At 42.7% G+C, this 47,678-nt stretch carries 48 protein-coding genes, 1 tRNA gene, 2 rRNA genes, 1 pseudogene and 1 riboswitch; of the genes and pseudogenes, 17 read left to right on the top strand and 35 right to left on the bottom strand.

Going from position 1 to position 47,678, the window contains the following annotated elements; translation table 11 throughout:
* Positions 1-126 (bottom strand): 16S ribosomal RNA (locus tag DPF90_RS19580); the annotation flags it as partial.
* 534 nt (positions 127-660) lie between these two features.
* Here DPF90_RS19580 and DPF90_RS19575 point away from each other — a divergent pair.
* Positions 661-1,101, top strand: coding sequence for an RNA recognition motif domain-containing protein (locus DPF90_RS19575; RefSeq protein ID WP_114787980.1), 441 nt, complete (start codon positions 661-663; stop codon positions 1,099-1,101).
* On the opposite strand, the gene murI is transcribed toward DPF90_RS19575, so the two are convergent.
* Together murI and DPF90_RS19565 are read right to left on the bottom strand one after the other, a co-directional pair.
* On the bottom strand, positions 1,067-1,897 hold the full coding sequence (gene murI, locus DPF90_RS19570) for a glutamate racemase (RefSeq protein ID WP_205395215.1): 831 nt from the start codon (positions 1,895-1,897) through the stop codon (positions 1,067-1,069). The two genes, DPF90_RS19575 and murI, sit on opposite strands and share 35 nt — an antisense overlap.
* A 105-nt stretch (positions 1,898-2,002) precedes the next feature.
* Positions 2,003-3,799, bottom strand: coding sequence for a TonB-dependent receptor domain-containing protein (locus tag DPF90_RS19565; RefSeq protein WP_114787979.1), 1,797 nt, complete (start codon positions 3,797-3,799; stop codon positions 2,003-2,005).
* 56 nt (positions 3,800-3,855) lie between these two features.
* Positions 3,856-4,057, bottom strand: a riboswitch (cobalamin riboswitch).
* Positions 4,058-4,214: 157 nt separating this feature from the next.
* Here DPF90_RS19565 and trmA point away from each other — a divergent pair.
* Positions 4,215-5,324 carry a tRNA (uridine(54)-C5)-methyltransferase TrmA gene (gene trmA, locus DPF90_RS19560; RefSeq protein ID WP_114787978.1) on the top strand — a complete coding sequence of 370 codons (1,110 nt, stop codon included), beginning with the start codon at positions 4,215-4,217 and terminating at the stop codon, positions 5,322-5,324.
* 61 nt (positions 5,325-5,385) lie between these two features.
* On the opposite strand, the gene DPF90_RS19555 is transcribed toward trmA, so the two are convergent.
* Complete coding sequence (locus DPF90_RS19555) at positions 5,386-5,766, bottom strand: YijD family membrane protein (RefSeq protein ID WP_114787977.1); 381 nt, start codon at positions 5,764-5,766, stop codon at positions 5,386-5,388.
* Positions 5,766-6,407, bottom strand: a complete 642-nt coding sequence (gene fabR, locus DPF90_RS19550; protein WP_114787976.1) for an HTH-type transcriptional repressor FabR — start codon at positions 6,405-6,407, stop codon at positions 5,766-5,768. Before fabR ends, DPF90_RS19555 begins: the two co-directional genes overlap by 1 nt.
* 282 nt (positions 6,408-6,689) lie before the next feature.
* Here fabR and sthA point away from each other — a divergent pair, with 282 nt between their 5' ends.
* Positions 6,690-8,090 (top strand): Si-specific NAD(P)(+) transhydrogenase, encoded by a 1,401-nt coding sequence (gene sthA, locus DPF90_RS19545; protein WP_114787975.1) that lies wholly within the window; start codon positions 6,690-6,692, stop codon positions 8,088-8,090.
* A 42-nt stretch (positions 8,091-8,132) separates the two neighbouring features.
* Here sthA and dinF read toward each other — a convergent pair whose 3' ends face one another.
* The 4 genes from dinF to DPF90_RS19520 all read right to left on the bottom strand — a co-directional run bounded on the left by dinF (position 8,133) and on the right by DPF90_RS19520 (position 11,572).
* Complete coding sequence (gene dinF, locus DPF90_RS19540) at positions 8,133-9,473, bottom strand: MATE family efflux transporter DinF (protein WP_114787984.1); 1,341 nt, start codon at positions 9,471-9,473, stop codon at positions 8,133-8,135.
* 43 nt (positions 9,474-9,516) lie between these two features.
* Positions 9,517-10,329, bottom strand: coding sequence for a class I SAM-dependent methyltransferase (locus DPF90_RS19535; RefSeq protein ID WP_114787983.1), 813 nt, complete (start codon positions 10,327-10,329; stop codon positions 9,517-9,519).
* Between the two features lie 161 nt (positions 10,330-10,490).
* Positions 10,491-11,111 (bottom strand): transcriptional repressor LexA, encoded by a 621-nt coding sequence (gene lexA, locus DPF90_RS19530; RefSeq protein WP_114787974.1) that lies wholly within the window; start codon positions 11,109-11,111, stop codon positions 10,491-10,493.
* Between the two features lie 98 nt (positions 11,112-11,209).
* Entirely contained in the window at positions 11,210-11,572 is a 363-nt protein-coding gene (locus DPF90_RS19520; RefSeq protein WP_114787972.1) for a diacylglycerol kinase, read from the bottom strand.
* A gap of 256 nt (positions 11,573-11,828) precedes the next feature.
* Between DPF90_RS19520 and plsB the strand changes: the two genes are divergently transcribed.
* Positions 11,829-14,264 (top strand): glycerol-3-phosphate 1-O-acyltransferase PlsB, encoded by a 2,436-nt coding sequence (gene plsB / locus DPF90_RS19515; protein ID WP_114787982.1) that lies wholly within the window; start codon positions 11,829-11,831, stop codon positions 14,262-14,264.
* Between the two features lie 75 nt (positions 14,265-14,339).
* On the opposite strand, the gene ubiA is transcribed toward plsB, so the two are convergent.
* Both ubiA and DPF90_RS19505 read right to left on the bottom strand, forming a co-directional pair.
* Positions 14,340-15,194: a 4-hydroxybenzoate octaprenyltransferase gene (gene ubiA, locus DPF90_RS19510; RefSeq protein ID WP_114787971.1), complete on the bottom strand. Its 855-nt coding sequence runs from the start codon at positions 15,192-15,194 to the stop codon at positions 14,340-14,342.
* Complete coding sequence (locus DPF90_RS19505; RefSeq protein WP_114787970.1) at positions 15,195-15,734, bottom strand: chorismate lyase; 540 nt, start codon at positions 15,732-15,734, stop codon at positions 15,195-15,197. It lies immediately after the preceding gene.
* Between the two features lie 161 nt (positions 15,735-15,895).
* Here DPF90_RS19505 and DPF90_RS19500 point away from each other — a divergent pair, with 161 nt between their 5' ends.
* On the top strand, positions 15,896-16,303 hold the full coding sequence (locus tag DPF90_RS19500) for a flagellar basal body-associated protein FliL (RefSeq protein ID WP_114787969.1): 408 nt from the start codon (positions 15,896-15,898) through the stop codon (positions 16,301-16,303).
* 15 nt (positions 16,304-16,318) lie between these two features.
* On the opposite strand, the gene glpG is transcribed toward DPF90_RS19500, so the two are convergent.
* The 6 genes from glpG to ftsY all read right to left on the bottom strand — a co-directional run bounded on the left by glpG (position 16,319) and on the right by ftsY (position 21,700).
* Positions 16,319-17,152: a rhomboid family intramembrane serine protease GlpG gene (glpG, locus tag DPF90_RS19495; protein WP_114787968.1), complete on the bottom strand. Its 834-nt coding sequence runs from the start codon at positions 17,150-17,152 to the stop codon at positions 16,319-16,321.
* A gap of 8 nt (positions 17,153-17,160) precedes the next feature.
* Complete coding sequence (glpE, locus tag DPF90_RS19490) at positions 17,161-17,487, bottom strand: thiosulfate sulfurtransferase GlpE (protein ID WP_114787967.1); 327 nt, start codon at positions 17,485-17,487, stop codon at positions 17,161-17,163.
* Positions 17,488-17,900: 413 nt separating this feature from the next.
* The gene (rpoH, locus tag DPF90_RS19485; RefSeq protein WP_114787966.1) at positions 17,901-18,758 is read right to left on the bottom strand and encodes an RNA polymerase sigma factor RpoH; all 858 of its coding nucleotides are present in this window, start codon (positions 18,756-18,758) and stop codon (positions 17,901-17,903) included.
* Between the two features lie 163 nt (positions 18,759-18,921).
* Complete coding sequence (ftsX, locus tag DPF90_RS19480) at positions 18,922-19,887, bottom strand: permease-like cell division protein FtsX (RefSeq protein ID WP_114787965.1); 966 nt, start codon at positions 19,885-19,887, stop codon at positions 18,922-18,924.
* Positions 19,880-20,551: a cell division ATP-binding protein FtsE gene (gene ftsE / locus DPF90_RS19475; protein ID WP_114787964.1), complete on the bottom strand. Its 672-nt coding sequence runs from the start codon at positions 20,549-20,551 to the stop codon at positions 19,880-19,882. The genes ftsX and ftsE overlap by 8 nt, the downstream gene beginning before the upstream one ends.
* A gap of 21 nt (positions 20,552-20,572) precedes the next feature.
* A complete protein-coding gene (gene ftsY / locus DPF90_RS19470; RefSeq protein ID WP_114787963.1) occupies positions 20,573-21,700 on the bottom strand; it encodes a signal recognition particle-docking protein FtsY in 1,128 nt (375 codons plus the stop codon).
* Positions 21,701-21,908: 208 nt separating this feature from the next.
* On the opposite strand from ftsY, the gene rsmD reads away from it, so the two are divergent.
* Positions 21,909-22,523, top strand: a complete 615-nt coding sequence (gene rsmD / locus DPF90_RS19465) for a 16S rRNA (guanine(966)-N(2))-methyltransferase RsmD (protein WP_114787962.1) — start codon at positions 21,909-21,911, stop codon at positions 22,521-22,523.
* On the top strand, positions 22,520-22,786 hold the full coding sequence (locus DPF90_RS19460; protein ID WP_114787961.1) for a DUF1145 domain-containing protein: 267 nt from the start codon (positions 22,520-22,522) through the stop codon (positions 22,784-22,786). The genes rsmD and DPF90_RS19460 overlap by 4 nt, the downstream gene beginning before the upstream one ends.
* A 42-nt stretch (positions 22,787-22,828) precedes the next feature.
* Here the strand turns inward: DPF90_RS19460 and DPF90_RS19455 are convergent, their stop codons facing one another.
* The 8 genes from DPF90_RS19455 to rhtB all read right to left on the bottom strand — a co-directional run bounded on the left by DPF90_RS19455 (position 22,829) and on the right by rhtB (position 30,584).
* On the bottom strand, positions 22,829-23,413 hold the full coding sequence (locus DPF90_RS19455) for a YhgN family NAAT transporter (protein WP_114787960.1): 585 nt from the start codon (positions 23,411-23,413) through the stop codon (positions 22,829-22,831).
* Between the two features lie 170 nt (positions 23,414-23,583).
* Positions 23,584-24,207 (bottom strand): lysoplasmalogenase, encoded by a 624-nt coding sequence (locus tag DPF90_RS19450; RefSeq protein WP_114787959.1) that lies wholly within the window; start codon positions 24,205-24,207, stop codon positions 23,584-23,586.
* Positions 24,208-25,110: 903 nt separating this feature from the next.
* Positions 25,111-25,476 carry a DUF4145 domain-containing protein gene (locus tag DPF90_RS19440; protein ID WP_114787958.1) on the bottom strand — a complete coding sequence of 122 codons (366 nt, stop codon included), beginning with the start codon at positions 25,474-25,476 and terminating at the stop codon, positions 25,111-25,113.
* 539 nt (positions 25,477-26,015) lie between these two features.
* The gene (gene arsJ / locus DPF90_RS19435) at positions 26,016-27,197 is read right to left on the bottom strand and encodes an organoarsenical effux MFS transporter ArsJ (protein ID WP_420855791.1); all 1,182 of its coding nucleotides are present in this window, start codon (positions 27,195-27,197) and stop codon (positions 26,016-26,018) included.
* 62 nt (positions 27,198-27,259) lie between these two features.
* Entirely contained in the window at positions 27,260-28,261 is a 1,002-nt protein-coding gene (locus DPF90_RS19430; RefSeq protein WP_114787956.1) for an ArsJ-associated glyceraldehyde-3-phosphate dehydrogenase, read from the bottom strand.
* A gap of 12 nt (positions 28,262-28,273) precedes the next feature.
* Positions 28,274-28,621 carry a metalloregulator ArsR/SmtB family transcription factor gene (locus DPF90_RS19425; protein ID WP_114787955.1) on the bottom strand — a complete coding sequence of 116 codons (348 nt, stop codon included), beginning with the start codon at positions 28,619-28,621 and terminating at the stop codon, positions 28,274-28,276.
* Positions 28,622-28,726: 105 nt separating this feature from the next.
* Entirely contained in the window at positions 28,727-29,953 is a 1,227-nt protein-coding gene (locus tag DPF90_RS19420; protein WP_114787954.1) for an EAL and HDOD domain-containing protein, read from the bottom strand.
* A 13-nt stretch (positions 29,954-29,966) separates the two neighbouring features.
* Positions 29,967-30,584 (bottom strand): homoserine/homoserine lactone efflux protein, encoded by a 618-nt coding sequence (rhtB, locus tag DPF90_RS19415; protein WP_114787953.1) that lies wholly within the window; start codon positions 30,582-30,584, stop codon positions 29,967-29,969.
* 85 nt (positions 30,585-30,669) lie between these two features.
* Here rhtB and DPF90_RS19410 point away from each other — a divergent pair, with 85 nt between their 5' ends.
* Together DPF90_RS19410 and DPF90_RS19405 are read left to right on the top strand one after the other, a co-directional pair.
* On the top strand, positions 30,670-31,659 hold the full coding sequence (locus tag DPF90_RS19410; RefSeq protein ID WP_114787952.1) for an alpha/beta fold hydrolase: 990 nt from the start codon (positions 30,670-30,672) through the stop codon (positions 31,657-31,659).
* 113 nt (positions 31,660-31,772) lie between these two features.
* The gene (locus tag DPF90_RS19405; RefSeq protein WP_114787951.1) at positions 31,773-32,600 is read left to right on the top strand and encodes a Cof-type HAD-IIB family hydrolase; all 828 of its coding nucleotides are present in this window, start codon (positions 31,773-31,775) and stop codon (positions 32,598-32,600) included.
* Between the two features lie 13 nt (positions 32,601-32,613).
* On the opposite strand, the gene DPF90_RS19400 is transcribed toward DPF90_RS19405, so the two are convergent.
* A complete protein-coding gene (locus tag DPF90_RS19400) occupies positions 32,614-33,081 on the bottom strand; it encodes an EVE domain-containing protein (RefSeq protein WP_114787950.1) in 468 nt (155 codons plus the stop codon).
* Positions 33,082-33,119: 38 nt separating this feature from the next.
* Between DPF90_RS19400 and DPF90_RS19395 the strand changes: the two genes are divergently transcribed.
* Together DPF90_RS19395 and DPF90_RS19390 are read left to right on the top strand one after the other, a co-directional pair.
* Positions 33,120-34,637, top strand: coding sequence for a COG3650 family protein (locus DPF90_RS19395; protein WP_114787949.1), 1,518 nt, complete (start codon positions 33,120-33,122; stop codon positions 34,635-34,637).
* 1 nt (position 34,638) lies between these two features.
* A complete protein-coding gene (locus DPF90_RS19390) occupies positions 34,639-35,229 on the top strand; it encodes a tRNA-uridine aminocarboxypropyltransferase (protein WP_114787948.1) in 591 nt (196 codons plus the stop codon).
* A 57-nt stretch (positions 35,230-35,286) separates the two neighbouring features.
* Here the strand turns inward: DPF90_RS19390 and yigB are convergent, their stop codons facing one another.
* From yigB to lptM, 6 genes are read right to left on the bottom strand one after another with little or no spacing between them, the layout of a single operon-like run.
* The gene (yigB, locus tag DPF90_RS19385; RefSeq protein WP_114787981.1) at positions 35,287-36,021 is read right to left on the bottom strand and encodes a 5-amino-6-(5-phospho-D-ribitylamino)uracil phosphatase YigB; all 735 of its coding nucleotides are present in this window, start codon (positions 36,019-36,021) and stop codon (positions 35,287-35,289) included.
* Positions 36,021-36,950 (bottom strand): tyrosine recombinase XerC, encoded by a 930-nt coding sequence (gene xerC / locus DPF90_RS19380; RefSeq protein WP_114787947.1) that lies wholly within the window; start codon positions 36,948-36,950, stop codon positions 36,021-36,023. Before xerC ends, yigB begins: the two co-directional genes overlap by 1 nt.
* On the bottom strand, positions 36,922-37,626 hold the full coding sequence (locus DPF90_RS19375; protein WP_114787946.1) for a DUF484 family protein: 705 nt from the start codon (positions 37,624-37,626) through the stop codon (positions 36,922-36,924). The genes xerC and DPF90_RS19375 overlap by 29 nt, the downstream gene beginning before the upstream one ends.
* Before the next feature lie 26 nt (positions 37,627-37,652).
* Positions 37,653-38,483, bottom strand: coding sequence for a diaminopimelate epimerase (dapF, locus tag DPF90_RS19370; protein ID WP_114787945.1), 831 nt, complete (start codon positions 38,481-38,483; stop codon positions 37,653-37,655).
* A 9-nt stretch (positions 38,484-38,492) separates the two neighbouring features.
* A complete protein-coding gene (gene lysA / locus DPF90_RS19365) occupies positions 38,493-39,746 on the bottom strand; it encodes a diaminopimelate decarboxylase (protein ID WP_114787944.1) in 1,254 nt (417 codons plus the stop codon).
* Between the two features lie 24 nt (positions 39,747-39,770).
* Complete coding sequence (lptM, locus tag DPF90_RS20645) at positions 39,771-39,893, bottom strand: LPS translocon maturation chaperone LptM (RefSeq protein WP_415846764.1); 123 nt, start codon at positions 39,891-39,893, stop codon at positions 39,771-39,773.
* Positions 39,894-39,967: 74 nt separating this feature from the next.
* On the opposite strand from lptM, the gene cyaY reads away from it, so the two are divergent.
* The gene (cyaY, locus tag DPF90_RS19355; RefSeq protein ID WP_114787943.1) at positions 39,968-40,282 is read left to right on the top strand and encodes an iron donor protein CyaY; all 315 of its coding nucleotides are present in this window, start codon (positions 39,968-39,970) and stop codon (positions 40,280-40,282) included.
* A 54-nt stretch (positions 40,283-40,336) separates the two neighbouring features.
* On the opposite strand, the gene DPF90_RS19350 is transcribed toward cyaY, so the two are convergent.
* Positions 40,337-42,865, bottom strand: coding sequence for a class I adenylate cyclase (locus DPF90_RS19350; RefSeq protein ID WP_114787942.1), 2,529 nt, complete (start codon positions 42,863-42,865; stop codon positions 40,337-40,339).
* 335 nt (positions 42,866-43,200) lie between these two features.
* Between DPF90_RS19350 and hemC the strand changes: the two genes are divergently transcribed.
* The 5 genes and pseudogenes from hemC to DPF90_RS20495 form a co-directional block, all read left to right on the top strand.
* On the top strand, positions 43,201-44,139 hold the full coding sequence (gene hemC, locus DPF90_RS19345) for a hydroxymethylbilane synthase (protein ID WP_114787941.1): 939 nt from the start codon (positions 43,201-43,203) through the stop codon (positions 44,137-44,139).
* Positions 44,140-44,143: 4 nt separating this feature from the next.
* Entirely contained in the window at positions 44,144-44,866 is a 723-nt protein-coding gene (locus tag DPF90_RS19340) for a uroporphyrinogen-III synthase (RefSeq protein ID WP_114787940.1), read from the top strand.
* Positions 44,867-44,882: 16 nt separating this feature from the next.
* On the top strand, positions 44,883-46,034 hold the full coding sequence (locus DPF90_RS19335) for a uroporphyrinogen-III C-methyltransferase (protein ID WP_114787939.1): 1,152 nt from the start codon (positions 44,883-44,885) through the stop codon (positions 46,032-46,034).
* Entirely contained in the window at positions 46,034-47,212 is a 1,179-nt protein-coding gene (locus DPF90_RS19330; protein ID WP_114787938.1) for a heme biosynthesis protein HemY, read from the top strand. Before DPF90_RS19335 ends, DPF90_RS19330 begins: the two co-directional genes overlap by 1 nt.
* A 74-nt stretch (positions 47,213-47,286) precedes the next feature.
* A pseudogene (locus tag DPF90_RS20495) lies at positions 47,287-47,388 on the top strand (uracil-DNA glycosylase family protein); the annotation flags it as partial.
* Between the two features lie 59 nt (positions 47,389-47,447).
* Here DPF90_RS20495 and DPF90_RS19320 read toward each other — a convergent pair.
* Positions 47,448-47,524: transfer RNA gene (locus DPF90_RS19320), tRNA-Asp, on the bottom strand.
* A 32-nt stretch (positions 47,525-47,556) separates the two neighbouring features.
* A 5S ribosomal RNA gene (gene rrf / locus DPF90_RS19315) occupies positions 47,557-47,672 on the bottom strand.
* Positions 47,673-47,678 lie beyond the last annotated feature (6 nt).

Genomic DNA, 47,678 nt, shown 5'->3' with positions numbered 1-47,678 from the left:
TCACCCGTCCGCCGCTCGACGCCGTTATCGTCACCCGAAGGGTCAGATAGCTCGTTTCCGCTCGACTTGCATGTGTTAGGCCTGCCGCCAGCGTTCAATCTGAGCCATGATCAAACTCTTCAATTAAAGTTTTGTGCATCTAAGATGCGGCTCAATGAATACTGATAACATTACTGTGTAATGTTGAATTGACTGTGCCGGTATTACTACCGATTGGTCACTCAGTTCATTGATAAATCTTTTTGGATTATCATCAACGAGTGCCCACACAGATTGATAGGTTTAGTTTGTTAAAGAGCATTCCAACAAGGCGCTAAGCCCCGTTGTTAGGGATGCGTATCTTACGCATTTCTTTACTAAAGTCAAGAACTTTTTAACACTTTCTTCTCTAGTCGTACCGAATAAATCAGAGGTGACTCTGCTTCGTTTCGGTGAGGCGGCATTATATGGACAATGACAAAGATCACAAGGCTTTTTTTTACCTTATTGTTTGAGTGCTCAAAAATAGACCAGATCGCTTAAAATTAGGATAAAATTGCAACATTTGAGTCATGTCACACCAATAGGTTGGAAAAACAACAACCATATACGTAAGATCTGTGTGTCTATGTCAATAATGCTTAGGCATTTTATTCTTAACTTACGAAGTTGTTTCCCAATATGAGTTCAAATAAATCAATGTTAATGATTGCCGCCTTAGCTATATTGGGCGCGATTATCTTTTCACAGGTTAATGTTCATCCTGCACTCAGCTTTGTTGTCGGTGTTTTTGTTTCCACTTTTGTTATTAGATTTTCAAACACCTCATCTAAGCCAGTAATCAGCCATGACACTACAACGAAAACCCTTTATGTAGGAAATCTGCCGTATAAAGCAAATGAGTCGCACGTAAAAGATTTATTTGCCAAGCATGGTGAGGTTTTTGCTGTGCGCCTTATGAAGGATAAAAGAACCGGAAAAAGGCGAGGGTTTGGTTTTGTAGTAATGGCTGCAACAGACGTTGTCAAAGCAATAGAAGGATTAAATGAAAAGGATTATATGCAGCGTACTTTAAAAGTCCGAATTGCTAACGATCCAAAATCTCAAGTTGAACAGGACTAAAGCCCCACCCCTGTAAAGCTTTATTCAACGCTCCTTCAGCATACGGAGGAGCCGTTGAGAAAATCTCACGCTTCCCTTTTTCACCGTCATCACCAAACCCGTCTTTCCCGAGTAACTCTTGTACTCGACGAGCAATTGCTTCTCCTGAATCAACCAGCAATACATGCTCACCCAATACATGTTGGATTTCTTGTTTGATAAGAGGGAAATGGGTACACCCGAGAACGGCAACATCTATCTTGCCTGCCATTGGCTCTAGCGCTTGCTGTAACTCAAGCTGCGATAGCTCTCTCCCGCGCAGTTTTTCCTCTGCCATATCAACCAATAATGTCGAGCCTAACAGCTCCACCGGCTTAGTTTTAGAGAAGTCCCTGATTAAGTCATGGGTGTATTCGCGAGTGACAGTGGCAGGGGTGGCAATAAGACCAACAGCTTTATTGGCAAGGTTAGACGCTGGTTTAATGGCAGGCACCACACCGACCACAGGTATAGATAACCTGGCGCGCAGCGAGGGCAAAACAATCGTGCTGGCTGTATTACATGCAATCACAACAAGATCAATCTCAAGCTTTTCTACATATTGACAAACCAGCGCCTCAACACGCTCGGTCAGTGTCTCATGCTCTAGCTCACCATATGGGTAAGCAGCATTATCAAAAATATAAAAGTAGTTAAGCGCTGGCAGTTTTGCCTCTATCTCTTTAAACACTGATAGCCCGCCGACTCCAGAATCAAAGATTAGGATTTTTGTTTGTTGCGACACTTGGTAATCCACACTATTCGATTGGCCAATCATACTCACTAAGCTCAATTTGGCAATCTTTTCATTAAATGAGTGAGGTTAAGTATTGTTGATTTTTCTGGTAACAACTAAACAAAACCGCCCGAAGGCGGTTTAAAGTTAAAACTTATAGTTAAGTCCTGCAAAATAACTACGCTCTTGAGTGTTGTAGCCATATGACGTTTCGTAGTCTTCATCAAATAAGTTGGCAATTTTGCCACGAGCAATCAAATTGTCTGTAATATAGTAATGGGTTGAGAAGTCAATTAGAGAGTATGCATCCAACTTAGTTTTGTTAGCAGCATCATCATAGCTCTCGCCACGATAGAGATAACTTAAGTCAAAGTTCCAATCATAATACGTGTAGCTTACATTCCATTTAGCACTGTACTTTGATCTTCGAGCTAACTCTTTACCTGTTTCCTTATTCTCAGTATCCATTACATCGATACTTGCCGAGTGAAATAAAGCACCAGTTGCAAACTCTCCAACAAGTTCGACGCCCTTTATTTCTGCTTTTGCAATGTTTTCATTTTTACCAGTCGAACCAGAAACCGATATCAAGTCAGAGATTTCATTCTGGTAGAAAGCAACTCTAAAATCACCAATCGATGGAGTTACATCCAAAGCAATCTCGTAGTTTAGAGACTCTTCTGGTGTTAAGTCAGGATTCGCATAATCCCCCCACTTCGATGATGGGTAGTACAAGTCATTAAATGTAGGCGATTTAAAAGCGGTACCTGCCATCACGGATAAACGGTAAATTGGAGTAAAGTTGTAGCCTGAACCCACTTGCCAAGTGGTGTAATCTCCATACTGCTCATTATCATCAATACGCAGGCTCACTTCTGCTTGAATTTTATCTTTTGAATATAGTCCAGAAGTATATACACCCAGATTTGAACGACTTGTTTTAGCATACTCTATAGTGGACTCAGACACATCGTCATTGACCCAGTCCACACCACCTAACATTAACAAGTCAGCATTAATTTGATAACCATTTTGCCAAGCAACAGATAGTCGATTGGTCTCATAGTTATCCGATGAGTCTACGTAAGAAGATTGATCTCTACTAGCTGCTAGTATCACTTCGCTGCTCAACGAGTCAGTTTTATAAGCTCCAACAATTGAACTGCTTAATAACTTTTGCTTTTGTTCTCCAGAATCAAACTCAATATCACCCTCCGTGTAGTTCGTGTTCCATTTAAAATTTAACTCATCAGTCGGGTTAACCCCCAGCTCTAACAACAAGTCAGTATGGTCATAACCATCATTGTCGGGATCAAAGCTTGAAGTGTTTTCGTTGGTAGCTGAAAACCCATCTGTTTTTTCACGATTAACAGAGGCCTTGACCCAGCCGTTTTCTCCAATCTGATTAGCCGTATTTACAGCATATTTTTGATACTTATTACTACCACCCTCTACCCATAACTCAGTTTCATCACCAGTGTATGAGGTAATTATATTGATTACTCCACCAATAGCATCCGAACCGTATACAGCGGTTCGTGGACCTCGCACATACTCTATTCGCTCCACGCCGTTTAATGACAAAGAAGAAATGGCCGTTAATCCCGCAGTAGCGCTGCTCACACGAACACCGTTTACCAGTATCAGCGCGTGATCAGACTCAGTGCCTCGAATATAAACGCTAGCTGTTTGACCATAACCACCATTACTAGACACTTGTATGCCGGGCAATCGACGTAATACTTCTTCGATCGACTTGGCTTGAGTAGACTGAATGTCCTCCTTGGTCACGACCACGACTGGGGCAAGAGTTGAATTTATTGATTGCTCAAATCGATTCGCCGTAACCACCATAGTTTCATCGATGGAAGTCTCTTGAGCATATAAAAGAGAGGCGTAGGGAAGCAGCGATGCTACTGCCATCGCTAACATTGTTCGGTTCATTGTTATAGTTCCTAAATCGCGTAAGTCCTACCGAGCTTGGAGTGTTGCACTCCAATACCACTGCTCAGTCGCTGGCAGGTATTCGGACTCAAGAGCATGGCTGTGCCACCTAATCACTCGACTTCCCAAATGATGCTTCATTCAGTGTCATGGGAGCTTTCGTTCTCTCTTACCGCTGCGCGTCAGTTCTGGATTTACACCAGATTCCCTTTTCAGCCATCTATACATCTAAATGGCACCAGCTTGACGACGATGTTATTAAGCAATCGGTAGTTTGTCCACTTTAATATCGCTAATTTGGCTTTTATATGTTGGCTATGCCTAGAATGGGACTGGACATAGCGCTGAGATTGAATAAAATCTGCGCTCCTAAATGAAATACAACCTCAACGAGCAACAACCTAAGGTAAAGAGCATGGCGAATCTTGACGTAAACCCACAAGACTACCAAGAACAATTGAACGAAAAAAAAGCGCGTCTTGAGCAAATGTTCACTTGTTACCAAATGCCAAAGCTTGAGGTGTTTGAATCTGAAAGCCAACATTATCGCATGCGCGCTGAGTTTCGTGTTTGGCATGAGGGTGATGACCTTTACTACATCATGTTCAATCAGGAAACGCGTGAAAAATATCGTGTTGATCAGTTTCCAGCCGCCAGTGGTTTGATCAATGAAGTGATGCCGCTTTTGATGGGTGAGATGAAAAACAATAATTTACTGCGTCGTAAACTCTTCCAAGTCGACTTCCTCTCAACGCTCAGTGGTGAGATTCTTATCTCCCTTTTATATCATCGCCAATTAGATGAACAGTGGATTGAAAACGCAAAAGCACTCAAACAGCGCCTAATCGTTAAAGGCTATAAGCTCAATATCATTGGGCGAGCGAGAAAAATGAAAGTTGTACTCGATCGTGATTATGTGATTGAGAAGCTGAACGTAAATGGGCAGCCATATCTATACCAGCAAGTAGAAAACAGTTTTACTCAACCAAACGGAAAAGTCGCCGAGAAAATGCTGGAATGGGCAATAGACTGTACGCGTGATAGTCAAGGCGATTTGCTAGAGCTCTATTGTGGCAATGGTAATTTTTCTCTCGCACTGGCACAAAACTTTGGACGTGTACTGGCAACTGAGCTTGCCAAACCTTCGGTTGAGTCCGCCCAGTATAATATTGCGGCTAATAAAATTGATAACGTGCAGATATTACGCCTTTCAGCGGAGGAATTTACCCAAGCCATCGAAGGGAAACGAGAGTTTCGCCGTCTCAAAGATGCTGGCGTGGATTTAAAAAGCTACGATTGCAATACAATTTTTGTCGATCCGCCAAGAGCTGGCATGGATATAGACACCTGTAAAATGGTGCAAGGATACCAACGTATTGTTTATATTTCCTGCAATCCAGAAACACTCAAAGATAATTTAGATGTTTTGTGTCAGACACACAAAGTTACGCGTTTTGCGCTGTTTGATCAGTTTCCATATACCCACCATATGGAAGCGGGCGTAATGCTGGAAAGAAAAGCTTAGTATCAACCTCTAATCAAAAATAAAAAACGAGCCCTTAAGCTCGTTTTTTATTTTTACCGCTTTATTCTGTCCGAGTGGCCCGATCCATAAAGCCGAGCTTTTTACCTATCCACACTAGCAGAAGTAATGAGACGACGATGGCAAAAAAGTTAGAACCCGCATCTGGATGCTGGGCTTTAACGAACGCCGAATGGCCAAAAGCTCCAACAAAAAAACAAGCTAATCCGACGAGCGGAATGTCTTCAGAGACAGGGTTGCGGAGGTATTCTTGATAGAGAGCCTGCACAGATAGAACCAGCGCAATTAGAGGAAAAATAGAAAAAGAGACTTCACTCATTGTTAGCCAAGACAACAAGGCATCACCACACATACCAGCAATAAGTGCCAATATTAAGGTTTTTTTCTCTGAGCCAGTATCCACTCGGTTTACTTCATTCGACATTAATCTGTTCCACCTTTTAATCGGTTACGTTCACGTTCTTTTCGGTACCACAAAGCGCCTTTGGCAATCATGCGCAATTGAGTAATCAATCTCTCAGCCAGTTCATCACGTTCATGGCTGACTAAATCTAGTGCTTCTGCACCTGAGCTAAACACCAAAGTGACTGAGGCTTCCGCTTGAGTGTATGCTTCATCACGAGACATTCGAGTACTAATAAGGTACTCGGTCAGCTCAGCAACAAAATGTTGAATTTCTCTCGCTACAGCAGCTCGAAATTCAAATGATGTTCCTGAACGTTCTCGTAACAAAAGTCTGAAAACATTGGGGTGATTATCAATAAACTCCATGAAGGTCTCAACGGAAGTTCGTATCACGCTTCCCTCTTTCACTATCCTTTGCCGAGCTTGGCGCATCAATTGACGAAGTAATAAGCCTCCCTCATCAACCATAGTTAAGCCAAGCTCGTCCATATCTTTAAAATGGCGATAAAAAGAGGTAGGAGCGATCCCAGCTTCACGGGCGACTTCTCTTAAGCTTAAGTTAGAAAAGCTTCGCTCAGCGCTGAGCTGGCTAAAGGCTGCATCAATGACTGAACGACGCGTTTTTTCTTTTTGCTGTGCTCGTATTCCCATGATTGCCATCTACTTGTTATTGAATAATTTGCTCGCTAGCAAATATACAATGATTAGAGCAAAGACATAAGACAAAATCACTACCTTTGATAATCAGATGGTAATTAAACCCAATTCGCCCAGCTTTTCAATCATTTAACATAAATTTAGCGATATACTCATAGACAAATATCAAAACAGCCCTATTCTGCATACTCACTTACTTAAAGGCTTCAATACGTGTGCATTATCGAGAAATCAGTTAAAATCTCGATAAAGCAATGTAAAAAATAGTATAACCAAGGAAAAGTTATGGCGGAAAGTAACCACTTTGACGTAATTGTTATCGGTAGTGGTCCTGGAGGAGAAGGGGCTGCAATGGGGCTAACCAAAGCGGGACTCAATGTCGCCATCGTTGAGAAAGAAACTAGCGTGGGTGGCGGATGTACTCATTGGGGGACAATCCCCTCAAAATCACTTCGCCATGCCGTCAGCCGTATCATCGAATTTAATAACAATCCTCTTTTTTGCCATAACAACACCAGTCTCCATTCTACCTTTTCTAATATCTTAGGCCACGCTAAAACTGTGATTGATAAACAAACGCGCCTAAGACAAGGATTCTATGACCGTAACCAGTGCTCCTTAATTTTTGGTACCGCACGGTTTACCGACAAGTACACCATTGCTGTCGCACAGGCTGATGGTACAGAAGAGCTGTATAGCGCAGACCGATTTATTATCGCAACAGGATCTCGCCCGTACCAGCCTAAAGACGTTGATTTTACGCATGAACGCATTTATGACAGCGACTCTATCTTGAGCCTGAGTCATGACCCTCGCCATATTATTATCTACGGTGCTGGCGTTATTGGTTGTGAATACGCCTCTATCTTCAGAGGGCTTGGCGTTAAAACCGACCTTATCAATACCCGTGATCGCTTACTGTCTTTTCTCGATAACGAGGTATCGGATGCTCTATCTTATCATTTTTGGAATAGCGGTGTTGTGATTCGAAATGATGAAACCTACGAAAAAATCGAAGGTACTGACCAAGGCGTTATTATCCACTTAGAGTCCGGCAAGAAAATGCGCGCAGACTGCTTACTATTTGCCAACGGACGAACCGGTAATACCGATAAGCTTAACTTATCAGCTGTAGGGCTCAGTGCTGACTCAAGAGGGCAACTAAGTGTAGACAGCAATTATCAAACCGATGTTGAGCATATCTATGCTGTGGGTGATGTGATCGGATATCCTAGCCTTGCGAGCGCTGCCTATGACCAAGGCAGATTCGTTGCTCAAGCAATTGAAAAAGGGCAGGCAGACAGTCACCTCATTGAAGATATCCCAACCGGTATATACACCATCCCAGAAATCAGCTCGGTTGGTAAAACCGAGCAAGAGCTCACTGCCGCTAAAATTCCATACGAGGTGGGACGCACGTCATTTAAACACCTCGCTCGGGCCCAAATTGCAGGTAAAGATATAGGCAGCCTAAAGATTCTCTTCCACCGTGAAACTAAAGAAATTTTAGGTATTCACTGTTTTGGTGAGCGCGCTGCCGAAATTATCCACATCGGCCAAGCTATCATGGAGCAAAAAGGCGAAGCAAACACCATAGAGTATTTCGTCAATACTACCTTCAACTACCCAACCATGGCAGAAGCCTATCGGGTTGCTGCTCTTAATGGCCTTAATCGTTTATTTTAAGTAGTAAATCTGCGCAGCCACTTCTGATCGAGTGGCTGTAACTTACACCATAAAGAAGCGCTCTTCTCGCCATTGGCGATAAAAAATCACACCCAAACTCATGCCCCGCATTGCCATAAAGCCCAACATGGCTAACCACAAAGCATGATTACCCATATCCGAAAAGCCAAAGAACAAACCAAAAAAGACACACATAGCACCAAACATACTATTGCGCATTTCTTGGCCCTTTGTTGCGCCAATAAAAATTCCATCAAATAAAAAGCACCACATGGACACAAGTGGCATAGCCACCAGCCATGGAAGGTAAAGGTTAGCGGTGTCTGCTACTTTGGAAATATCTGTGATTAGACTCACTAACGAAGAACCAGCAAGGCTAAACACTAGAGTTAAGCCCGCGCAAATCACCACCCCCCAGAAAAAGGTTCCAATTAAAGAGCGGCTCAATTGCAGTTTATCTTTGGCGCCAAAGGCTTTACCCACTAATGCTTCCATTGCGTAAGCAAAACCGTCCATACCATAAGAAATAATCATTAAAAAACTCATCAACACCGCATTGGCAGCCACCACATCATCTCCAAAGCTCGCACCTTGGAAAGTCATAAAAGTGAAGGTCGCTTGTAAACACAAAGAGCGCAGAAAAATGTCACGATTTAACTTGATGAACCTACTCAGTCCGTGGGAAGTGTCTTTCACTAACGTAAGCAGCTTTGGCAACTGTTTTTGTTGCCAAGTTTTATAGACACACCAAAGGCCAAAAATCATACCGCTATAATCAGCAATAACCGAGGCTAAAGCGGCTCCTTCTACTTTCCAACCCAAACCCACAACAAAAAGAATATCCAAAGCAATGTTTGTTGAGTTAACAATGATAACCATCCACATAGGGGCCTTTGAGTTTTGTGTCCCCAGTAACCAGCCTAAGAGAACGTAGTTGACTAGAGCTGCTGGAGCGCTCCATACGCGAACAGAGAAATACTGCTGGCCATAATATTTCACTTGCTCACTGGCGCTACTGACTGAAAATACGAAATCAGCAATAAATGGATGAAGAACAATAAACGCTAATGCAAACCCCACTGCCATAAGAAGACCTTGGGTGAAAACTATCGCAAGCTGCTTTCCGCTGTCTGCACCATAGGATTGAGCAGCGAGCCCAGTGGTAGACATGCGCAAAAAGCCAAGCAGCCAAAAAGCCACACTGATCATTGTGCTGCCTAGAGCTACGCCACCTAAATACCAAGCGTGCTCTAGGTGGCCAATGACTGCTGCATCAACTAAACCAAGAAGGGGTACTGTGATATTGGAAAGCACCATAGGGATAGCAAGTAACAACACTTGCTTATGTAGCGCTTTATCACAAAGGAGTCGTAAGATGTTCAAATTATCCACCATCTGGTATTAGAGAGTGGAAATTGTAACCGGATTACCAGCGAAGCTGAATCACTACTGGTGTTAGTCTGTGCTTAAAAGAGCTAAATTTTGTCAGCCAGCGCTGCCAAAACTTCCAACGCCCACAATGTCTATCAAGAGGAGAAAAAGTTCTGACCCAGCGAGACCACGGAAGATAGTTAAGTACCGCATCTCCCGGCGAAGAATACCCATGGCTGTATGTCCCTGAGCCCATTTTTTTCCCTAGCCGGCTTGATGCTCTATCGCCTGCTAGCACTATACATGCTATTGCTGAATCAAAGTGACGCCCCAATGCTTGGATAAACTTACCCACTTGCTTTTCACTGCAATCAAGCAAAGCGTGCTCACAAACAATTAAAACTGGCGTCTGCTCTGAAATTGGAAGCTGCTCAAGCCAAGATAGGTCATCAACATAACCGCAGATATGTTGGTAGCGCTCACTTTTATGGAATAGCTTTTGGCGCCACAATAAGTTCTCTGTCACATCCAACTCTAACCAATGACAACGTCCGTTATCTACACGATAAAAACGGGTATCTAAACCAGCACCAACATTGATTATCCAGCCGTCCGGGTGCTGGGAAAGAAAATGATTCACTCGCTCATCACAAATCTGAGTTAAAGTGGCATGGAGGAGCTGTTTCTGGTCAATATCTCCTGACAAGCATTCAGGTGCGAGCTGACAACGTTGGCAAGCAGTAGCTGCTATCGGATCATATACTAAACCATCATCAACCAAACTTTCTCGGCTGCGAAACCATAGAGGCTGAAGTAAATTAACAGGAACCTGGTAACGATGCCCTGAAACCTTTTGTCTAGCGACCATTATCATCTTCCTCCATTATTAGGAGTTAGATGATAATGAATATCAGTTAACAATTCAAGTTATTGAGAACAATTCTCAGTTAAAAGGTGCGAACTATGAGCCATATCTCTAAATGTTTATGATATCCACACACCAAACAGTAGAGATTCAACCATCAATATCTACATCCAATCGGTATTACGAATAATACCAACCGCTAAACCTTCGATAGTTAAGTGCTGACTGGTGAGATCAACCTTAATTGGAGCAAACTCCTCATTCTCTGCATGCAATAGGACAGTAGAACCCTTACGTTCAAGTCTTTTCACAGTTACATCATCATCAACTCTTGCCACAATAACCTGACCATCATTAACATCTTGTGTCTTATGAACAGCCAACAAGTCACCATCCATAATCCCAATATCTTTCATGCTTTCACCATTAACTCGTAATAAAAAGTCTGCTTGAGGCTTAAACATGGAGGGATCCAGTTGGTAGTGAGTTTCAACATGCTCCTGAGCCAGAATCGGTTCTCCAGCTGCCACCTGACCAATGAGAGGCAGCCCAGCAGCATCATTGGCGGCGTCTTCTAACAAGATACGAATACCGCGAGATGCTCCTGGAATAATTTCAATCGCTTGCTTGCGAGCGAGAGCTTTGAGGTGCTCCTCTGCTGCATTGGCTGAACGAAAACCAAGCTCTCGAGCAATTTCCGCTCTTGTTGGAGGCATACCTGTATCTTCAATTTTGCTTTTGATCAGATCATATACTTGTTGCTGGCGTGGTGTTAGTGGCTTCATGACTCACCTGTCTTTTTATACAGTTAACTGTGAGTATATCCAGCAATCGATTAAATGAAAAGCCAATTGGTGTTTTTTTGATTTAGTTAACCTTTTGACTACAAAAACAATACTTCTACCCACACGTAAGCAGTCAATAACATAGTTAGCATCACAGCTGCAGAGCCAATATCTTTTGCTCGGCCAGACAAGGGATGCTGCTCTGGACCAATTCGGTCCACCACAGCTTCAATTGCACTATTGAAAAGCTCTGCAATCAAAACCAAGATAACAGTAGCAATGAGTAAAATACGCTCAATCTGAGTGATATCCAAGATCACAGCCGTGGGTATCATGATGACGCTTAGTACGACTTCTTCACGAAAAGCTGGCTCATTGCTAAATGCAGAACGCAAACCTTGGCACGAGTATCGAGTCGCATTTTTAATGCGTTTTAATCCATGAAGTGTTTTCTGTGTCACATGCTTTCCCTCATAGCAAATCAACAAATATTGATCCCAACACTTTAGCTTTGTCGACAAGTTTATTGCTTAGCATGAAGACCGTAAGAATAAAGTCAACAGACTCAAAATATTAAGTGACATCGACGTGCTTATGTTCAATTTACGGTAAAAGGTTCGACCAGTTTCTGGTATTCTTGCAACCCCAAAAAAGTCAGCGTTGGTGAAGCTCAGCGTGGCTTCTGCGATTTATCTGTTTTTCGAGGCTATAAACCTTATGTCTTCAGGACAATCATTACCAAGTGCATTACTAAAACTGCCTTTATCAATGATGGTAAAAGGAACAACCATTCCCTCCAATCCCATTGAAGATCATGGTATTGATCTGAACAAACCCATAGTTTATGCGCTGCCCTATCGGTCGAGTGTTGATTTGCTTACGCTCCAAGCGCAAGTCATTCAATTGGGTCTGCCGGATCTGTTCACTCCGATTGAAATCAATGGTAAGTCGTTCCGGCGCTACGTGTTCATCTCTTCTCGTCAAACTGTGATGAGTAACGATCATAATGTGCCTAATGAGTCGATTGCTCTGTTTTATGAGCTACTTGAACAGCATAAACATGACAATAAACTCGATGTGCAAGTTATCCCAACTTCGGTATTATGGGGAAGAAAACCAGGAAAAGAATCAAAAAAAACACCTTATTTACAGGCGCTTAACGGTCCAGAAAAAGCGATCGCTGTCCTGAAATATGGTCGTGACTGTCTAGTTAGAATCAGTCCTGTTGTATCACTTAGGTATATGGCTGACTCCCATGGTACTGACGTATCAATCGCTCATAAGCTTGCGAGAGTGGCTCGCATTCATTTCTCACGCCAAAAGTTAGCCGCTTCTGGACCAAACTTACCCAACAGAGAAGCCCTTTTTGCTCGTTTAATGCGTTCAAAAGCGATTATCAAGGCGATCGAAGATACAGCCAAAACTAAAAATATATCACTAGAAAAAGCTCGTAAAGAAGCCCACTCGATCATGGATGAAATCGCCTCAGATTTCTCCTATTCAATGATTAAAAAAGGCGAGCGACTACTGAGTTGGCTATGGAACCGTATTTATCAAGGCCTCAATATCAATAATGCATCAGTGGTGCGCAAACTAGCTCAAGACGGCCATGAAATAGTCTATGTGCCCTGTCATCGCAGCCATATGGATTACTTGTTACTATCGTACGTTTTGTACCATGAAGGTATGGTGCCACCACATATTGCTGCTGGTATTAACCTTAATTTCTTTCCTGCAGGACCCATATTTCGTCGCGGCGGCGCTTTCTTTATTCGCCGCAGCTTTAAAGGGAATAAACTCTATTCCACTATTTTCCGTGAATATCTAGCAGAGCTATTTTCCAAAGGTTACTCAGTGGAATATTTCAGTGAAGGAGGCCGCTCTCGCACTGGTCGCCTGCTGCAAGCTAAAACGGGCATGTTGGCAATGACAATCCAAGCTATGCTGCGCGGTTTAAATCGCCCTGTCACCTTGGTCCCGGTTTATATTGGTTATGAGCATGTCATGGAAGTCAGCACATATGCAAAAGAGCTGAGAGGGAAAAGAAAAGAAAAGGAAAATGCAGGACTGGTACTAAAAACGATTAGGAAGTTGCGTAATTTTGGCCAAGGCTACGTCAACTTTGGTGAACCAATTCAGCTTAATCACTATCTCAATGAGCACGTTCCAGAATGGACACAAGACATAGATCCTGTTGGTAGTGCCAAACCTCAATGGATAAACCCTGTAGTCAACGTACTTGCTACTAAAGTCATGACAAATATCAACGATGCAGCGGCAACCAACGCTCTGACGTTATGCGCTACAGCTTTGCTCGCCTCACGTCAACGTGCTCTATCAAGAGATAGCTTGATTAAACAAGTGGATTGCTACTTGGCACTGCTAAAGAATGCCCCCTATTCTTCTACGTTTACCGTGCCTAATGAAAGCGCGGAGGAACTAGTTTGTCATGCAGAGTCATTGGACAAATTTGTCATCGACTCTGACAGTATGGGCGACGTAGTCTCTCTTGATCGCAACCAGTCAATACTGATGACCTACTACCGCAATAATATTATCCACCTATTTGCGATTCCCTCTTTGATTGCTCAGATCCTTATCCGTCACCAAAAGCTGAGTTTGAAAAAGATTAAAACCAATGTTGCCTTGATTTACCCTTTCCTAAAACAAGAGCTCTTCCTAAGTATTGAAGATGATAAGTTAGGTGAATTCACTGAATCGACGATTGAGGAAATTGCTCGCTTGGGCCTTGTTACTGTAGATGGGCGGCATAATGTGGCAATCAGACAAGATAATATCCAAATGCTGATGTTACTGGGCCGTACAATTACCGAAACCCTTCAACGCTATGCTATTACACTCAATCTATTACCGACCAGCCCAAATCTGAATAAAGGAGATTTGGAGCAAAAAAGTCAGGAAATAGCCCAAAGACTGGGACGTCTACACGGCATTAATGCACCAGAGTTCTTCGACAAGGGTGTATTTTCATCCATGTTAACCACTTTAAAGCAACAAGGTTATTTAGATAATGATGGAAGCTGTGACCAAGAAAAAAGCCAAGCGCTCGCTGACCTACTGTATTCATTACTCTCACCAGAGGTATGCTTGACTATCAAAGAAAGTATTTGCCAAGCATCAGAGACGCCATAAGTGCGTAACAGCAATCGTCGAAACAAGAAGAGGCAACCTGTTTAGGTTGCCTCTTCTTTGGAACATCATTAGCCTTTACCAGAAACTGAGCCACAATCCAGCAGCGATTGCCATGCCAACATAGTTATTGTTTAAAAATGCACTAAAACATTTTTCTCGCTCACGATAGTAAGTAAGGCGCTGCTGAAACACAAATAAACCAGTCACCAGCACCAAGCTCAAATAATAGGTAAACCCTAAGTCATACCACCAACCTAAAGCAATCAGCATAATTAACGTGGTCAGCTGCAATAAACCAATCACTAACTTATCCCAGCGTCCAAACAAAATGGCCGTCGACTTAATGCCAATTTTAAGATCATCATCTCTATCAACCATCGCATATTGAGTGTCGTAGGCAATGGTCCAGATGGCATTGATAGTAAAGATATACCAAGCTACAGGAGAGAGTTCTCCTGTCTGAGCTGCCCATGCCATAGGAATAGACCAGCTATACGCCAACCCCAGAAAGAGTTGAGGAAGGTGAGTATAGCGCTTCATAAATGGATAAATAAACGCCAAAACCAAAGCAATCAATGACAACTTTATTGTCAGCGTATTCATGGTCAAAACCAACAAGAAAGACATCAGACACAAAATCAAAAATAAGCCTATGGCTTCAAAAGCACTAACTCTACCGGAAGGTAAGGGTCGCTGATGAGTTCGCTTCACATGGCCATCAACCCTGCGATCGGCAAAATCATTAATAACACAACCCGCTGAGCGCATAAAAAGAACACCAAGACTAAATACGATCAGAACTTTTAAATCAGGCATGCCCTGCGCTGAGATAAATAGAGACCATAATGTAGGCCACAATAAGAGTAATGAACCAATGGGTCTATCCATTCGCATTAATTGCCAATATGCGTGTGCTCTTTTAGCAATCATTCACTCATTCTCCTTACTGTAAATTGGCGCGCTAGGTAAAAATAGCTCAGCAATCAACATTGGCTTTTGATTCACCCATAAGCGAGAACGACGTGCTAGGAAATCACCATCAGACGTTTTTAACCAAGCGACTTGAAGAGAATCACGCTTAATGTCATCAGAAGTAAATATCGTCAAACCCAAAGGTTTCTCGCCCTGCATAGTGAAATCAAACTCATGATCCTCCATGGATGAATTTGGGATCAAAGTTCGACCAAGCACCCAAGGACAACCATCACCTCTCAGCACGACCTTTCTCAGTAAGCAGGGTTCTCGCTGCAAAAGCTCCACTTCCTGACTATTAAGTTTCTCTGCTTTAACCACTTTGTTATGCAGTAAGTCGACACTTAATACTTGGCAGTGAGTTTCCAGTAAACGAGACAGCGACCCTTTCTCTAGCAGCCATTTTTTCGAAATGTGAGTTGGGAAGCAGAACTTATCAGGATCTTGCCAGTCAGCTTGGCGAAGAGCAGATAAATAGAGCGAAGTAGATTGATTCATACTAGTATTCAATAAGTAGCTTTGTCGCCATTGCATGAGAGGATGGTTAGATTATAGAGCCATCGCTTAATTGTCTCGTGCACAATTCTCTAAAAGTGTTCTATTGTAACAAGAGTCTGGCGATTCTAGTATCATCATTCGAAAAAAGAAAAGACAAACCTATGATTAAACGTTGCTTAGTCCAGTTATTGTTTACATTGAGTATACTGCTTAGTTTTTCTTCATTAGCTGAAGGTGAAGGTGAAGATAAACTGGCTTATTTTACTCTTGAACCCGACCTCACCACCAACTTTTATACCAAGGGCAAAGAACTCGGATACATTCAGGTTCGCATTGACATCATGGTAGCTAACAGCGCTGATTTATCCATAATAGAACTTCATCAACCACTGATACGAGACGCGGTTATTGAACTCCTCGGGAAACAATCAGGCGATACTATTACTTCTCTGGCAGGACGAGAAGATTTACGCAAGACTTTAGTTGATAAGCTAAACGCCATTTTATTACCAGAAACGGGTAGAACCGTTATTGCAGACCTATTGTTTACCAAATACCTGTATCAATAAATAAAAGCGAGGCGGCTATGACTGCCTCATTCTTCCAGCATCCAGCAAACCAATTATCACTCCACAAAGCAAGCCAACCAAATGGGCGGTATTTGCTATTGCCATAAAAGGCTGAACAAAACCAAGCACTAGCCATACCAGCATAAATCCAATAATAGGTCTGGGTATACTCAGTCCAAGATGCGGCGCTTTGTATCCTAGCATCCAAAGGTAACCAACTAGCGCATATACTACGCCAGACAAACCGCCAAAATTAGCCCCTTCGACCCAATATTGCCCAGCACCAGAGAGAGCCGAAGAAACAAAAAATAGCTGAATCAGCTTCTTCGCTCCAAGTTTTTGCTCAATATCTCCGCCCAGTTGCCACCACCAAAGTAGATTAAAGGCAATATGAACGATGGAAAAATGCAACAACGCATGACTAATCCAGCGCCACAATTGCCACTCTTGTCCAGCGAAAGCGGGAAAATGCAATGCTGAGAAAACGGCCTTGCCAGTCCCAAATTGTTGCAAGAAAAAAACTAGTGTACAGAGGACCATCAGAGATAAGGTTACTGGACCAGCTTTTGCCTTCAGCATGGACATCATTGAAGGAGAAGAATAATGAAATTGGTTAGTGCGACTTTCAGCCATATCCCAAGACGCGGCTTGATAACGACTATCGTTAGGGCTTTTTAGGAAACGTTGCAACTCTGACTCTGTCTCTATCTGATGCTGGGGATCAACTAACCATAAGGTAAACTGATCCCTGCCTTCAGGCATCATCTTAATATTGATACCCCGAGACTCCATATAATCAATAAAGGCTTGGCCCATTCGAGGATTAGGTAGTGAAGCAAGTCTTATCATGCTTATACCTAAGAGCAATTTGGCTCAATAGGCAATTGAGCTCTTTGCCAAGCTTCAAACCCGCCATCAACGCTATACACCTGTTCATAACCTTGGTTAATGAGATATTGCGCAGCGCCTTGGCTACTGATGCCATGGTAGCACATAACTAAAATAGCCCGCTCAAACTCCACTTCGTCCATAAACTGAACCATGGTGTCATTCGTCAAGTGGTAGGCTTTTGGTGGATGAGCGATCGCAAAAGACTGAGGATCACGAATATCAACTAAGCGCGCATTTCCCTCTTCTACTAGCGCTTGCGCACCTAAGACATCGATATGTTGAAATTGATCCATTCTACGGCCTCTTTGTAAACACCAATATTGAGAGCTATTGTAACCTATCCAGTGGTAAACAAGTACACTCTGTCAATATGGTTATCCACTTTTGGCTATTTCTTTACCATCTGTGGATAAATCTGTGGATTGCGTTGATAAGGTATACAAACAACAATCGATCCACAACATATAGTAATGATCCTTATTTTTCTGTGTGGATCATACAAAATATCCCCAATCAAAAATTAGCCCTAGAGCCTTTGTTTACCCGTATTTTTTACATTAAGCAAATAAATTTCTCACAGAGTTACCCACAGGCAAGTAACGCAAAATTCGATCCAACACCCTAGTATCGAAATAGTTTGTCGATCCCAAAAAACAAAAAAACCGAGACCTTACGATCTCGGTTTTTGAAGTACTATCAATTTTAGCTAGAAGTCACCAACGGCAAGTTTAAGCTTTTTCATCGCATTCTTCTCTAACTGACGAATGCGCTCTGCAGAAACATTATAGGTCTCAGCTAGATCCTGTAGAGTCAGTTTGTTATCTTCTAACCATCGAGAACGCACAATATGCTGGCTGCGATCATCAAGGCTTGATAACGCTAAACTGAGACGCTGGTTGGTATGAGCTTCCCAGTTTGCCGCTTCAACATTATCCGCAACATCTGAAGCCTTATCTTCAAGGTAAAGCATCGGCGCTGAGTAAGACGCCCCTGCATCATCATCATCGCTTTGCAATTCAAACGCAGCATCTTGTGCCGCAAGGCGAGATTCCATTTCTCGAACCTCTGCTGGCTCTACACCAAGCTCTTTGGCTACTGTTTCTACCTCACCATTATTAAACCAGCCCAAACGCTTTTTTGACTTACGTAAGTTGAAGAAAAGCTTACGCTGAGCTTTAGTCGTTGCTATTTTAACTATGCGCCAGTTTCGTAGGACATATTCATGAATCTCTGCCTTAATCCAATGAACGGCGAATGAGACAAGACGTACGCCAACTTCTGGGTTGAAACGTTTGACCGCCTTCATCAGGCCAATGTTGCCCTCTTGAACTAAATCTGCCATTGGCAAGCCATAACCAGAATAACCCCGAGCAACATGCACAACAAAGCGTAGATGAGAAAGAATCAAGCCTTTAGCCGCTTCAATTTCGCCATCATAATGTAATCGCTCTGCCAGCTCACGTTCCTCTTCAGCACTCAGCATAGGGTAGCTGTTCACTGTACGGATATAACTATCTAAACTATCTTGTGTAACTACAGCCATTGGATATGTTTGGTTAGTCATTCATTTCCTCATTTAAATACGAGATCTGGGTTTGGTTTTGTTCCGTTAATCTTGAATCTAACGTGAGCAAGATTCAAGCATATCAGAACTATTATGCATAAACCTTTCACTGATACAAGTAAAAGGCTCATTATGCCTGACTCTGTTTTGAGACAACACAGGCTTACACTGGTTCAATTTCTTTCAGGTGACGCTGAGCAGAGATTTTTGCAGCCAAGCACCCGAGGAAGACTCCGAGCATTAATAATAATAGACTTTCATCCCAACTCAAACTCACTAGCCGAAACTGGCTGTCATAGAGTAACGCCAACTCTTCCACACTTGTATTGAGTACAAGCGTAATTAAAACCGTTAAAGCCCAAGCAAATAAAGCACCTAAGAGACCAAACCACATGCCTGAATACATATATGGCCTCAAGATGAAACCATTGGTCGCGCCTATCAACTTCATGGTCTGGATTTCTTCTTTGTTAGCAAGCACATTGAAGCGTAGAGTATTCCCAACAATCAAAAATACTGAACCCAACATAAGCACTGAAAGTGTAACGACAATCCCACACACTAGCTTTTTTATTGCATCCAACCGCGTTAGCCAATCTTCGTCCAAGCGAACATCAGTGACTTCCTCCTCTTTCGCAATGTCGGAGGCTAGTTGCGTTATTTCCGCTTTATCTTCAGTACTAGGTGTAACAACTAACACACCAGGTAAAGCATAATCATCAAGCAATGATATCGCCTGCTCAAAGCCGGAATGCTGGCTCAAATCTTCGAGACCCTTTTGAGGAGAGATGTATTCTACTTTGGAAACCTTATCCATAGTTTCCAATTTATCTTTTAAGACCATAATCCGAGATTCAGGAGTTTGCTCTTTTATGTAGCCACTCACTTTGGAAGGGCTGGTCACATTCACTGAGGCAACAGATATATTCTTCCCCAACAAATACAAAGCAGAAGGCATAGCCAAAGCCATAGAAATCACTGCTAGTGTGAGAGCATTACCTAAAGGGCGAGACCATATCTGTGCGAAAGACGCTTTCGCCTGCCTGATATGAACCGCAATAAAACTATCACGCTTAACATGATTTTGAGGTCGAACTTTAGCGGTTTTTCGATTGCGCACATTAGGCATAGTCTTCTACCTCACTTAGAAAGCCCTGGTTCAGCTCCAGATGACGATATTGTGGGCGAGTATTCACTAGCCCCGCATCGTGAGTGGCAAGCAATATAGTTACACCTGCACGATTAAACTCTTCAAATAATTTCACCACTCGATTTGATAAGTCTGGGTCAAGATTACCTGTAGGCTCATCAGCAAGAAGTAACGTAGGCCTATTAACTACAGCGCGAGCAATACCGACTCGCTGCTGCTCTCCGCCCGAAAGCTGGCTTGGTAAACACTTAGCTTTATCGAGTAAGCCAGTTTTATCTAGCGCAGCACAGACCCGCCGCTTGATATCGCTCTCAGCAATAGACTCAATACGCATGGGTAAGGCAACGTTATCAAACACCGAACGATCCATCAGCAATCTATGGTCTTGAAAAACAATACCTATATTACGACGTAGAAAAGGTATATCTTTGTTTGGAATACGAGTGATATCATGATCGTTGAAGCTGATTTTACCATCCGTTGGTCGCTCTATCGCACAAATCAGTTTGAGTAAGGTGCTTTTACCTGCCCCTGAGTGCCCTCCGAGAAAAGCCATCTCACCACGACGCAAGTAGAAATCCACTTTCTGTAAGGCTTGTCTACCACCACGATACGCTTTACTTACTTGCTTAAACTTTATCACTCGTCATTCCTCTCACTAGGCCTAATCTTCGCGGCTAAATAAAGCGTCTATAAACTCCTGAGTCTCAAACGGACGTAGATCGTCAATATTCTCTCCCACGCCAATATAGCGAATAGGGATCTGGAACTGATCCGCGAGAGCGAAGATAACGCCCCCTTTTGCTGTTCCGTCTAGCTTAGTTAAGGTAATCCCTGTCAAGGGCGCCACATCACTAAACAGCTTTGCTTGGCTGATCGCATTCTGGCCTGTTCCTGCGTCCAATGTCAGCATGATCTCATGGGGTGCGCTATCATCGACTTTCTTCATTACTCGGACAATTTTTCTTAACTCTTCCATTAAGTTAGCTTTATTTTGCAAACGTCCAGCCGTATCTGCGATAACCACATCAAACCCTTTTGCTTTTGCAGATTCAATCGCATCATAAATGACTGATGCACTGTCTGCACCAGTATGTTGGGCAACCACAGGAACTTGGTTACGCTCTCCCCACACTTGTAGCTGTTCCACAGCTGCCGCACGAAATGTATCGCCAGCAGCTAACATCACCTTCTTACCTTGAGCTTGGAACTGCTTGGCTAGCTTACCTATGGTTGTTGTTTTACCTACACCGTTTACACCTACCATCAAAATTACGTATGGCGTTTTATCAGTTTCAATCTCAAGCGGTTTTTCAACACTTGCTAATATTCCCGCCATTTCTTCTTTAAGCAAACCATACAGAGCTTCACCATCTTTAAGCTCTTGGCGAGAGGCTTTTTCAGTTAAGTTATCAATGATTTTTAGCGTGGTATCCATACCAACATCGGCAATCAGTAATTGCTCTTCCAGTTCTTCAAACAGCTCATCATCAATCTGCTTGCCTTTAAACAAACCAAAAAAGCCAGCGCCAATATTGGCTTTCGTTCGAGCCAGACTGCGCTTTAGACGAACAAAAAAACTCTCGGTTGGTTTCTGTTGCTCAACGGCTCTGCCTTCTTTTTGTGGTTCTACGTCTTGTAGTGCTTGTTGACTCTCTTGTACAGGTTGTTCAATAGCCTCTACCTGTTCAACAACTTCAGTGATGTCCTGTGATTTCTGCTCATGGGTTGTTTGCTCTTCTTCACCAAAACCTAACCAAGAAAGTAATCCGCGTTTCTTTTTTTCCGTCATCTTGGGATATCCTAGATCGTCTTAACATACTCTGACACTTTTCATCGGGTATTGTCCCGATTACGAAAAGAAAAATGACAACAAAGTGAAAAGTTTTCAGCACAGGTGTGATGGTATACACTTTGTCATCAACAAATTTGGGCTTTACTCAGATCGAACTCACTGAGCGACTGGGTATAGTATCACTTTATTAGCGGTCAAAGAATCTATGGTACGACGTCGCCACCAAAACACATCACAAAAAAAGCCTTCCTCCGGTTTTGTGCGGATCATTAGTGGCTTATGGAGAGGGCGAAAATTGCCTGTTCATGATGCAGAAGGGTTGCGCCCAACCACTGATCGTGTAAAAGAAACTCTCTTTAACTGGCTGGCACAAGACATACCTCATGCTAAATGTCTTGACCTATATGCAGGCTCTGGTTCTTTGGGCTTTGAAGCTGCTTCTAGGCAAGCGGAAGAGGTTACTATGATTGAACTCAATCAAAGTACATTTGCACAATTAAAGCAAAATATCTCATCGCTAAATGCAAAAAACCTCACAGCCATCCAGACTGATACTCTGAGCTATTTGCAGCAATCTGGATCGCCCCATCACATTGTCTTTATCGATCCCCCCTTTCATAAAGGCTTATTGAAACAAACTGTTTGTCTTCTCGAAAACAACGGATGGTTGGCAGACGATGCCATGATTTATATTGAAACAGAAAAAGAGCTTAAGCTGGAAGGCGTTCCCAGTAATTGGCATTTACATCGTGAAAAGCACGCAGGACAAGTAAGCTATCGGCTATTTTTAAGAATTCAAGACGACAAGAGAATATTATGAAAGCACTACTGATAATGGCTAAAATGGCAATTGGATTTGTATGGCTAATCCTGCTGCTAAACTTTTTTATGCCCTTCCCAGGCAAAGCAGCCATTGCACTCTATATATTAACGGCCTTTTTGTTCATGATGCACGGCCTACAATCAGCTATTTTCATTGGCGCATTTGGCGACAAGATTGAGATGACAAAGTGGGAAAAGTGGTCAATTTTAATATTTGGCGTATTCGCCCTGCTGGATATTCGCCGCAAACATATGATGTAACGTGATATTAAACGGCCGCTTATTATGAGCGGCGGTTTAATTTTAGCTGAGATAACTTTTGACACCGTTAAGAAACATCTGAGTAGAAATCATCACGAGTAAAAGTCCCATCAAGCGCTCAATCGCCTTAAGCCCTCGCTCTCCCAAAATTCGGTGAAAGAAGCTATAAAACATAAGAATAAAAAACGTCGCTCCCCAAGCCAACATTACAGCTGCGGATAGCTCCACTAACTTATCTGGATGCTGTGTTGATAAAAGCAGTAAGGCTGCGATAACCGAAGGTCCAGCGATCATAGGAATCGCCATAGGTACGATGAAAGGCTCTTCACCCGCGGCTAGGCCTGTAATGCTTCCCGCACTAGGGAAAATCATTTTAATCGCAATAATAAATAAAATGATTCCACCAGAGATACTCAATGTTTCGGGCTGTACATGAAGAAAGCTCAAAATCGCCTTGCCTGCAAATAAAAATAACATCAATATCAACAATGCAAAAATCAACTCTCGAATTAGCACTTTGCGTCGGCGCTTTGGGTCCAAATGTTTCAAAATCGATAAAACGATAGGGAGATTGCCAAGCGGATCCATAATAAGAAATAGCATGGTCGCAGCAGAAAGGATTTCCATCAATGAGCCTCCAAAGGCAGAGAGTTGCGAGCCTCCATATTTAGCCTGAGCACTCTGATCATTGCAAGCAAATCAACTCTCACATTGATGAATAAAACAATAAATCATCAATCGGAGTTATTAGATCAATCTATCATGGCTTTGTACTCGGCGCGTCGAATGCTTGATTATCAAGTAATTAAGGAAGCGACAATCAAGGAATGGGCAAGTAAATAACTACCAGAAATCAAATAACGGCCATAGGTGATAGAGTGTTTATAATCATGTACCGCCAAAAGCGCCGCAGAACACGTCAATGTAAGGGTTCCCAAAAATCCCATCATGCTGGCCACTGTGTCTGCCGTTAGCCATAATTCTCCTGCAGCCCAATTAAACTGAAATAAAACCATCCCCATAATGACTACGGGGAAAATGACCCGATCTATTTTCGGCAGCATAAGAAAAAAAACGACGACACCGATCGCAAGCAGCATAGCTGGAAGCCACCATACTATTCCACCAGACAGCATCAACCAATAAGCAGCGCTATAACATAGCTGAGAAAGAATAAACGCTGAAAAGCATAGCTTTTTCTTTTTTTTATAGACGTGTAGAACATCAGCAAACATAGAAACCACTATGCCCAAGGTAACCCACCATACGGACACATCATCAGGCTTACCCTGCGTCCACAGTATAATCACCAGCATACAAAGAGAAAGTGTTTTAAACACAGCAGCCTGATCATATTGGCTGCGTTCGTTAGCATTGACGCTAATGAACCCCGATAACGCGACTGAAAGCCAGCTCCACATGCTTCCCCCTACTCAAAATCAAGTCGCCAGTGTAGGCAGGCAAACAAAGAAGTCCAGAAATGAAAGACAAAATTTCGATCTGGGTTAGGCTCTATAATGAGCATTGTTATCACTAAAAGTGAGAATAAAAATGGAAAACTTACCCATTTTAGCCATCTCACAACCAAAAAACCAACCACACAGAAAAAATCAAAGAAAACTTACAAAACCAAATCCAAAAATAATAAAATCAAATTAAAATCAACACCTTAAATAAACAACTAGGAGTTCAATAAATATACATTTTTATATTAAAACCTAACTTACTCAAAATCACAAAGGAAAACCAAGGCTATTTCGGTTTTCCTCATAGGAAAACTCCACTAATCATACATTTTACCTAACCATGACATTGGTATACCTTAAAAAACACCACAAACAGTAAACTATATAAAAAACCAAGACAAAATAATCAAAAAACAATTAAAAATCATAAGTTTAATATGAATATAAAAATTAAAAACAAATTTTAAACATATAAAAAGTCAGCTTTAATCATGATTTAACCTAACTTTATCTGTCACTTTAAGGGCCTTAGCCGCTAACATCATGAGATTTATAATAATTAACACTTGATCAAACTATGAAAGTACTGCTATTCTTAGAATCATAGATTAAAACATAAGCATCGAGGAGCAGGGTTATGATTACTTCTTCACAAAAACAAGGACTTGTAATGATCGCAGTTGTTGTTGGCCTAATGACGCTGCCAATGATGTACTAGATCATATCCAATTAAACAAAAAGGGGCGCGTTGGCGTCCCTTTTTGTTTTGTGATAGCTTTATAGTCAAATATGGATCGTTTATTCGACAAATGACAACATTTGACTATTTTCCGCGTAGTTACGGTTTTAAAGGCTTAGCTACAAATGTTTGGACAAAGTGTCCCAGTGAGCATAATAGAACAAAAGTGCAGCCAAAGTTATCAAAGTCATTAGAGTAATAGCAGCCCTCCAGACAAAGCGGCTACTTCTTGGGGTTAACTCTTTTTCACATTCATCACACACAGCAAGAAAGTCCTTACGGCTCTCTAATTGGTAATCATCTTCATGGACAACTTTATTACGAATAGTTGCGATATAGCGTAGTTTTCCAATAACATCGTGCGGTAGGCGCTCCTCGCAGCTGGTAACCAGTTGATGTAACCCCTTACCCTCTGCGTGATACTGTGTACGAAGCAGGGTTTCAATCTTCCGTGTCCTCGTTACTACCTTTTCTATATCAGACATAATACTCTCCATCGCTACTATCATTAGCGTACAAAACCAGCCTCCAGCCAAATATCAACACTCAAAGCTCACTATCTATAACTAACTTTAATCCATTAAGTAATGTAGAATAATCAAAGACTAGCCATATCAGGATACTGAAAAATAACTGGCTAACGTGTGATGTGTCTCGAAGAATGCTACATAGACAAAGCCAAGGTAAGTTGTCGATTTATGTACAAAAAGAATTACTGGCTCAAAATGTCAATATCACATTGGTGTTCACTATTTTCAGTTCATAAACCTTGGTGATAATGTTTTTTGGCAAGTATTTGATGCCATCAGTTCGTTGAAAATAGTCGACAAAGTGCACTTCTGCATCGTTATAACCACCTTCATACCTATAGGCTAGAGGCACAGAAAACCACATCAAACATAGCATCCATCATCTTTTCATTTTCAACTCTTCAACCGTTTTTAACCACCATCAAAATATAACAACAAAAGAGCCGACCAAAATACAACCTCAGTCAGCTTTCTGTTATAAAAACCATGGTTGTCTATGCAGCTTGGTGGCGCCTGCTCGGTAACTGAATAGAAATTAACGTAGTTATAAGAATAAAAACAAAAGAAACCCACAAACAAGCAGCCAGCCCCGCTATCTGAAATACCCAACCCGAGAGCACAGTCCCGATTAAGCGTCCCATCGCGTTGGCCATATAATAAAAGCCCACATCCAAAGACACGCCATCGCCTTTGGCATAACTAACGATGAGGTAAGAGTGCAAAGATGAATTGATCGCAAACACTGCGCCGAACACGAGCAAACCTAGAATAATAACTAATTCAGGCTGCCATTCAATTTGAACCCCATATGCTATGCCCGCCGTGATGACTGCGAGCAAACCAGCCCAGAATAACGCCGCTGCACCATCTGGTGCACCAGCTTCAGAACTGCCTGTAATTTTTGGCGCGATACTCTGCACGAGGCCGTAAGCAATCACCCAAGAGGCTAAGAAGCCTCCGACCCACGAATGATTCCAGCCAAAGACACTCCCTAGATAAACAGGTAAGGCAACTACAAACCAAACATCTCGTGCACCAAACAAAAACATGCGTGCGGCAGATAAAATATTAATAGAACGCGATTTAGAAAAAATATCATGAAACTTTGGCTTATTTTTCGCCTTACCTAAATCACCTTCTAAACCATACAAGCTACCGATAAGAACTAAGGTCAATATGCCTGCCATCAAAACCACAGCATATTTAAATCCAACTAAAGACAGTAATAACCCACCAATAAAAAAGCCCACTCCTTTCAACGCATTTTTAGATCCTGTCAGAACAGCGACCCATTTATACAAAGCTCCTTGTTGCTGTTCTGGAACCAAGGATTTGATGGAGCTTTTGGCACTCATTTTATTCAGATCTTTTGCAATACCAGATAAAGCTTGTGCCAACATTACCCAAGGTATAGTTAACCATGCAGTAGGGACAGCCAACATGGTTAAAGCAACAATCTGCATCAATAATCCAAGGTTCATGGTCTTATTTAGACCAAGTCTAGCTCCCAAAAAACCACCGACTAGGTTAGTCACTACGCCAAAAAACTCATAAAACAAAAACAGAGAGGCGATTTCTAGTGTGCTGTATCCCAAGTCGTGGAAATACAAAACCACCAGCATTCTCAATGCGCCATCTGTGATGGTGAAGTTCCAATAATTGAATGTCACCAACATATATTGGCGGATATTTTTAGCCAAAAGTACACTCACAGATTATGCCTCATCTTGGTTTGCTCTCACACATGTCCTACTTTTCTTACTAGCTCAGCAGTGCGTGTTGCATAACCCATCTCGTTATCATACCAGGCATAGATTTTCACCATCCGCTCACCAACCACCATAGTTGATAGTGCATCCACTATGGTTGAGCGCTGATCACCTTTATAATCAATCGATACCAGTGGGCGTTCCTCAAAGCCAAGAATACCTTGAAGCTCTCCTTCTGATGCTTCTTTGAGTAGTTTGTTTACTTCCTCTGGTGTCGTGTCTCGTTTGACGTCAAAAATAATGTCTGTCAACGACGCATTGGCTAGTGGGACCCGAACGGCGTGACCATTAATCCTGTCTTTTAAATCTGGGAATATTTCAACAATGGCGGTAGCACTGCCGGTGGTTGTTGGAATTAAACTCATGCCACAAGCTCTTGCACGGCGCAAATCTTTATGCGGCGCATCAAGGATAGTCTGAGTGTTAGTCAAATCATGAATGGTCGTAAATGACGACTTCTCAATACCGAGGTGCTCATGGATCACTTTAACTATCGGAGCGATACAATTGGTTGTACATGATGCCGCAGTAACAATTCGGTGTTGTTCAGGGTCAAAGGTGTTATCGTTAACGCCAACTACAATATTGGCAACGCCTTCTTCCTTTACAGGCGCGGAGACCACGACACGTTTCACACCTTGAGTTAGATACTTCTTAAGCAAAAAGGTCTTACGGTGTTTACCTGTCGATTCAATCACAACATCGCAGCCAGACCAATCAACGGCATCAATATCTTTCTCACGAAGTGTTTTAATCCTTTGTCCTTGAATCAGCATATCGTCAGCTTCGACTTTTACTTGATGATGCCAGCGCCCTTGCACTGAGTCGAACTCTAATAAATGTGCTAGCGTCTGTGCATCACCTGCGACGTCATTGATCTGGATAAACTCGATATCTTCCCAATCAAATGCAGCACGTAAAGCCAACCGTCCAATACGGCCAAAGCCATTGATTCCAACTTTAATAGTCATCACTTTCTCCTATTATCTATCCTGACAACAAACTGGCCGGCCAGAAATACTATGAAGTCTTTCAACATCGTTCTGATATAGCGTTGCTAAACACTGTGAAGCAACCAAATTATCGACCAATTTCTTCATCCAACCCGGCAAGTCTTTACTTAGTTGGTAAAAAACCCACTGCCCTTGACGAATATCGACTAAGATTCCACTTGATCTAAGCTGAGCAAGGTGGCGAGAGATTTTTGGCTGACTTTCCTGCAAGGCCTCGGTCAATTCACCCACAGACAGACACTGCTCACGTTCGATCAACAATACACAACGCACTCTGGTTTCATCTGAAAGTAATTTAAAAAACTGATGTGGCAACATAACATAACCTCATTCGAATATGCGTATATATTTATTTATAAGAAAAGGAAAATCAATAGGAGATTGGCATTGTCATAAAAAGTTCATCGAATGAATTCTTAGAGCTCAAACAAGCCGGTGGATATCTCGACTCCAGCGTTGTGCTTCTGATATTCGAGCCATGACCTCATCAACCGACAAGTTAAGCTGGTGACACGCTCTTTGCATCCCGAGCCAATCGGCTTTCTCATAGCATTCTTCTAAATTAAGCAAGATACCATAGGGGCCTTGGCGCTCTAACAGCGCTTTTTCAATAGTTTGGTTGAGAGGTAACTGCCTAACGAGTTCTTCAAGAGAGAGATCCAACAAGGCGTCTAATGTAGAGAAAAGTCCGATAAGAAATGCTTGTTCCCTATATTGGTTAAATGGGTTGTCACGAGCCATCAATTGGCAAAACTGCGCACGTTGAAGAGACAAATTATAAAGCTCTTTCGGTTTTTGTATCGAGATAAAAGAAGCAACGGCGAGAGATACAAAAATTCGTAGCCTATCTTCCCCAAGATACACCAAGGCTTGGCGAAACGACGAAATAGTCACTTCTAACCTTTCGGACATCGTATTGACAAAACGAAGCAATTGGTAAGACAAGGCGACATCTTTAGCCACAATCGTTTCTACCTTTTGAAAGTCGACCTCCGTCTTGCAAACTTCACTAAGTAACTCCATTGCAATAATCTGTTCAGGGCTAATATAACGCTGCTTTATCATCTCTGGTTTACTAAAGAAGTAGCCTTGGAAAAAGGTAAACCCAGCAGAACGAGCCGTTAAAAAGTCTTGTTCAGTCTCAACACGCTCGGCAAGAAATTTACGTCGACTACCGCGAGATTTATGCTGCTTAACAAACTCGCAAGCCTGGTCTAACCCCATAGCCATAATATCAAGCTTTATAATTTGGACATAAGGTAAGAAGCGCTCCCACTCTTGGCTATATACAAAGTCATCCAAAGCAACAATGTATCCAGCAAGACTGATTTCTTTAATTGCCTCGTATAACTCATCAGTGGGAGAGCAGGTTTCCAACACTTCGATGACAACCTTGTCTTTTGGTAAGGTAAGAGGCAAGCGCCTAAGTAAACTTTTATGGGGAAAGTTAATAAAGCTGCGTGATTGCACCAAAGCAGGATTGACTCCGAGAGATAAAAAGTTCTCAACAATCAGCCTATATGTGGCTCGATTCGACTCAATATGAGCAGGATAAGCATTCTGCTCCCCATCACGAAAGAGCAGCTCGTATCCCAATGTCTGTCGCCTAGCATTAAAAATTGGCTGACGAGCTACATATGTATCACGCATTAACTACCACACACTAGGCTTTCGTTGTCGCTAGTAGTGCCCCACAAAATATAAACATGGAGCCAAATAGCTTATTGAGTTTACTCATGACCTTATCTGAACGAATAAAACGCCCCATTTGCGCAGCTAAAGACGTGTATCCAACCATCACTATGGAATCAATCACCACTGTGGTGACACCTAAAACTAAGAATTGCATTAATTGCTCACCCGCAGGATCAATAAACTGAGGAAAAAGTGCGACCAAAAAAACAACCGACTTAGGGTTAGTCAGGTTAATCAGTGTCGCTTTGCGCATCATGGCACTGGCTGGCAAGGCTTTATCAGCGTGGTGTGTGGTCAAGGTAGAGGTGTCTCGCCATTTTTGAACCCCAAGCCAAATCAGATATCCCGCTCCAAACCATTTGATAACAGTAAATGCAGTGGCAGACTGCGCGACGAGTGCGCCAATACCAACCCCAACTAACACTATATGTATTGCCAGGCCAATCTGCAGCCCCGCAACCGCAGCCAATGATTTTCGGGTACCGTAGGAAATACCGTTACTAACAGAATTTACCATGCCAGAACCGGGAGCCAAACTAAACACAACCGCTGTAACTACATAAGCAAACCAAACATGCATATCCACTGTATTTTCTCCTCGACTAAACGACCTTGGGGACACATAATTTAAACTCATTAATTTTATTCGTGTCGGTAGTAGACCCAAGATTATGAATAAATCATCCTTAAATATTCAACCCTCTTATACCCAAGAGTTGAATTTTGAGCAAGCAATCAATAGTGATATTGCTCAGCTATGGGCAAGACGTGAAGAAGGTTTTATTCAATCCTTTGATAAAACTCGTTTGTACTGGATAAAAATTTCATCAGCCCACAATAACAAAGCCATTGTGATCGTCAATGGGCGTATTGAGTGTGTTTGGAAGTATCAAGAACTCTTCTTTGACCTCTTCCAGCAAGGTTATAACATTTACTCTTTCGATCATCGCGGCCAGGGTTTATCCGAGCGATTAATCGATGACAACCAGATGGGCTACGTTGATGATTTTGAGGACTATACTCATGATTTACATCACCTAGTGCAACACTTTAATCTAGAGCGATACAAAAGCTGCTACCTAATGGGACACTCCATGGGTGGCAATATCGTAACTCGTTATCTTCAAACATACCCTCAACATCCCTTTGCCGCTATTGCACTGAGTGCACCCATGTATGGTGTCAATCTACCTTGGCACCTTCAACTTGTTGCCATTCCTTTTAATCAGCTGATGGCCATGCTTTCAAGCCAACCAAAGTTTGCTCCAGGGCAACTGCCATACTATCCAAAGCCCTTTGATGGAAACCTACTCAGTCAAAGCCAAGTCCGCTACCAATGGTTTAGAGCCTTATACGAGCAAAAACAGGAGCTTAAAATTGGGGGCGCTAGCCAGCGATGGGTATGGCAGGGTCTAATGGCAGCCCAAAAATGTCATCTTATGGCAAGACACATTAAGAAGCCGCTTCTTATCCTGCAAGCGGGCGATGACAAAATCGTCTCCAACTGTGATCAACTAAAGTTTTACAACAAAGTGATTAAAAACAATCACGACTGTGTATTAAAAGTCATCGAAAATTCGCGCCACGAGATTTTATTTGAAAAGGATGAATATCGAAACCAAGCACTCGATAGCATTCTCTCTTTTTACCGTCGTTATTGACAAACTAGGAAAAAAATCAACGCCATCTTTACCCTCTTTTTATTCTTATCACTGCTGTAACATAAAGATTCAGACCCATTGAACAGTATTTATCAATAAATCGTGAGGATGATATGACAGAAATACGCACAGAAACCCCTTTTCAACTCGTCGCCTCAGATTTAGATGGCACATTACTCGCACCTGATCATAAACTCAGCGAGTTCTCCAAGCACACCTTGAAAGAGCTGTTTCAAAAAGGTTATACCTTTATTTTTGCAACTGGTCGTCATCACATTGATGTCGCTGGCATTCGAAGCCAGGTAGGAATTCCTGCCTACATGATCACCTCTAACGGTGCTCGAGTTCATGATAAAGATGATAATCTGATGTACAGCAATAACATACCATCAGATTTGGTCCAGCCAGTCATAGATATAGTGCGTCAAGACCCTGATATTTTTATTCACATTTATCAAGACGAAACTTGGTTATTAAACCGTGAAGATGAAACAACCGCAATCTTTCATAGTGAGTCTGACTTTAATGTTGAGATGTTTGACTCCCATGCTGCGCCAACCTCAGGCATCGCTAAAATTTTCTTTACTCATCCGAATAAAGATCATGAACATTTAGTTCAATTTGAGAACTTGTTAAATGATAAATTTGCAGGAAAACTCAATGTCGCCTTCTCAACACCTTGGTGCCTTGAAGTAATGGCAGCCGAAGTATCTAAGGGTGAAGCGCTTAAAGTTATCGCTACATCTCTTGGTTTAACACTTGAAAACTGCATTGCATTTGGCGACGGAATGAACGATGTTGAAATGCTAACAATGGCAGGTAAAGGGCTTGTAATGGAAACGGCGCATGACAAAGTAAAAAATGCTCTTCCAGATAACGAAGTGATAGGCAGCAATGCTAATGATGCAGTTGCCCACTACCTGCATACCCATCTTTTCTAACGTAGACGCTTAACTACAACCAAGCTCCTGCTTCTTTTTCGAGTATCGCCTGCCATTCATCGTCACTGACCGGCATGACTGACAGGCGGCTACCACGTTTCACTAACGGCATATTTTCAAGCTCTGGCATTGCTTTCATCACAGATAACGGGATCACACGCTGCGTTTTTCTCACAAACTCAATATCCACCATAAACCAGCGTGGATTCTCGGCTGAAGACTTAGCATCAAAATATTCACTCTCTGGGTCAAAGGCGAAATGATCCGGATAGGACTCTTTTATAACTTTAGCAATGCCAGCCACGCCAACGTGTTTGCAAGACGAATGATAGATGAATACCAAATCACCAACTTTAACTTTGTCTCTAAGCATATTACGCGCTTGGTAGTTACGGACACCTTCCCAGCAGGACGTAACCTGTGTGCGAAGTGTGTCAATAGAGAAAGTGTCTGGTTCAGTTTTGAATAGCCAATATGCCATAATGGGGTCCGAATGATTTACTCCGAGGAAGATATACCATGAAGGCGTTAAAAAACCCAGTAATGGTCACAGCTGCTTTACTACTCCAAGCTTGTTCTAGTTTCCATTCTAACCACGCAGATACACCACTTGCTACACTCAGTAACCCTTCATCTATCAAGCCTCAGTCGTTCGTTATACGAGGGGAAGTCGTTTTAGGTAATGAGGCCCGCTCAATTGTACCCTGTGGCAGTAAACAGCAGTACTGGCTAGATATGCCAGAAGACAGATTTCAACAAGGACAAAAGCTAGCCCCCTCCCCATACGCTCCCTTATATGGAGAAATGATAGGTCACTTGGAGACAGCAGATAAAAAAGGCATTGATGCCAACTATTCTGCTCGCTTCGTTGTTGAACAGATCAACCTTTTGACGGCAGAAAACCCCAAGCGCTGTGATCAACCCGCTCAGCCAACAAAAGCCTTCGGTAATGAACCCTTTTGGTCAGTAGAATTCAAGCAAAGCTCACTACTTTTTAATCAAATAGGCTATCCAAAACAAGAACTCGATATACAATCAAGCAAGCTTCAACAAGAACGTCGCCGATACACGTTCAGTAATGGACACCTAGAGCTCAACCAACAAAGCTGTACAGATACCATGAGTGACAGCCTATATGGCTGGAGCGCATCACTCAGTCTTAGTGATAAAAACTATCGAGGGTGTGCCACACTTTCCAATCAAGATCCCTCATTAAACTGGGCGGCGACTTATCAGGCCAAATCGAACAAAAACTCGGCCTTTAGTGTTAGCCTGACATTAAATCCAGACCATACTGCTAGCACCACATACAGCTACCAAAATGGCGGTGAAGACACGGTAGAAAAAGGGATTTGGCAGCAGCTAAACAACCAACAAATCCAAGTGGTCAGTACTCATTTACAAGGTCAAGTGTTACGCTCTGAGCGCATCTACACTCAATTTGAATCCGGCCAGCTGAAAGCAACACAAGAAAAAGTGGGGACTGTGGTATACGATATTGCTGACGGTGGCTTAAACCTCTACAAATCAGCAAACATAGGCTCAGAAAAACCTACTGTATCAGACAGCAACAAAATATTTTCAAGTGCTGAGTTCAATCCTAAAGTGGACCACGCATTACGTTCTTACTTTACCAAGACCAATCAGGACGCTGCCGACACACGTTATCGCTGGCTTACGTATGATTTGAATAATGATGGACAGGAAGAGCTTTTAATCCAATTAGATTGGTGTGGTTCAGGTGGCTGTACCATGTTGATTTTTAGTAACAGTAATAGAGAGTGGCAGTTCAATAGCCGCATCACGTTAGTGCAAACGCCATTGAACTTAGGCACTAACAGTCATCATAACTGGCGAGATCTCGTGATGTTTGTTAGTGGTGGCGGAGCCATTCCCAATCAGCACACATTAAAGTTTGATGGGAGCCAATATCCGCTTAACCCAAGTAATGCGCCTGTTGCTAACTATCAAGAAATAAGCCCTATCCAGCTTTTTGCTGATGGCATAACACCTCACCAAGGAGGAATCAAACTGTAACATGCCTACTGCTTGTAACCTATGTCGACTAAAATATAATTGCGTATGTGAGCACTTACCATCAATTGATATCCGTGCACACATTGCAATTTTGATGCATGAAAATGAGCAATCGCGAGAGACTAATACTGGGCGCTGGCTCCTTCAATCCATTCAAACAACCAGTCGGCATATTTGGCAAAGAAACAAGCCATGTTCTAAGCTCATGTCTTTAATATCAGACCCAAGCTACCAAGCCTTTTTACTTTTCCCGGAAGAAGAGAGCCAATTGGTAAATAAGGCCATACAGCTAAGTGAAGAACATGGTGAAAAGCCACTTTTTATCATCATTGACAGCACATGGCAGGAAGCAAAAAAAATATTACGTAAAAGTCCATGGCTCGCAGATTTACCAAAGGTCAGTCTGCAAACAAGCGCTGCTTCAAACTACCAACTTCGCCGAAATCAAGAGCCTGGCCACTTGTGCACCCTAGAAGTGGGAGCTGAAATTGTTCAAGCGCTCGGTGATACAGGCTCTGCCGAAAAACTACGCTTGTTTCTTAACCATTACAACAAGGTATTTCATGCAGATAAGAGCGGCCATCAGTTCTAATCTACCTAATTCATTTCCAAGAGGGAAAACAGTAGCCACAACAACTTTGAAAGATAACTAATCAGTATTTATATTACCAACTAATGACTCAAGCTCAATCAAACTAGACACCTCGATATCGGGTAAAATCCGAGCACACGGATGCTTACTAAGCTGTGCAAATTGGTCGTTGAACCAGCAGGTTTGCAGTCCGCAATCTTTAGCACCCTTCACATCACTCAGTAGATGATCTCCAACATGCAATACCTTAACAGGTGGTAGCTGGAGATACTCGGTGGCTTTATCAAACATTTGTCGATGAGGTTTTGCGTACCCATCTTGCCCAGCTTTTAATACCAAAGAGAAATAGTCTGCCAAGCCAATACGCTCAACATCGACATTACCATTGGTGATCGCCACTAAAGGGATTTGTTTGGCTAAAGCTTGCAGAACTCCATGAGTTTGCTGAGGCACTTCAAAGTCACTCCTTAAGTAGCGCACTTTCTCCATGGCCTCTTCTGCTGCCTGCCGAGCTTGCTGCTCTTCATACCCTAAACGGTATAAACCAAGTTCAATCTGCTTATAGCGCCACAAGGATAGATCATTGGCTAACCAAGCATCTTGCCTAGCTAGCTCTTTTTTCAACTGTCGCCACCAGCTCATAGGTTGAGTTGCTGATATAGGATGATGTTTATGTAACCATGAGACAAATTCAGTTTCTAAACGCCTGATGACAGGGCGATTATCGTACAAGGTATCATCCAAATCGAAAGTCATAGCGCCGATTGCAGATAATGGACGAAAGAATCTCATCATTTCTCCTCTTTTTTCTTGGCTCTGGGATGCGCTTTATCATACACATCAGCCAAATGCTGAAAGTCGAGATGAGTATATATTTGAGTGGTAGAAATATTCTCGTGCCCTAAAAGCTCCTGAACTGCTCTCAAGTTCTGGCTTGACTCTAGCATATGAGTTGCAAAGGAGTGGCGTAGCTTATGTGGGCTGATATGACTCGCCACTGATTGCTTCTGCCCCCATTCAGCTAAACGTTTTTGTACACTACGATGAGAAATTCTTCCTCCGAGCTTAGACACAAACAGGGCTGGCTCATCAGCATTAGCGATGCTCGCGCGAACCTTAAGCCATTTTGTTACCCATTCTCTTGCCATACCTGAAAAAGGGACTTTACGCTCCTTGTCTCCTTTACCGACGACACGAATTTCACCAGAAGATAAGCTTAGATGACGAACATCGATACTCACTGTCTCCGCCAATCGCAGTCCTGAACCATACATTAGCTCCATCAAAGCGCGATCGCGAATGGCTAATGGATCATCTTCATTCACCTCAAGCAGCTGATTTACTTCATCAACATCAAGATTCTTTGGCAAGGTTCTTTGTTTACGCGGCGCAGAGACACCTTTTGCTGGATTAGCAGTGAGTTGGCCGCGCAAGATTAAAAAGTCGAAAAAACTACGTAATGATGATAATCGTGTTGCAAGGCTACTCGCCTTCATTCCATCGCGCATACCCTTACTGGCAAGCTGTCGAACCCATGCAGAGTCAACCTGAGACCAATCTTTTAAGCCCATCGTGACCAAATGCCCTGCCATAGTCTCTAGTTGTTGTTTGTAGTTACGCTGGGTGTGTAGGCTCAGTCCTTTTTCACTTCTTAAGTATTCATAGAAACAATTCAATGGATTTTGTAAATCACTAGGAAGAGGAATGGTTGGTGGCTTCATAGGCCTCATTTTTCCATGGTAAGGTGTAAATCAAGTGAGACAAAACAAGCGCAAGATGCCTTAAAAACAAGGTATCCATATTAGGTTGGAAATGCCCACCATCACTACTTGAAAACGCGATAATGCCCTGAAGTGACTTATTTTTTAGCGGCAAAATGACATAAGAGCCCATTTCAGGGGCCTGTATACCATCCCCAAGTAGCCTAATTCGGTCAGTTTTACGCAGCCGCCCTAAGTAAGCGCTTTTACCATTCAAATGACTAGTGGCGAAGCCTTGATACTCAGTTTTGTTCAGAGAGTAGTGCGTTGAAGGCACATCTAACAAACGGAAGTAAGCGACTAATCCCATCGACTTTGCTGTCTCTTCAACGACTTCAATAACAGACACCATGCTGTCACACTTTAGAATCTGTTCTTCCAGTGCCATAAACTCGTGAAAAGTTCGATCATTACTTTTTGCCAGTGACATCAGAGCCGTAATTTCTTCTTCCAGCTCTTCAATACGTTGACGTTGCCTCTGCATTTGCAAGTGAGCTAGAGAAACAGTACCACTTTCATTATGGGGTAAAACCAGTCTGTCGATTAACCCACTGCGGCCGATAAAAAATTCAGGATGGTCTCGCAAATAATCAGCAACAACCTCAGCCGTTAGCCCTTCTAGCTCAACTTGTGACACATTAACTCCGTTATCAGATTATTCTTTTAACAGCTTAGCTGACCATCAAACACATGGCATGCTGGACCTGTCATAAACAGTGGTTTGCCCGGGCCTTTCCAACTAATTTTTAACGAACCACCTAGCAAATTAACTTTCACTGTTTCGTCCAGTGAGGATTGCACTATCCCAACGGCCACAGCGCCGCACGCGCCGCTGCCACATGCTTGTGTCTCTCCCGCACCGCGTTCATATACTCTGAGGTTAACTTCATCGCGACTCACTATCTGCATAAATCCTGCGTTAACTCGCTCTGGGAAACGCTCATGTGATTCTAATAGAGGCCCAAGAGTGTCAACATCGGCAGTCTGGATATCATCCACGACTGTCACAACATGCGGATTTCCCATACTGACCGCACCACAAAATAAGGTGTGTTCATCAGCACGTAAGATGTAGGTTTTTTCAACCTGCTTCGCTTTAAAAGGGATTTTACTTGGTTCAAATTCCGGCACACCCATGTTCACCGTAACTTGGTCATCATCCTCGATATTGAGAATCATTTTGCCTTTTTTAGTACTAACACTGATGCTGAACTTATTAGTTAAGCCTTTCATTCGCACGAATCGAGCAAAACATCGAGCACCATTGCCACATTGTTCAACTTCACTCCCGTCGGCATTAAAGATCCGATAGTGGAAATCAGTTTCTGGATCATAGGGTGCTTCAACGACTAAAAGCTGATCAAAACCCACCCCGCTATGACGATCCGCCAAACGGCGGATCAAATCAGGGGAAAAGAAGATGTTTTGGGTAATACAATCGACAACCATAAAGTCATTACCCAAACCATGCATTTTAGAAAAATGGAAATGCATATTATCAAATCACTCCGCAAGAATATTCTCTAGTGCCCACAAGCTCGATAATTCTTCACGCTGACGTACTAAGTGCACTCTATCACCATCAACCATAACTTCAGCAGCACGAGCTCGAGTATTATAGTTGGAAGACATCACAAAGCCATATGCCCCAGCAGATCGCACGGCCAACAAGTCATTCTCTTCGATAACCAGTGATCTGTCTTTACCGAGAAAATCGCCTGTTTCACAAATAGGCCCAACCAAATCATAGGTGACAGCTTGTCCATCCTTTGGCACGACAGGTACAATATCTTGCCACGCTTGATATAACGCAGGACGCATTAAGTCGTTCATCGCAGCGTCGATGATGGCAAAGTTCTTATGCTCTGTGTGTTTAAGAAATTCAACCTTAGTCAACAGAACCCCTGCATTAGCGGCTATGGCACGACCAGGTTCAAAGATGAGTTCAAGATCCTGATGGTTCTCTAACCTTCCCAACAAAGCCTTGGCGTAATCTGAAGGCTGAGGTGGTAATTCATCTCGGTAAATCACCCCTAAGCCTCCACCAACATCAAGGTGCTTAATGTTTATACCCTGAGTCTTAAGATCATCGATCAAAGCTAAAAGACGATCGGTCGCATCAATGAAAGGCTCAATGTCGGTAAGCTGTGATCCGATATGACAATCAATCCCTTGAATATCCAAATGCTCAAGGCCTTGAGCAAATTTATATACTGCTGGCGCCCTGTCAAAAGCTATCCCGAACTTGTTGTCACGTAGTCCAGTTGAAATGTAGGGGTGAGTATTTGCGTCCACATCTGGATTGATACGCAGCGAAATAGGTGCTTTCAAACCTAACTTACCAGCAACTTGGTTTAATCTTTCAAGCTCTGGCTCAGACTCAACATTGAAACATTTAATGCCAAGCTTTAAAGCTTGTTCCATCTCTTGTGAGGTTTTACCCACACCAGAAAATACCACCTTGCTAGGTTCACCGCCTGCAGCAATGACACGCTCTAACTCACCACCAGATACAATATCAAAGCCAGAGCCTAAACGTGCTAGAGTATTCAGAACACCCAAATTCGAATTCGCTTTAACAGCGTAGCAAACTAGGTGCGGGTGTTCCCCAACCGATTTGTCAAACGCATTCCAATGACGCTCAAGTGTCGCGCGTGAGTATACGTATAAAGGAGTCCCATACTGTTCTGCTAACTGAGTGAGAGGTACATCTTCGGCCCAAAGCTGGCCATCATCCTGATAGTTAAAATAATCCAAAATGCGATCCCTTGTGAAAAATAGTTATTGTTGTGAAGGCTGCTCATTTTGAGACGCATCTTCGGGCATATAAAGAGGTCCAGTTTGACCACAAGCGGTCAAACCAAGAAGGGTTAAAACAAATAAAGCAACGAGTGATTTTTTCATGCCTTGTATCGTGATTAATCTTTCAATGCCCCCTATAATCGCACCACATTCTAGAAAAGCAATAGGGTAACAAGATGAACGATACTGAATTTCATCAGTTGGTAGATATTCAAATGCAGATCATCGAGGAAATGATTGATGATTCCGGTGCAGATATTGACTATGAAACCTCAGGTAATGTGATGACTCTAGAATTCGAAGACCGAAGTCAAATCATCATAAACCGTCAAGAGCCAATGAAAGAAATATGGATAGCATCTAAATCAGGAGGCTTTCATTTTGCTTTGGTCGATTCAAAGTGGGTATGTTCCAAAACGGGGATAGAGCTTATCTCCATGGTAAAGCAAGAATGTGTTAAACACTGCAACGAAGAGATTGACTGGGCCTAATCGCTCAGCCTGTGTTGGCGCCTCGAACAACATCTTGAGGTGGCCAACATACTGTTATGCATTCACCGCCTTGTCGGACTTAGCGTAAGTACAGCCATCATTACGGTAAGGTTCGATATAAGACTCTCCTTCTGCAGGGTGAACAATTTGATAGTATTGAGGCAGATTAAAGTTTATCAATTGGGTAGGCAGTTGGTTATCGTCTTTTATTGATGTATAGAAACTATTAACGCTGGCAATCATCTCATCCTTCATACCACTGAACTGATGGTAAACCTCGACACGATTCGCTTCATCTAGCACGTAAATGTTAAAGCCCTGTTCGCTATCTTCGAAGAAGAACTGAATTAGACCTTCGCTTGCGTAACAATCGACAATTTGTGGTAGTTGGAACTCCTGCTCTTTATCCAACATTAATAACGGAGAGCCCTTAAGTTTACTAATTGAGATGCTGCGATAAAAATCCACTGAGTTCTCTAGTACTTGAACAGAAACTCCACGACGCTCAAAGAAAAGGCCATAAGTTTGCTGAGCAATTTTCAACGCTTTAAAACGACGACGCTTCTCCTGCTCGATCGGCTTTAGACGCAAATCTATACATTCAGCCAGCAGCTGGTACACCATATTGCGCATAACCCCACGCAAATTTTTGCTATAGCAGAATACATCCACAGACTCGGGCGGTATGGCATCTTGATGCATTTTACCCAAAATGGTCTTCAAAGCTTCCAGCATCGCTGTTTCACCTCGAAAGTGTAGGGTGCGCACTTCATGCCATGAATTGCGATACACTAAATCAACACTGCCAACAAGACTTACCTGCTGGTCTGAAAAACTGAAGATATCGGTGGTTTTCAAATCAACTTTTAGCGAACGCCCGCTCAGTTCACTGGTGGGATCTTCTTCAAAATTGATGAACATGGCCAACTGACTAATTTCACATGGGCTTGCTAAAGCTTGCATTGTCGGCCTACGTTTTCGCAATGAAAACGTGTTACGCAGATCGCTGACCATTTGATAAAACTTATCAATATCAAGATGTGCATCTCGAACTACAGAGTGCAAACGAGTCGATTCGGTTATCAAACCATTGAAGAAAGACCAAGCGACTAACTTACTGAGATATTCATTGTGTTCCAAAAATGTCTGACCAATGAGGCTCTCTGCTTTGAGCGGATGTTTATATAAATACCAACCTGCTTTGTTTGTTCGCCCCGGCTGCACCTCTATGAAACTTAAATCTGGTTCATGTAAATCAGGAGAGATCTGCGGGTTAAGTAAGGTCACTTTACCAGGCAATACTTCAAAAGCGGCATAGAGCTTGCGGGCCAGTATACTGATATCTTGTGGGCTTATAGCCGAAGTAATATCGTTGCGACGAGCAAACTGAATTAAATTTCGGTAACTTAACATAAGTGCATCAAGCAACGCGTGATGCACTACCTTAACCTGCTCTACTTTCCAGTTGCGACGATCATCAAGCTCGGCAAGTACCTTTTCATCCCACTGCCACTTGTCAATCATATCGCTTAGTGCTTCACGACGCCACGCAACCGAGCCCACTCCTGGCTCGCGTGACAGCTTTTCGTGTGTTTTGAGGTAGAAGCAACGCCTAACGAGATCGAGTCTAGCATGGTCGCCGATGCGTACCAGATATCTTGTCACCTTCTCCAGCATCAGATAGTAGGCATCCATCCCATAGAGATCAGGTTTATGCGCAAAAAAACGACGTTTGGTGTCTATGCTAAGGAGCTGTGTATGCGGATACTCCCAAGAATACGCTTCGAGTAGAATAGCCTTTAGTACTGACTTGTAAGGTGAGTCAATACTCTTATATAACTGCCATAAATTTGACCCAAAGTATTCCTCTGCTGGAATACGATTTAACTGCCCAAAATCAATCCAATCAGAACAGTCTATGATACCTTGGCGACAAAGGCTTTGAACGTACTCATCGTAACATTCTTCCATCTCTGGAGGTACAATTTGCCAGAGTAACCTTTGACCAGCTAAACGAACGGCTGACCGATAAAACTCATCAAGTAGCAAAAGGTGCTGAGAAGAGCCACAGTTGTCTCCCGTCATTTCTTCTGAGTGGTTGGTAAGAAAACGCTTCTCATCCATCACAAAGAAATTGGCCTCGACACCTTGGTTTTGTGCCCACTCTGTGATTAATAAACACTTATTGGACAAGCTCTCCCTATCTTCGCAGCTCGTCGTTGGTGAAACGCAAACCCAGATATCTAGGTCACTGGAAGTACTTTGGCCGATGGATGAAGTACTTCCCATGGTATACAAAGCTAAAATAGCCGGCTGAGAACATGTCTCCAAAGGTTGACCCGTCGTGAGCTCAGTATCTTCGATAAATTGCTGCTGAACCGGATTAAACTCGAGACCAAATACCCCAAACGGGACATGAGCATCGTAATAACCAGGGATAGAGGTATGATTGAAGTGAAGGAGCGCTGGGATCAAGTGAAAAACATGCTGGCCTTGAATATCCATAAGAGCCAGTGCACGCTCAATGCGCTGCTGGTTTAAGTTATCTAATCTTTGGATAAGCGTCTTTGTGTAAGCCTGCAAGGTAAAATCCTTGTAAATTCCTAACGGTGCTTTGATGACAAAGCATTCGAAAGCTCTGACAAAACGTGATCAATTTAACACTTTTATTGCCATTGGTAAAGGAAGGTATGACCACATTAACATTGTTTTGTTAATCAATACGCTTGCATATTAGTGTGGTACGTATCTCCCTTTAGTAACAATAGCTCAATATATAAATGAGATCAAAATCACACAATTTTGAATATTATATGCTAGCCCGAAATGAATCAACCAACGCCAAGATCTAGCAGTAAGATTTTTTTCTCTAGAATGGTAGGATTAGAGCATCTATAGCTCACATTAAATATACCAATATGACTCAATCAACCCCAATTCGTATCGCTACACGAAAAAGCCCCCTTGCACTATGGCAAGCAAACTATGTAAAAGAAGCGCTACAAGCGGCACACCCAGGGCTGAAGGTTGAACTCATCACTATGGTTACCAAAGGCGATGTCATTTTAGATACTCCATTAGCAAAGGTTGGGGGTAAAGGTCTATTTGTCAAAGAGCTTGAAGTTGCAATGCTAGAAAATCGTGCCGACCTAGCCGTTCATTCTATGAAAGATGTTCCAGTTGATTTTCCAGAGGGCCTAGGTTTAGTTACGATTTGCGAACGCGACGATGCAAGAGATGCGTTTGTATCCAATAAATACGATTGCATTGACCAACTCCCTCAAGGAGCGATTGTTGGAACCTGTAGCTTGCGTAGACAGTGTCAACTCAAAGAGTATCGTCCAGATATAGAGATAAAAGAACTAAGAGGTAATGTCGGCACCCGTCTAAATAAGCTCGACTCCAACGAATATGATGCCATTATTCTCGCAGCTGCGGGACTTAAGCGGCTTAATTTGGAACAACGCATACGTAGCTTTATAGAGCCTGAGCAATCTTTACCTGCGGTCGGCCAAGGAGCTATTGGTATCGAATGTCGTCTTGACGACCAATATCTAATAAAGCTTCTTGAACCGCTCAATCATAGAGAGACCTACGATAAAGTTGTGTGTGAGCGTGCAATGAATCTAACACTAGAAGGCGGCTGCCAAGTACCAATCGGCAGTTACTCTGTTTTGCAAGGAGAGGAGCTATGGCTCAGAGCCTTAGTCGGGGAACCTGACGGTTCGAAAATTATCCGAGGTGAAATTCGAGGATCCAGGAATGAGGCAGAAACACTTGGTGTGACACTCGCTAATCAGCTGCTCGATAATGGTGCTCGCGACATACTAACCAGATTATACGCGAAGCAGAGCTAACGCTATGGCTGTGCTGATTACGCGTCCAGGAGAACAAGGCCAAGCGCTTTGCCAACAACTTAACACAGCAGGTACCAGCGCTTTCTATTTACCCTTGCTCAAGATCACATCTGGCAAGGACTTCTATAACGCTAAGAAAGAGCTAGCCGATGTCGATATAATCATAGCGGTTAGCCCAAATGCAGTTACTTTCACTCAGCAAGCACTCTCTGGTATATGGCCATATAAATCAACCTATGTTGCGGTTGGTCATAAAACAGCACACGCATTAAGTAAACACAGCCAACAAAACGTACACTACCCTGATGTGCCAGATAGCGAACACTTGCTTGAGCTTAAGCAACTCAGCCAAGTAAATGGAAAGAAGATTATTATTCTGCGCGGTAATGGAGGCCGTGAGTTAATTCGCAACACATTACTCGCACGAGGAGCACAAGTGAGTCATCTCGAAATCTATCGAAGAGAGAGCATCACTTTCGATGCTGGTATTGAAACCGTTAGTTGGAAAAACAATCACATTAAGCAAATAGTGATTACCAGCTTAGGTCAACTGAATCACTTTGTGTCACAACTCTCTCAAACACAGAAAAACTGGGTGGTTACGCTGCAGCTTTTCGTTCCGAGTCAACGAATTGCAACAGAGGCAAAACAATTGGGGTTTCTTGACGTGATAACCACGGGCAGCGCTTCAAACAAGGACTTACTGGCTGCACTCAAGCCAAAGTAGAACAGGAATACATGTAATGACAAGCAAAGATAAAAACAATTCGATCGAACCTGAAACAGACATTACAGCACAAGAAATAGCAAGAGATAAGGCAAAAGCGCCTAATAAAGACATCAAGAAAGAGCACATACACAACAAAGCAGCGCCTAATTCAATGAGACTCGGATGGCTTGCGATAGCTCTGTCCATAGTATTGCCAAGTGGTGTTGCCTATTACTCTTATGAACAAAACGCTCAATATAAAATACAAATCAGCTCTCTACAAGCTCAGCTACAGCAAGCAAAAACATCCATTCAGCAAGAATTAAACGCCAACCAAGAGGCAACAGTTTCAAAAGTAGAAAATGCCTCACAAAACGCCGAAACTCGCCTTGCTCAACAACAGAGAAGCATTAATAGCTTGCAACTCGCATTAGCTGATGTCAAAGGGCGGCGCCCAAACGACTGGCTGCTTGCTGAAGCGGATTACTTAGTTAAACTGGCTGGTCGAAAACTATTTCTCGAGCATGATGCAGCAAGTGCAACTGAGCTAATGGAAAGCGCAGATCAACGTATCGCGACACTAAACGATCCTAGTTTGGTACCACTACGCCAATCCATGAGCAATGACATCATGACACTAAAGTCCATTCCTATCATAGATAAAGATGGTCTTGTGCTCAGGATTACTTCACTTCAGAATCAGGTAGATAATTTGCCATTGGCTAATGCCATTCTTCCTGATACTCAAAAAAATGAGCAGCCTAGTGTCTCAACCGACATCCATGATTGGAAATCGAATTTACTAACGTCACTTAAAGATTTTTCGCAAAACTTCATTACATTTCGCACGCGAGATGGTAGTGCGATACCACTGCTCTCACCACAGCAGCATTTCTATCTGAGAGAAAATATCAAAGCCAAACTCGAGACTGCAATCAAAGCAGTTTACATTGGACAACAAAACATCTATTCAACAGCACTAACAACAGCTGACAATTGGTCTAGCACCTATTTCAACCAAGAGTCCAATATGGTTAATGAGTTTAATAGTGCGCTAGCTCTGCTAAGTAAACAGAATATTCATGTTGATTACCCAGTTAAGCTTGAAACACAACAGGTTTTATCTGATGTTATCCAAGATCGCCTTCGTCGTGATGTCGCAACACTTATCACGGAGGATAAATAATGTTTAGGCTAGCATTTCTGTTTGTTGTTTTAGGCTCAGGACTATTTATAGGCACTCAATATGCGGGTCAACAAGGCTATGTGCTGATTTCCGTTGCCAATAAAACCCTCGAAATGAGCGTAACAACCTTGATAATTATGGCAATCCTTGGAGTGTTCATTTTATTTGGCTTAGAGTTTGTCATAAAAAAGGCTTTCTATGCGAGCTCATTAACTTGGAACTATTTTTCGGTTCGAAAAGTGAGGAAAGCTCGACGCCATACCAATGAAGGTATTATCAAGCTACTGGAAGGTGATTTTAGATCTGCAGAGAAACAAGTCACTCGCCAAGCTAATCACCATGACATGCCTTTATTGTGCTATCTAGTCGCATCTGAAGCCGCCCATGGGTTAGGTGATAAAGTAAAGCGAGACCAATACTTAGACCTTGCCTCGCAGCAAGACAACTCTGAGTTAGCGGTCGCTCTTACACGTGCAAAACAACAGGTCGCTGAAAAAAATTATGCAGCAGCATTTGATACTCTATCAGAGTTAAAATCCAATCAGCCGAATAATCAAGTTGCCCTAACATTGCTTAAAAGCATTCATACCGAGCTCAAGATGTGGCAACCTCTACTTGATAGTCTACCTGTGTTGGAAAAGAATAAAATAATTTCCAAAGAAGAACGTATATTACTCAATCGCCAAGCTCAATGTGGTTTATTAGAGCAAATAGCAGAGCAGCAAGGTAGCGATGGAGTCTCAACATACTGGAATAACTTGCCGCGCAAGTTGAAAACGGATACCCATCTTGTTGAATGCTTTGCTAAACAACTCATGGCCCGCAAGTCAGATACCAATGCCTTCACTGTAATAAAAGAGCACTTAAAGAAATATCCTAGCTCTAGCTTATATGAACTGCTACCGGATATGAACCTAGCCGATCCTCATCCGATCATTGCTTTTCTTGAGAGTATTTTAAGAAAGGACGATAGCAACGCTTGTGCTCATAGTGCCTTAGCTCGGTTCCATTTAAGAAAAGGCGATTGGGCTGATGCCCAAAGTCACTTAGAGAAAGCGCTGTCAATTCGCTCCAGCCTTGCAGATTATGCCTGCCTAGCTGATGCATTAGAGAAACAAAACATGACAGTAGCAGCACGTGAAGTGTCTAAAAAAGCACTCACATTAGTGCAAGCATAACCACCATTACTTAATCTAATCAAGTCGGCTATTTAGCCGGCTTTTATACATTGATGAAATTCTAAGTACCTTAACCTCAACCCCGCAACACACTATGGCTGCGACGCAATCCATGGTTTGAATCTGAGGTGGTTCCATTTATCAGACAACATGTCCGTGAGGTTTTGAAGCCCTAGAATTGATTGGAGATCCGAAAGCAAAAAACCCCAGCATTGCTGCTGGGGTTTAGAAAAAGTGGCGGAGCGGACGGGACTCGAACCCGCGACCCCCGGCGTGACAGGCCGGTATTCTAACCAACTGAACTACCGCTCCGCACTGGTTAGACTCTTGAGTCTAAATATAAAGCCTGGCGATGTCCTACTCTCACATGGGGAAGCCCCACACTACCATCGGCGCTATTGCGTTTCACTACTGAGTTCGGCATGGAATCAGGTGGGTCCACAATGCTATGGTCGCCAAGCAAAAT

The organism is Vibrio tetraodonis (assembly GCF_003350295.1).
GTDB lineage: Bacteria > Pseudomonadota > Gammaproteobacteria > Enterobacterales > Vibrionaceae > Vibrio > Vibrio tetraodonis.
This window is presented reverse-complemented; position numbering and strand designations above follow the sequence as displayed.

What these genes read in the sequence shown, in the direction of transcription:
- DPF90_RS19575 (WP_114787980.1), top strand. Translation starts at nt 661, where the DNA reads ATGAGTTCAAATAAATCAATGTTAATGATTGCCGCCTTAGCTATATTG.
- murI (WP_205395215.1), bottom strand. Translation starts at nt 1,897, where the DNA reads ATGATTGGCCAATCGAATAGTGTGGATTACCAAGTGTCGCAACAAACA.
- DPF90_RS19565 (WP_114787979.1), bottom strand. Translation starts at nt 3,799, where the DNA reads ATGAACCGAACAATGTTAGCGATGGCAGTAGCATCGCTGCTTCCCTAC.
- trmA (WP_114787978.1), top strand. Translation starts at nt 4,215, where the DNA reads ATGGCGAATCTTGACGTAAACCCACAAGACTACCAAGAACAATTGAAC.
- DPF90_RS19555 (WP_114787977.1), bottom strand. Translation starts at nt 5,766, where the DNA reads ATGTCGAATGAAGTAAACCGAGTGGATACTGGCTCAGAGAAAAAAACC.
- fabR (WP_114787976.1), bottom strand. Translation starts at nt 6,407, where the DNA reads ATGGCAATCATGGGAATACGAGCACAGCAAAAAGAAAAAACGCGTCGT.
- sthA (WP_114787975.1), top strand. Translation starts at nt 6,690, where the DNA reads ATGGCGGAAAGTAACCACTTTGACGTAATTGTTATCGGTAGTGGTCCT.
- DPF90_RS19535 (WP_114787983.1), bottom strand. Translation starts at nt 10,329, where the DNA reads ATGGTCGCTAGACAAAAGGTTTCAGGGCATCGTTACCAGGTTCCTGTT.
- lexA (WP_114787974.1), bottom strand. Translation starts at nt 11,111, where the DNA reads ATGAAGCCACTAACACCACGCCAGCAACAAGTATATGATCTGATCAAA.
- plsB (WP_114787982.1), top strand. Translation starts at nt 11,829, where the DNA reads ATGTCTTCAGGACAATCATTACCAAGTGCATTACTAAAACTGCCTTTA.
- ubiA (WP_114787971.1), bottom strand. Translation starts at nt 15,194, where the DNA reads ATGATTGCTAAAAGAGCACACGCATATTGGCAATTAATGCGAATGGAT.
- DPF90_RS19505 (WP_114787970.1), bottom strand. Translation starts at nt 15,734, where the DNA reads ATGAATCAATCTACTTCGCTCTATTTATCTGCTCTTCGCCAAGCTGAC.
- DPF90_RS19500 (WP_114787969.1), top strand. Translation starts at nt 15,896, where the DNA reads ATGATTAAACGTTGCTTAGTCCAGTTATTGTTTACATTGAGTATACTG.
- glpG (WP_114787968.1), bottom strand. Translation starts at nt 17,152, where the DNA reads ATGATAAGACTTGCTTCACTACCTAATCCTCGAATGGGCCAAGCCTTT.
- glpE (WP_114787967.1), bottom strand. Translation starts at nt 17,487, where the DNA reads ATGGATCAATTTCAACATATCGATGTCTTAGGTGCGCAAGCGCTAGTA.
- rpoH (WP_114787966.1), bottom strand. Translation starts at nt 18,758, where the DNA reads ATGACTAACCAAACATATCCAATGGCTGTAGTTACACAAGATAGTTTA.
- ftsX (WP_114787965.1), bottom strand. Translation starts at nt 19,887, where the DNA reads ATGCCTAATGTGCGCAATCGAAAAACCGCTAAAGTTCGACCTCAAAAT.
- ftsY (WP_114787963.1), bottom strand. Translation starts at nt 21,700, where the DNA reads ATGACGGAAAAAAAGAAACGCGGATTACTTTCTTGGTTAGGTTTTGGT.
- rsmD (WP_114787962.1), top strand. Translation starts at nt 21,909, where the DNA reads ATGGTACGACGTCGCCACCAAAACACATCACAAAAAAAGCCTTCCTCC.
- DPF90_RS19460 (WP_114787961.1), top strand. Translation starts at nt 22,520, where the DNA reads ATGAAAGCACTACTGATAATGGCTAAAATGGCAATTGGATTTGTATGG.
- DPF90_RS19455 (WP_114787960.1), bottom strand. Translation starts at nt 23,413, where the DNA reads ATGGAAATCCTTTCTGCTGCGACCATGCTATTTCTTATTATGGATCCG.
- DPF90_RS19450 (WP_114787959.1), bottom strand. Translation starts at nt 24,207, where the DNA reads ATGTGGAGCTGGCTTTCAGTCGCGTTATCGGGGTTCATTAGCGTCAAT.
- DPF90_RS19440 (WP_114787958.1), bottom strand. Translation starts at nt 25,476, where the DNA reads ATGTCTGATATAGAAAAGGTAGTAACGAGGACACGGAAGATTGAAACC.
- arsJ (WP_420855791.1), bottom strand. Translation starts at nt 27,197, where the DNA reads ATGTTGGTGACATTCAATTATTGGAACTTCACCATCACAGATGGCGCA.
- DPF90_RS19430 (WP_114787956.1), bottom strand. Translation starts at nt 28,261, where the DNA reads ATGACTATTAAAGTTGGAATCAATGGCTTTGGCCGTATTGGACGGTTG.
- DPF90_RS19425 (WP_114787955.1), bottom strand. Translation starts at nt 28,621, where the DNA reads ATGTTGCCACATCAGTTTTTTAAATTACTTTCAGATGAAACCAGAGTG.
- DPF90_RS19420 (WP_114787954.1), bottom strand. Translation starts at nt 29,953, where the DNA reads ATGCGTGATACATATGTAGCTCGTCAGCCAATTTTTAATGCTAGGCGA.
- DPF90_RS19410 (WP_114787952.1), top strand. Translation starts at nt 30,670, where the DNA reads ATGAATAAATCATCCTTAAATATTCAACCCTCTTATACCCAAGAGTTG.
- DPF90_RS19405 (WP_114787951.1), top strand. Translation starts at nt 31,773, where the DNA reads ATGACAGAAATACGCACAGAAACCCCTTTTCAACTCGTCGCCTCAGAT.
- DPF90_RS19400 (WP_114787950.1), bottom strand. Translation starts at nt 33,081, where the DNA reads ATGGCATATTGGCTATTCAAAACTGAACCAGACACTTTCTCTATTGAC.
- DPF90_RS19395 (WP_114787949.1), top strand. Translation starts at nt 33,120, where the DNA reads ATGAAGGCGTTAAAAAACCCAGTAATGGTCACAGCTGCTTTACTACTC.
- DPF90_RS19390 (WP_114787948.1), top strand. Translation starts at nt 34,639, where the DNA reads ATGCCTACTGCTTGTAACCTATGTCGACTAAAATATAATTGCGTATGT.
- yigB (WP_114787981.1), bottom strand. Translation starts at nt 36,021, where the DNA reads ATGAGATTCTTTCGTCCATTATCTGCAATCGGCGCTATGACTTTCGAT.
- xerC (WP_114787947.1), bottom strand. Translation starts at nt 36,950, where the DNA reads ATGAAGCCACCAACCATTCCTCTTCCTAGTGATTTACAAAATCCATTG.
- dapF (WP_114787945.1), bottom strand. Translation starts at nt 38,483, where the DNA reads ATGCATTTCCATTTTTCTAAAATGCATGGTTTGGGTAATGACTTTATG.
- lptM (WP_415846764.1), bottom strand. Translation starts at nt 39,893, where the DNA reads ATGAAAAAATCACTCGTTGCTTTATTTGTTTTAACCCTTCTTGGTTTG.
- cyaY (WP_114787943.1), top strand. Translation starts at nt 39,968, where the DNA reads ATGAACGATACTGAATTTCATCAGTTGGTAGATATTCAAATGCAGATC.
- hemC (WP_114787941.1), top strand. Translation starts at nt 43,201, where the DNA reads ATGACTCAATCAACCCCAATTCGTATCGCTACACGAAAAAGCCCCCTT.
- DPF90_RS19340 (WP_114787940.1), top strand. Translation starts at nt 44,144, where the DNA reads ATGGCTGTGCTGATTACGCGTCCAGGAGAACAAGGCCAAGCGCTTTGC.
- DPF90_RS19335 (WP_114787939.1), top strand. Translation starts at nt 44,883, where the DNA reads ATGACAAGCAAAGATAAAAACAATTCGATCGAACCTGAAACAGACATT.
- DPF90_RS19330 (WP_114787938.1), top strand. Translation starts at nt 46,034, where the DNA reads ATGTTTAGGCTAGCATTTCTGTTTGTTGTTTTAGGCTCAGGACTATTT.